This is a genomic window from Rathayibacter sp. VKM Ac-2927 (genome assembly GCF_022815525.1).
Classification (GTDB): Bacteria; Actinomycetota; Actinomycetes; order Actinomycetales; family Microbacteriaceae; genus Rathayibacter; species Rathayibacter festucae.
Window position 1 is genome coordinate 1 of sequence record NZ_JALGRT010000002.1, and the last position, 57,671, is coordinate 57,671.

Consider the following 57,671-nt stretch of genomic DNA (forward strand, 5'->3'; position numbering starts at 1 on the left):
TCCAGACAGCCCTGCCAGGCGTCAGATACGCAGACGAGTCAGAACCCCGCGACACACCAAGGCAATCACCGATACGCCCGCTTCGCGGGCTACTCGATCAGCATGGACTTCCGCTTCGCGGGCCACTCGATCAGCAGAAGCGAGTGCGCGATCAGCGCTCCATGCTGGTCGAGTAGGCGCCCGCAGGGCGGCGTATCGAGGCCCACCCGGCTGGCTACGGTGGATCTCGATACGCCCGCTTCGCGGGCTACTCGATCAGCATGGACCTCCGCCGCGTGCGCTACTCGATCAGCAGGGGCCAGCAGTCGCCGCGGGCGCTGACGGGGTGAGCTGCAAGGCGGAGGAAGGAGCGATACCGGCGGTATCGCGACTGACGACAACGCCGCAGATCGCCCCGTCAGCGCCCGCGGCGGGCCGTGCCGAAGATGCCTCGGACGACTTCGCGCAACAAGGTCTTCCCGACCGAGGACCCGAGGACCTCCTCGACGACGGTCTTGTCGCGGCGGGGGGAGCGGGAGCGGGTGGTGGGCGCGGTGCGGCGGCGGGAGCGCTCGGCCGCCTGGTCGGCGCGGCGCTCGGCGGCGGCGCGGTCCTTGGCCCGCTGGGCGGCGGCGCGGGCGTCCTCCTTGGCGCGGCGGGCGTCGTCGGCGGCCTGCTCCTTGGCGCTGCGGGCGGCCTCCGCGGCCTGCTCCTTCGCGCGGCGGGCCTCCTCCTCCGCCTGCTCCTCGGCGGCGGCGCGGGCCTCCTCGGCGTCGGCGGCCGCGTCGAGGCGGCGGGTGAGGATCTCGCGGGCGGAGTCGCGGTCGAGCGGGGTGCCGTAGCGGGCGAGCAGCGGGGAGCGCTGGACGCTCGCCTCCCGCTCGGCCTCGGGGGTCGGCGCCATCGAGCCGCGCGGTGCCCGGAGCCGGGTCCAGGCGACCGGGGTCGGCGCGCCGCGCTCGTTCATCACCGTGACGATCGCCTCGCCGATGGGGAGCGCCTGCAGCACCTCCCCGAGGTCGTAGTCGCTCTCGGGGTAGGTCGAGACCGTGGCGCGCAGGGCCTTCGCGTCGTCGGGGGTGTGCGCGCGCAGCTGGTGCTGGATCCGCGAGCCGAGCTGGGCGAGGACGTCGCTCGGCACGTCCTTCGGGGTCTGCGTCACGAAGACGATGCCGACGCCCTTCGAGCGGATCAGCCGCACGGTCTGCGTGATGGCCGCGAGGAAGTCCTTCGAGGCGTCGCGGAAGAGCAGGTGCGCCTCGTCGAAGAAGAAGACCAGCTTGGGCCGGTCGAGGTCGCCGACCTCGGGCAGGTCGTTGAAGAGGTCGGCGAGCAGCCACATCAGGAACGTCGAGAACAGCGCGGGCTTGTCCGCGACTCCGGGGACCTCGAGCAGGCTGACCACGCCGCGGCCGTCGGGCGCGAGGCGGAGGAACTCGGCGGTGTCGATCTCGGGCTCGCCGAAGAAGACGTCGGCGCCCTGGTCGGCGAAGGCGATCAGCTCGCGCAGGATGACGCCGGCGGTGGCCTTGGACAGCCCGCCGAGCTCGGCCAGCTCGGCCTTGCCCTCGTCGCCGACGAGGTAGGTGAGCACGGCGCGCAGGTCGGAGAGGTCGACGAGCGGCAGCCCGGCGCTCTCGGCGTAGTGGAAGACCAGGCCGAGGCTCGACTCCTGGGTGTGGTTGAGGCCGAGGACCTTCGCCAGCAGCAGGGCGCCGAAGCCGGTGACTGTCGCGCGGACCGGGACGCCGGTGCCGACGCCGCCGAGCGCGAAGTACTCGGCGGGGGCGGCCTCGGGGGTCCAGTCCTGGCCGATGGTGCGGGTGCGGGCGAGCAGCTTCTCGTCGGGGGTGCCGGCGGTCGCGAGGCCGGAGAGGTCGCCCTTGATGTCGGCGGCGAAGACGGGGACGCCGTGCGCGGAGAGCTGCTCGGCGAGGACCTGGAGCGTCTTCGTCTTGCCGGTGCCGGTCGCGCCGACGACGAGGCCGTGGCGGTTGAGCATCCCGAGCGGGATGCGGACGGGGACGTCGGCGCGGGCGTCGCCGTTGACGAGGGCGCCGATCTCGAGGGCGGGGCCGGTGAAGGCGTAGCCGGCTCGGACGGCGTCGACGGCGGACTCGGCGAGCGGTCCGGGCGCGGGGGCGGCGGACGGTGCGGGCGCGGGCGCCTCGACCGGTGCGGGTGCAGCGGCGGGCGCGGACCCCTCCCCCGGACCGCCATCGACCAGCCGCACGTCGTCGACGACCGCGGCCGCCTCCTCCGGACCGGCGACCGCCTCGAGGGCCGCGGCGGCAGCCTCCGCGCGGGCCAGCGCCTCGGCGGCCTCGGCCTGCAGTCGTCGGGCGGCCTCGAGGGCCGTGCGTGCGTCGTCCCTCGCCGAGGCGAGCCCGTCGTCGTTGCTCATGGGGTCAGCCTAGGGTCGCGGCGCCGGCCGAGCCCGGCTCGCCCCGGCCCGATCCGCGCGCACCCCGCATCGACCGGCGTCCCGCCCGGCCCCCGCCGACCGCGCTCCCGCTCAGTCCTCGCGGACGTGCCACGGCTGGCCGTAGCCGCCCTCGTCGAGCGGGCGGGCCATCAGCTCGAGGAACGGCTCGGCGTCGAACGCCTCCGGCCCGAGCACCCCGGAGCCCGACCAGGCGCCGGTCGCGAGCAGTTCGAGGGCGATCACCGGGTTGAGTGCGGTCTGCCAGACGACGCACTGGGTGCCGTACTCGGCCATCGTCCACTCGTTGTCGCTGACGTGGTACAGGTACACCTCGCGGTGCTCGCCGTCCTTGGCGCCGGAGACCCAGAGGCCCGCGCAGGTCTTGCCGGTCATCCGCGGGCCGATGCTCGCCGGGTCGGGCAAGCCCGCGGCGACCACGTCGCGCGGCGAGACCAGCACCGGTCCGTCGGCGGAGCGGACCCGGACCGGCTCGGTGCGGTCGAGTCCGAGCAGGTTGAGCGTGCGGAGGACGCCGATGAACTCGGCGCCGAGGCCGTACTTGAAGGTGACCCGCTTCGCGTCGAGCCAGCGCGGCATCAGCAGCACCTCCTCGTGCTCGACGTTGACGCACTCGACGGGGCCGATCCCCTCGGGGAACTCGAAGACCTCCGGCTCGGAGAACGGCGGCGTCGTGAACCAGCCGCGGTCCTTCTCGAAGATCACCGGCGGGTTCAGGCACTCCTCGATGGTCGTCCAGATCGAGAAGGAGGGCGCGAAGATCTCGGCGCCAGAGTCGTCGCGGACGACGAGGTTCGCGCCGTCGCGGACGCCCAGCTCGTCGATCTCGTCGAAGAGGTGGTCGGCGGCGTAGCGGGCGAAGACGTCGGAGAGCCCGGGCTCGACGCCCATGCCGACCAGGGCGAGGCGGCCGGCGGATTCCCACGTGGGCGCGGCGGCGAACTGCTCGTCGCCGAGCTTCAGGCCGGTCTTCGCGTGCGGCTCCTCGGGGTGCGGCCGGGAGAGGCTCATCGCCATGTCGACGTAGTCGGCGCCGGCGGCGAGGGCGCCCGCGAAGATCGTCGGCACGAAGGACGGCTCGACCGCGTTCATCACGTGGGTGGCGCCGTGCGCGCGGGCGACGGTCTCGACGTTCTCGGCGTCGGAGGCGTCGATGCGCGCGGCGACGAAGCGGTTCTCGACGCCGTCGGCGCCGTGCCGCTCGAGGATCCAGGCGACGGTGCGCTCGGCCCGGGCGAGCTCGTAGTCGCAGACGATGATCTGCTCGAAGAAGGAGCGGCGGGCGGCGATCTTCGCGAAGGCGTCGCCGACGCCGCCGGCGCCGACCAGGAGGATTCTCATGCAGCCACCGTAGCGACGGAATCGCTCGTGGTTCAAGGTCCGGACCGCGGGAATCGGGAGGTGGAGCGGATCCGCACGACGGATTCCGTCACTCCTGCGCCGTCTCCTCCGCGATCTCAAGGAGGCGGATGAAGCGCGAGAGCCGCTCGAGCGCCGCCATCGAGGTGGGCGGCGACGCGGCGAGCGCCGGCGAGTGCACGAGGTAGGCGGCCCACTTGGCCCGCGAGATCGCGACGTTCAGCCGGTTGGGCAGCAGCAGGAACTCGAGGCCGCGCGGGACGTCGGCGCCGGAGGAGGCAGCGAGCGAGACGATCGCGACGACCGCCTCCCGGCCCTGGAAGAGGTCGACCGTGCCGACCAGCGTCTCCTCGAGCCCGGCGGCGTCGAGGGCGTCGCGGAGCAGCGCGCCCTGCGCGTTGTAGGGGGCGACGACGATGACGTCCGCGGCGGTGAGCGCGCGCTCGCCGTGCTCGTCGGTCCAGGAGCGACCGACCATGGTCAGCGCGATCTCGACGACCCGGCGCGCCTCGTCCGGGGAGGACGTGGTGTCGCCGGCGTGCACGACCGGCACCGCGTGCAGTCCGGGCGCGACGCCGTCGAGCCGGCGCTGCTCCGGGGCGCGGGAGGAGAGGGCGCCCTCGTAGGAGAGCTCGGAGACGGCGGCGGCGAGCTCGGGATGCATCCGGTAGGTCTGCGCGAGGAAGTAGCCGAAGGCGGGCGGCAGGACGTCGTGGCCGTCGGCGAGCCAGCCCAGCGCCGACTCGTCGACCGGCTCGGGGTGCGAGCCCTGGCTGACCTGCGGCAGCTGCTGCGGGTCGCCGAGGAGGAGCACCCGCTCGGCGGCGATCGCGGAGGCGATGGTCGGCGCGAGCGAGAACTGGCCGGCCTCGTCGATCACCAGCAGGTCGAGGGAGCGGCGCGGGACGCTGCCCGCGTTGGCGAAGGTCCAGGCGGTGCCGCCGACGACGCAGCCGCCGCCCTCGGCGAGCGCCGCGAGGGCGGCGCCGTTCTTCACCGGCGTCCAGGCGACGGCGGCGAGGGCCTCCGCGGAGCTGCCGGCCTTGGGCACCTTCGCGACCCGGGCGCGGTCGACGCCCTTCGCGACGACCGCGGTCAGCACGTTCTCGATGACGGAGTGCGACTGCCCGACGACGCCGACCCGCCAGCCGTGCTCGGTGACGAGCCGGGCGATGACGTGCGAGCCGACGTAGGTCTTGCCGGTGCCGGGCGGGCCCTGGACGGCGAGCGTCGCGCGCTCGAGGCCGAGCAGGGTCTCGACGACCGCGGCGATGACGTCGTCGCCCTCGACCGGCGCGACGACGGCCGGGGGCACGCGCCGGAGCACGTCGAGGGCGGGGTCTGCCAGGAGCGCGGGCAGGGCGTCGAGCACCTGACCGCCCCACTCCGCGATCGCCTCGGGCTGCGGGGCGGCCCGGGGCGGCGGCGCGGGCGCCAGGGCGATCGGGACGTCGTCGTGCGGGTCCTCCCCCGCGCGCAGGCCCTCCTTGAGGAGCACGACGATCCGCTCGCCGTCGTCGGACGCGGCGAGGATCTCGGAGCGGTCGGAGGCTCCGCGCATCCCCGGGCCGGGCGAGGGCGCCCCGGGCGGCGCCGGGGAGTCGTAGACGAGGAACGGCTTCGCGCCGATGCCGAGCCGGCTGCCCGGGGCGAGGCGGCCGAGGATCCGCAGCTCGCGGGAGAGGGTGCGCGCCCGCGCCGGTGTCGTCCAGTCGCGGACGACCTCGACCCGCTCGACGACGACCACGTCGCGGGCGTCGGCCCAGTCGTCGAGCGGCTGGCGCAGCCGGTCGAAGTGCTCCTGCCAGAAGGTCTTCGCCTCGCGGCGGTGGTAGTCGATCGCCGCGCCGGCGAGGGCGAGGGCGGTCTGGTCGGGGCTGCGCTCGCGGGGTTCGATGCCCTCGACCTCGGCGAGGAGGGCGACGGCGACCGGGTCCGGCTCGCGCGGCACGGGCAGGTCGACGTCGACGAGCGGGAGCGGCTCCTCCTCGCGGGCGGGGGCGAGCGAGCGCAGCCAGTCGCGCAGGCGCAGGGTGGAGCGGCAGTCGTAGGCGTTGTACTCGCCGATCTCGGCGAGGCGGCGCTCGCCCTCGCGGCGGTCGAGCTCGGCCCTCTCGGGGTCCCTGTCGGCCGACGCAGCGTTCCGATCGGCCGACTGCAGCAGCGCCCGCGCCTCGACGTACTCGGTGATGCTGTCGGCCGCGTTCGTCACTCCCTCGGTGTCGCGCGCCTCCGCGCCCATGTAGAGCGGCTCGAGCTTCTTGATCGAGTAGCTGCGCGAGCCGACGCGCAGCGCCCGGCGGACGACCGGGTAGAGGTCGACGAGGACGCCGTCGCGCAGCAGCGCGTCGACCTCCTCCTCCCCCGTGCCGTGCCGCTGCGCGAGCGAGAGCAGGTGGCTGCGCTCGTAGGAGGCGTAGTGGTAGACGTGCATCCGCGGGAAGCGCGCCCGCCGCTCGCGCAGGAGGGCGAGGAAGTCGACGAGGGCGCGGCGCTCGGCCGCGAGGTCGTGCGCCCAGAACGCGGTGAAGGACTCGTCCTGGTCGACCATGCCGAAGAGGTAGTCGAGGCCCCACTGGCCGTCCTCCGCGTGCAGCGGATCGCCCTCGAAGTCGAAGAAGAGGTCGCCCGGGTCGGGGGCGGGCAGGGCGGTCAGCACGGAGGCGTCGACGACCTCGACGACGGGGACGTGGTCGGCCGAGGCCTCGGTGGCGAGCTGCAGGCGGGCCTGGGCGCGCAGCGTCTCGGCGGCGCCGGCGCTCATCCCGGGGACCGGCCCCTCGCTGACCGCGAGCGCGTCGAGGGTGGTGATGCCGGCGGCGGCGAGCTTCGCGCGCTGGTCGAGGCGCATGCCGGCGACCAGGATCGGGTCCCGGTGGGCCTGCACCTCGGGCGCGCAGAGCCCGCAGCGGCCGCAGGCGGTGAAGCGCGGATCGCCCCACGCCACCGGCTCGGTCGCGGCGAGATGCTCCTCCAGAACCGCGCGCAGGCGCGCCCGCTGGACCCGCTGCACGGGGGCGATCATCGCGAGGTCGTGGCTGGTGGTCGTGCCGTCGCCGAGGACCAGGTGGACCTTCTCGCCGACACGGATCCCCCGCGCCGCCATCTGCTCCGCGTACGCGGCGAGCTGCAGCAGCGCCGGGATCTTCGCGTGCCGGGCGAGCTTGGTGTCGTAGACCTCGTAGGCCCCGTCCTCGGTGCGGAGCAGGAAGTCGGAGAAGCCGATGAAGGTGCCGTCGTAGAAGGAGGCCTGGTAGAGCACGTCGACACCCGCGCGCATCGCCTCGACGGCCTCGTCGGCGGCCCTCGCGTAGTCCGCGCGCTCGGGGCGGGCGAACTCGAGGACCTCGTGCGTGCGCTTCAGCTCGGCGAGGAAGGCGACCTCGTGCTCGTCGCCGAGGACGGCGGTGCGCTGGAGCATCGCGTCCTCCTCGACGACGACGCGGGGCGCCCGACCGAGGGTCGCGTCGAGCCGGCGGAGCACCGCCCACTCGCAGGACGACCAGGAGGAGAGATCGGTCGGGCTCGTGACGAGGCGGACTCCCCCGCTGCGGTCGTCCTCGAGATACACGCGACTCCCTCCCGGGCCGCCGGGCGACGACCGCCTCCAGGGTAGGGCGACCCTCCGACACCGGCGCGTGCGAGGCTGGGCGGATGACCAGGGCGCGCTTCGAGATCATCCCGTCGGACGGCATCGGCGAGAAGGCGGAGCGGGCGTTCCCCGATCCGGCCGCGGTGACGCTGACCGTGACGAGCCTGCCGAAGCACGGGACGGAGCGGACGATCGACTCCGCGGTGGAGCTGGCCGGCCGCGGCTTCCGGGTCGTGCCGCACCTCGCGGCGCGGAACGTCGAGGGTCGCGAGGCGCTGGAGCGCGCACTCGGGCGGATGCGGGACGCGGGGATCGACGAGGCGTTCGTGATCTCGGGCGACGCGAGGAGCGCCGCCGGCGGCTACTCCACCTCGCTCGAGCTCATCCGCGACGCCCGCGAGCTGCGGCCCGAGCTGGCCGTCGACATCGCCGGCTACCCGGAGGGGCACCCGCACCTCTCGGACGAGAGCATCGCGAAGCACCTGCGCGAGCGGGCGCCGTACCTCCGCGGGATCGTCACGCAGATGTGCTTCGACGTGGACGCGGTCGACCGCTACGCCGACCGGCTGCGGGCGGACGGGATCGACGCGGAGCTGTGGGCCGGAGTGCCGGGGCCGGTCGAGCGGGCGCGGCTGCTCTCGCTCGGCGCGCGGATCGGCGTCGGGTCGTCGCTCGGCTTCCTCAAGCGGAGCTCGTCGGTGGCGGGCGGGCTGCTGCGCGGCCGCCGCTTCGACCCGTCCGCCTTCGTCGGCCGGCTGGAAGCCGCCGTGGGCGACCGCCTCGCCGGCCTGCACGTCTACACCTTCAACGAGCTGGACGGCCTGCGCGACTTCTAACCCCCTCCGCGCGATGCCACTTGTGAGCGGTTTTTGCGGCGTGTCGCGCTCATAAGTGGCATCTCGCGGTGGGGATCAGCGCGAGGTGCGGACCCAGATGGGCGGGTGGGGGAGCTCGGACTCGGTGCGGAGGCGGCCGGCCAGAGGGGCCCAGACGATCAGGGCGACGGCGAGGCCGAGCAGCAGGCCGCCGATGGTGTCGGTGAGCCAGTGCGCGCCGAGGTAGGTGCGGCTGGCCATCATCGCGACGCTGTAGAGGAAGCCGGCGATCCAGACCCAGAGCAGCGGGAAGACCAGGGCGAGCACCATCGCGGTGGTCGAGGCGTTCGCGGTGTGGCCGGAGGGGAAGGAGCCGTAGTCGCTGGTGACCAGCATGTCCTCGGGGCGGGCGCGGCCGACCAGCTCCTTCACGAGCTGGGTGGCGCCGACGCTGACGAGGGCGGCGAGCGCGTAGTAGAGGGCGGCCCAGCGCCGGCGGAAGACCAGCAGCACGATGATGATCGCGACCGGGATGATCGCCGTGCCGACGATCCCGGCGCCGACGGTGTTCATGATGAGCGCCGGGACGTCCCAGACGCTCGAGCGGTGCTCGACGATCTCGTCCATCCACTCGACGTCGAACGAGAACGCGCTGGTGGGCCGGAAGGCGATGATCACGGCGAGGACGATCGTCACGGCCAGCGCGATCGAGGCGGAGATCAGCGGCCAGCGGCGCGAGACGTGCCGGGCGGCCTCCGTGGTGAGGACCTTCGAGACGACGTCGTCCGAGGGGGCGCGCCGGTGGAGGCGCTCGCGCTGCACGGCGTCGGGCTGGGCGACGCCGGGTTCGGTCTTCAGGGGGTCGTGGCGAGGATCCATCCGGACATGATGGCGCCACCGGACGTTCACGCGCTGGGGGTTGCGGGCGGGTCGCGCGGGTCGGGCCCCTCAGGCCCGGCGGATCAGTCCTGCAGGGCCGGGACCGTGCGGGGGCGGACGACGAGCCAGAGCGCCAGGATCGAGACGGCGGCGGTGGCCATCATCACGCCGGCCATCGGCACGGCCGACTCGGCGCCGAAGAGGCCGGAGATCGGCGAGAGGATGCCGGCGGTGCCGAAGTTCACGGCGCCGAGCAGCGACGCCGCGGTGCCCGCCTCGCGGCCGTGGTTGACCAGGCCGAGCACCTGCACGCAGGGGAAGCTGAAGCCGCAGGCCGCGATGAAGAACCAGAGCGGCACGAGGGTGCCCCAGATGCCGAAGCCCAGGCCGTCGAAGAGCGCGATCAGCCCGGCGGTGACGAAGAGCGTGACCGTGGTGACGGCGAGGATCCACTGCGGGCCGACGCCGCGGCGGCTGAGGTACGAGGACGCCTGGACGCCCGAGACCACGCCGAGCGAGTTCACCGCGAAGAGAAGGCCGTACTGCTGCGCGTCCAGGCCGTAGAGCCCCTGGAAGAGGAACGACGAGCTGGAGAGGTAGGTGAACAGACCGCCGAAGGTCATGCCGCCGATGATCGCGACGCCGACGAATACCCGGTCGGAGAGGACCGCGCGGTAGCGCTGCACGAGCGAGCGGGAGTCGCGGTCGGCGCGCGCCACCCGGGGGCGCGTCTCGACGATCAGCAGCGCGACCGCCAGCATCACCAGCAGGCCGTAGGCGGCCAGGAAGACGAAGATGCCGCGCCAGTCCATCACCAGCAGCAGCTGCGAGCCGATGACCGGCGCGAGCACGGGCGCGAGGCCGGAGACGAGCGCGAGCCGCGACAGCATCTTCACCAGCGGACGCCCGCCGAACAGGTCGCGGACCATCGCCATCGCGACGACACCGCCCGCGGCGGCGCCAGCCCCCATCAGGAAGCGGAAGACGCCGAGCGAGACGATCTCGGGGGCGAACGCCGCGCCGACGCAGGCCAGCACGTGCAGCGAGGTCGCGAGCAGGATCGGCAGCCGCCGCCCGACCACGTCGCTCCACGGCCCGACGACCAGCTGCCCGAGCGCGAAGCCGAGCGTCGTGCCGGTGAGGGTCAGCTGCACCGCCGCCTCCGACACGTTCAGCTCGCCCTGCAGCGCCGGGAAGGCGGGGAGGTAGAGGTCGATCGTGAACGGGCCGAGCGCGGTGAGCGCGCCGAGCACGATCACGTAGACGAGGCGCTGACGGTTGGTCAGGGCGTCGCCGGCGTGCCTGTGCACGGGGATCGAGCCGGTGGGGGTCGGGGCGAGAGAGGTCACGGAGCCTTCCTGCGGAGCGCAGAGCGGAGAAGGGAGAGGGGAGCGCGGAAGGGCACCGCCTCTACCGCCAAGCGACGGGAGACCGGATTCATTCCCCGACTATCGAATCAATTCGACCGGGTGTCGCGCAAGGGCCTGAGCCGAGCCCGGGAGCCGGAGTGCGCCTTCGGGATGCGGGGAGCGCTGCTCAGGCCGCCGGCCGCGCGCCGCCGGCCGGGTGCAGCTCGGCGGTGAGCGGATCGGCGAGCAGGCGCTCGAAGGCCAGCTCGGCCGCGCCGAGCATCAGCAGGTCGGCGCCGAGCTCGGTGCGGGCGATGCGCACGGAGTCGAGCGCCACCCGGAACGGCCCGCCGCGGCCCAGGCGCTCCTCGAGGAAGCCCGGTGCGACGCCGACGAGCGCGCCGAGGAACCCGCCGAGCACCACCAGCTGCGGGTTGAAGATGTTGACGACGTTGCGCAGCGCCACGGCGAGGTGCCCGAGCTGCCGCTTCACCTCCGCACGCACCGCGGGATCGCTCGAGGCGGCGAGCGCCTCCTCGAGCCGCTCGCTCACGTCGGCGCTCTCGTCGAGGCCGAGCACCCGCAGCAGCTCCGCCCGGCCGACCTCGGTCTCGAGGCAGCCGACCGCGCCGCAGTGGCAGTCGACGCCGGCGCTGTTCACGAGGGTGTGGCCGATCTCGCCCGCGTAGCCGTCGATCCCGTGCAGCGGGGTGCCGCCGACGATCACGCCGGCGCCGACGCCGCTCGCGCCGCCGTTGAGGTAGACGAGGTGGGACACGTCACGCCCGGCGCCGAGGACGCTCTCGGCGAGCGCGCCGAGATTCGCGTCGTTGGCCGAGAGCACCGGGAGCCCGGTCGCCTCGGCGAGCATCCGGGAGAACGGCTCGTCGGTCCAGCCGAGGTGCGGGCCGACCCGGACCAGGCCGTCGGCGTCCCGGACGAGACCGGGGACGGCGACGCCGATTCCGACGGTGCGGGCGTCCCTCGGCAGCTCGGCGACCAGCTCGGCGATGGCGCCGGCCGCGAGCGCCGCCGCGGCCTCGGCGCTCGGCACGGTGGCGGTGCGGCGGATGCGGCGGCGCACCTCGGCGTCCAGGCCGACGATCGCGACCGTGACCGCGTCGATCTCCGGGTTCACCGCGATCGCGACGACCCGCGGATCGGTCTCGACGATCGGGCTGGGCCGTCCGACCTGGTTGAGGGTCTCGGGCTGCAGCTCGCGCACGACGCCCAGCTCGACCAGTTCGCCGACGAGGGCTGCGATGGTGGAGCGGTTGAGTCCGGTGAGGCGGGTGAGCTGCGAGCGGGACCGCGGGCCGCCGCGGTGCACGAGTCGGAGGAGCGCGGACAGATTGTGCCGGCGGACCCGGTCGAGGTTGTTGCCGCGCGTCGCGTTCTCGGCCATTCCGCGGTCTCCTCTGCTCTCCGGGGCCAGCCTATCCGCGGGTGCGGGCGCTTCCGGCCGCACAACATCAGCTGAGAAGGGAGTCCCTCGCCCCACAGAGGAGGGACCCCTCTCTCAGCTGATGTTGTGCGCGGGCCTCGCCGGTCAGGACCCCGCGCGGGTCCAGGTCCAGCTGCCGGCGGGCGCGTCGACGCTCACGTCGCCGCCCGAGCGGGTCACCGTGAACACCGTCTCCGCACCGGAGTCGTGCGCCGGCACCCGCACGACCGTCTCGCCGTCCGCGCCCGGGAACACCCGCAGCTCCAGCCCGTCGACGTAGTCGTACTCGGCGACGTCGCTGCGCGCACCGACCGGGATCACCGCGCCCTCGCGGACGTAGAGCGGCAGCGAGTCGAAGCCGTGCACCTCGCGGCGCCACTCCCCCGCCGAGTCGGTGCTCTCGCCGGTCCACCAGTTCGTCCAGCGCCCGCGCGGCAGGTAGAACTCGACCGAGCCGTCGGGAGTGAACACCGGCGCGACCAGCAGGTCGTGGCCGAGCATGTACTGCGTGTCGAGGTGCGCCGCGTTGCGGTCGTCCTCGAACTCGAGCGTCATCGGCCGCATCACCGGGGTGCCGGTGCGCGCCGCCTCCGCCCCCGCCGCGTAGAGATAGGGCATCAGCGAGAGCTTCAGCCGGGTGAACAGCCGGGTGACGTCGACCGCCTCCTCGTCGAACGCCCACGGCACCCGCACCGACGACGAGCCGTGCAGCCGCGAGTGCGAGGAGAGCAGGCCGAAGGCGAGCCAGCGCTTGAAGACGCCCGGGTCGGGCGTGCCCTCGAAGCCGCCGATGTCGTGCGCCCAGAAGCCGAAGCCGCCGAGCGCGAGCGAGAGCCCGCCGCGCAGGGTCTCGGCCATCGAGACGTAGGAGGAGGTGTTGTCGCCGCCCCAGTGCACCGGGAGCGCCTGACCGCCGACGGTGGCGCTGCGGGCGAAGAGCGCCGCGCGGCCCTCGCCGAGCTCCTCCTCCAGCACCTCGAACACCGCGCGGTTGTAGAGCTGGGTGTACCAGTTGTGCATGCCCTCGGGGTCGGAGCCGTCGTGCCACGCGACGCCCTCGGAGGGGATGCGCTCGCCGAAGTCGGTCTTGAAGGAGTCGACGCCCTGGCGGACGAGGACCCGCAGCTTGTCCTGGAACCAGCGGGTCGCCTCCGGGTTCGTGAAGTCGATCAGCGCCATGCCGGCCACCCACAGGTCCCACTGCCAGACGTCGCCCGCGGTGGTGCGCAGCAGGTAGCCCTTCTCGCGGCCCTCCTCGAACAGCGCCGAGGCCTGGCCGATGTAGGGGTTGATCCAGACGCAGGTGTGCAGGCCGCGCTCGTGCAGGCGGGCGAGGATCCCCTCCGGGTCCGGGAAGGTGCGCGGGTCCCACTCGAGGTCGGTCCACTGGAACTCGCGCATCCAGAAGCAGTCGAAGTGGAAGGCCGACAGCGGCAGCTCGCGCTCGGCGAAGCCGTCGATGAAGGAGTTCACCGTCTCCTCGTCGTAGCTGGTGGTGAAGCTCGTGGTGAGCCAGAGGCCGTAGCTCCACGCGGGGACGATCGCGGGGCGGCCGGCCAGCCCGGTGTAGCGGCGGAGCACGTCCTTCTTGGTCGGACCCTGGATCACCAGGTACTCCAGCGCCTCGCCGCCGACGGAGAACTGCACGCGCTCGACGGTCTCCGAGCCGATCTCGAAGGAGACCAGTCCCGGGTCGTTGACGAGCACGCCGTAGCCGCGGCTGGAGAGGTAGAAGGGGACGTTCTTGTAGGCCTGCTCGGAGGAGGTGCCGCCGTCGGCGTTCCAGACGTCGACGGTCTGGCCGTTCTTGACGAACGGGCCGAAGCGCTCCCCCAGCCCGTAGACGAGCTCGCCGACGCCGAGGTCGAGCTGCTCGTGCAGGTAGGCCTTCCCGTCCGGGCCGGTGAGGTAGCCCTCGGCCTTGTGCCCGGAGCCGGTGAGGCGGGTGTCCGTCGCGGTGTCCCAGAACTCGAGCGACCAGGGCGCGCCCTGCGCGACGCGCACCTCGAGGTCGCCGGTGCGCAGCACGCCGCCGGACTCCGTCAGGCTCGCCTCGCCGACCGCGTCGTCGACCAGGTCGAAGCCGCGGCGGGTCGCGGTGCCGCGCCAGTGCTCGATCCGGATCTTCGCGACGCCCTCGGCGGGCGAGGACACGGTGACGGTCAGCGTCGGCCGGTTCAGCACGTCGCCGCGGCCCTGGATCACCTTCGTCGGGGCGATCACCTCGAGCGAGGTGCCGTGGGAGCGGATGTCGTACGCCTCCTGCGCGAAGAGGGGCGTGAATCCGGCCCTCGTCTGCCAGAACCCGTCGGTGAACTTCATGGGGTGGTGCCTTTCTGATGGGGAGGCCAATGCCGGGAGCGAGGTCGAAGCGCTTCGATTCCCGGCCGGGCACGCCGAGGGGATCAGCGGCGCGGGCCCCGGTGGAAGGACCCGCCCGCGGTGAGAAGGGGCTACTTGACCGCGCCGGCGGTGATACCGCGGGTCAGGGTGCGCTGGAAGATCAGGAAGAAGATCAGCGTCGGCAGCAGGCCCAGCAGGGCGCTCGCGCTGGTCGTCGTGACGTCCATGATCTTGTCGCCCTGGAGGCTGGAGATGGCGATCGGGACGGTCTGCGTCGCGTCGCTCACCAGGAAGACCAGCGGGATGAGGAACTCGTTCCAGGTCCAGATGAAGAAGAAGATCATCAGCACCGAGAGCGTCGGCCGCGAGATCGGCACGATCACCCGGGTGAGCACCTGCCACTTGGAGGCGCCGTCGAGTGCCGCGGCCTCGAGGATCTCCTTCGGGAAGGTGCCGTAGACGCTGGAGAGCAGATAGGTGCCGAACGCCGACTGGATGACGGTGAAGATGATGATCACCGAGAGCTGGCTGTCGTAGATCCCGACGGCCTTGAACATGTAGTACAGCGGGTAGAGCAGGGCCTCCTGCGGCAGCATGTTCGCCAGCAGGAACAGGATGATGATCCAGCTGCGGCCCTTCACCCGGCCGATGCCGATGGCGTAGGCGTTGAGCACCGAGAGGGCGACCGCGAGGATCGCGACCGAGCCCGAGATCAGGATCGAGTTGCCGAGCTTCTCCGGGAAGTTCACCCGCTCCCAGAAGGTCGAGAGGCCGTCGAAGGAGAGGCCGGTCGGGAAGGCGAGCGGACCGCCCACGGAGTACTCGGCCGGGGTCTTGAACGAGTTGAGCAGGATCAGCAGCACCGGACTGATGATGACGAGTCCGATCACGACGGCCACGATCAGGATCGCCCAGTCGCCGAAGGTGCGCTTGGTCGCGCCCTTCGAGGCCTTGGGCGCCTTCTTCGGCGTGGTCAGATCGGTGTCGTCGGTTCCGGCCTGGGTGAACGGCAGGGCTTCGATGGCCGACATCAGCGGGCTCCTTCGCTGCGCTCGACGCGCTCCTGGGCGCGGATGAAGAGGACGGCCAGGATCACGATGACGATGGTCAGCGCGGTCGCGATGGTGGCGCCGTAGCCCACCTGCTGCTTCTGGAAGAACTCGGTGTAGGAGTAGTAGCTCGGCACGATGGTCGAGTCGCCCGGGCCGCCGCGGGTCAGCGCGTAGATCGGGCCGAAGACCTTCAGCGCGGCGATGGTGCAGGTGAGGGTGACGACGAAGACCTCGGGCCGGATGATCGAGATGGTGATCCAGCGGAAGCGCTGGAACCAGTTCGCGCCGTCGAGCTCCGCGGCCTCGTAGAGCTCGGGGTCCACGCGCTGCAGCGCCGCCATGAAGATGACGACCGGGTAGCCGAGCTGCACCCAGATCATCACGACCATGATCGAGAGCATCGCGGTGTCGGGCTTGCCGAGCCAGTCGTGCGCGAGCGAGCCGAGGCCGACCGCCTCGAGGATCGAGTTCAGGGCGCCGTTGTCCGGGCGGAGGATCCAGCCGATCACGATGGCGGCGATGACCGTCGGCAGGATCTGCGGGAGGTAGTAGGTCGCGCGGAGGAAGGAGGCGATCCTCCCGCCGAACTTCTTGCCGACGAGATCGAAGAGGATCGCGGCGAGGAGGAGGCCGAGGATCGTCGGCACGATCACCATCGCGATGATCATGTAGACGGAGTTGAGGAACGACGTCCAGAACTGGTCGTCGCCCATCAGCTCGATCCAGTTGTCGAGGCCGATGAAGATCGGCGGCTTGATGCCGCGCCACGACGTGAAGCTGATGTAGATGTTCCAGATCAGCGGGATCAGCACGATGAACACGAAGAGCACGAAGCCCGGGATCAGGTACAGCCAGTAGCCGCCGGAGCGCTTCTCGCGGGGCGGCTTCTCCGCCGTGGGAGGCGGCGGGGCGCTCTCCGCGCGACGCGGAACGGTCGTCGTCATGGGTACTCCTTGAACGTGTGCTGTCGTGTGGGGGCGGCGGGGCCTGGGCTGGCCGCGAGATGCCACTTGTGCACGGCTTTCACGGCGTGTCGCGCGCACAAGTGGCATCTCGCGGGAGGGGGCGACCTTGCAGTTACTTGATGTCGGCCACGCCGTCGTCGTACTTGCCCTGGAGCTCGGTGAGCATTCCGCTGGGGTCGACCGAGCCGTTGATGAGCTCCTGCGAGGCGGCGACGAGGTCGTCGTAGAAGGTGGCGGTGGGCCAGTCGGGGTAGAAGGAGAGCTGGTCCTGGTCGACGACCGTCTTCCACTGCGAGAGCAGCGCCTTGCTCTTCTCATCCGTGATGGCGGTCTCGTCGACGACCAGCGGGATGCCGCCGTTGTTGCCGATGAGGTTCTGGATCTCGGGGCGCATCGTGATGTCGATCCACTTGTAGGCGAGGTCCTTGTTCTTCGCCGTCTCGGGGATGACCCAGTGGTTGCCCGCGGAGCCCATCGTGAACTCGGCGCCCGGGAAGAGGAAGGTGTCCCACTCGAAGCCGGTGATCTCGGTCTTGAAGCGGCCGAACCACCACGAGCCCGAGAAGAAGATCGGGTACTCGCCGGAGATGAAGGCGGTGCCCGCGTCCTCGGCCTTGAGCCCGGAGGCGTCCGCGGAGAAGTAGCCCTTGTCCACGTAGGTCTGCAGCTGGTCGGCCGCGTAGCTCCAGGCCGCGTCCTCGAAGTCGACCTCGCCGGTGTAGGTCTGGTAGTCGGTGATCCACTGGCGATCGGCCTTCAGCAGCGCGAGCTGGTAGAAGAGCTGCTGCAGCGGGTACTCCGCGCCGGCTTCGGCGAGCGGAGTGATCCCCTTCGCGACGAAGGCGTCGAGCACGGCGGTGAACTCGTCGTAGGTCGTCGGGACCTCGAGGCCGTTCGCCGCGAAGACGTCCTTGTTGTAGTAGACGAAGGTGAACTCGCCGTAGTTGGGGATGCCGTACCAGGAGCCGGAGCCCATGATGCCCTTGTCGTCGTACTTGGCCGTGGTCTGCAGAGCGCCCGGGATGAGCTCGTCCCAGCCGTAGAACTCGACGGCCTCGTCGAGGTTGGTCAGCAGCCCCTGGCTGGAGAGCAGACCGCTGGTCGCGTTGCCCTTGTTGTACTCGACGACGTCGGGCGCGGAGTTGGAGTTGAAGATCTGGCTGGCACCGGTGCGCAGCTGCTCGAAGGCCTTGAACTCATAGGCGATCTCGGCGCCGGTCTCCTTGGTGAAGATGTCGCGGGCGGCGAGCCAGGCGATGCCGCGGTCGCTGTCGGGGGTCTCGAAGTCCCACATGGTGAGGGTGCGGCCGGCGCCGTCGACGTCGGTGGCGAGGGCGTCGGAGCCGGCGTCGGAGCCGCCTCCGGAGCAGGCGGCGAGCGCGAACATCGCGCCGATGCCGACACCGCCGGCGATCAGGCCGCGGCGGCTCAGCGAGCCGACGGTGGCGGCGGAAGGGCGGTGGAAGGCGGTGCGGGGACGAAGCGACATAGCGGGAGTTCTCCTTCAAACGGTGCCGCGGGGCTGTGGACGAGGGCTGTGAGTGGTGGATCGTGCGAGTCGAAGAGCGCTCTCTGAGACAGGCCGAGCTATCGAAGCGTTTCGACGATCGGCGCGGAGAGCGCGGGGGCGAAGAGGACTGGGAGGGGTCAGGAAGCGGCCGGCACCGGGGCGCCGATCGCGGCGAGCGCGACGGAGCCGCGGTCGACGTAGTGGGGCGGGAGGAGGTCGACGCCGGTGGTGCGGCCGGAGTCGATCTGCTGGAGGGTGCGGGCGACGGCCGCGCGGCACATCGCGTCGAACGGGAGAGGGATGCTGCTGACCGGCACCGGGAGCGCCGCGCCGTCGTAGCTCGCGCAGGCCGCGAGGACCGAGAGGTCGCCGGGGATCGAGAGGCCGCGCTCGACGAGGCGCTCGATCGCCGCCTCCGCCACCGGCTCGTTGCAGTGCAGCACGAGGGCGGAGACCGGGGCGGTGAGCAGCGCGTCGACCGCCGCCGACGCGCTCGCGCGGCCGATGTGCGGGCGCTCGACGCTGAGGGCGAGGCCGAGGGCCGCGCACTCCGCCTCGAAGGCGTCGTCGAAGCGGCGGACGAAGCCGGCGTTGCGGTCGGTGTACGACTGCGGGTGCTCGATCAGGCCGATCGAGCGGTGGCCCTGCTCGGCGAGCAGGCGGACGCTGCGGCGGGCGGCCTCGGCGAAGTCCAGGTCGACGCAGGCGAGCTCGTGCGCGTCGGCCGGGACGCCGATGAAGGTCGCCGGGACGCCGGCCGCGCGGATGAGGGCCGCGCGGTCGTCCTCGTCGTCGACGCCCATCAGGACGACGCCGTCGACGAGCGAGGAGGAGGAGACGCGGGCGATGCCGCTGGAGGCCTCGTCCGTGACGAGGAGGAGGACGTCGTAGTCGGACTCGCGGGCCCGCTCGAGCACCTCGGTGACGAAGCGCATGTGGGTGGGCAGGTGCAGCTCGCCGCGCATCGGCGCCGAGAGGGCGAGGATGTGGGTCCGCGCTCCGGCGAGCATGCGGGCGCCGGCGTGCGGCCGGTAGCCCAGCTGCCGGACGGCCTCGTCGACCCGCTGGCGGGTGGAGGCGGCGATCGATCGCTTGCCGGAGAGGGCGTAGGAGACGGTGCTGATCGAGACCCCGGCCACGCGGGCGACGTCGTGGATGCTCGCCATCGTTCCTCCTGCCGGACCTCGTCGTCGGTGCCCGGCCGCTCCGCCCTGCTCGGGAGAGCAGTGCTTCGAAACGCTTCGACCGGGTTGCTGCTGAGCACTGTACGCACAGTCGAAACGCTTCCGCAAGGAATTCGTCGGGCGACGCCACATATCGACGCGAGACGTCGCATCCGCCGAGGAGCACCACCACGCGACACGTCGCGACGACCGTTGCGCCGCGCGCCCCCGATCGATATGTTGGGCGCAACAACAATTCGGCGACGTCGCCGGAAAGGATTCGGATCAATGTCCCTGACCCCCACCCGCGCCGACAAGTTCTCGTTCGGCCTCTGGACCATCGGCTACAACGGGACGGACCCGTTCGGCGGCCCGACCCGCAAGCCCCTCGACACCGTGCACGCGGTCGAGAAGCTGAGCGAGCTCGGCGCCTACGGCCTCACCTTCCACGACGACGACCTCTTCGCGTTCGGCTCGACCGACGCCGAGCGCCAGACCGAGATCGACCGCCTCAAGGGCGCGCTCGAGTCCACCGGCCTGATCGTCCCGATGGTCACCACAAACCTCTTCAGCGCCCCGGTCTTCAAGGACGGCGGCTTCACCTCGAACGACCGCGACGTGCGCCGCTTCGCGCTGCGCAAGGTCCTCCGCAACATCGACCTCGCCGCCGAGCTCGGCGCGCAGACCTTCGTGATGTGGGGCGGCCGCGAGGGCGCCGAGTACGACTCCGCCAAGGACATCCGCGCGGCCCTCGAGCGCTACCGCGAGGCCGTCAACCTGCTCGGCGACTACGTCACCGACAAGGGCTACGACATCCGCTTCGCTATCGAGCCCAAGCCCAACGAGCCCCGCGGCGACATCCTGCTGCCGACCCTCGGCCACGCGATCGCCTTCATCGACTCGCTCGAGCGCCCCGAGCTCGTCGGCGTGAACCCCGAGGTCGGCCACGAGCAGATGGCGGGCCTGAACTTCACGGCCGGCATCGCCCAGGCGCTGTACCACGGCAAGCTCTTCCACATCGACCTCAACGGCCAGCGCGGCATCAAGTACGACCAGGACCTCGTCTTCGGTCACGGCGACCTGCACAACGCGTTCTCGCTCGTCGACCTGCTGGAGAACGGCGGCCCCGGCGGCGTCCCGGCCTACGACGGCCCGCGCCACTTCGACTACAAGCCCTCGCGCACCGAGGACGAGACCGGCGTTTGGGACTCGGCCGCGGCCAACATGCGCACCTACCTGCTGCTCAAGGAGCGCGCGGCGGCCTTCCGCGCCGACCCCGAGGTGCAGGAGGCGCTCGCGGCGTCGAAGGTCGGCGAGCTGTCGACCCCGACGCTGAACGAGGGCGAGTCCTACGACGACCTGCTCGCGGACACCGCGTCCTACGAGTCGTTCGACACCGACGCGTACCTCGGCGGCAAGGGCTTCGGCTTCGTCCGCCTGCAGCAGCTCGCGACCGAGCACCTGCTCGGCGCGCGCGGCTGACCCACCCTGCCGCTCCCGCGGTGCGCCGCGGGACTTCCTGAGACGGACGGGATCCTCTGCCTCGGCAGGGGGTCTCGTCCGTTCTCGCATGCCGGGGTGACGGCTCCGGCCCTCCCCCGCCTCTCCTCCGCGGAGGCATGGCCCCCGCCCTTCCACCGGACGGAGGCACCGCCTCCGCACCCCGACTTCAGCGGAGGCCGCGCCTCCGCACCCGCCACAACGAACGGAGACGGCGATGACGCTCGTCGCAGGGATCGACTCGTCCACCCAGAGCTGCAAGGTGGTCGTCCGCGACCTCGACACCGGAGCCGTGGTCCGCACCGGCCGCGCCTCGCACCCGGACGGGACCGAGGTCGACCCGGCCGCGTGGTGGGAGGCGCTGCAGATCGCCCTCGCGGACGCGGGCGGACTCGACGACGTCGCCGCGATCTCGGTCGGCGGGCAGCAGCACGGCATGGTCGTCCTCGACGCCGACGGGCAGGTCGTCCGGCCCGCGCTGCTCTGGAACGACACCCGCAGCGCCGGCGCGGCGCGCGACCTGATCGAGGAGCTCGGCGCGGAGGCGTGGGCCCAGCGCACCGGCAGCGTCCCGGTCGCCTCCTTCACCGCCACCAAGCTGCGCTGGCTGCGCGACGCCGAGCCGGAGAACGCCGCGCGCGTCGCGGCCGTGGCGCTCCCGCACGACTGGCTGACCTGGCGCCTGCTCGGCTACGGCCCCGACTCCGCGCGCGGGCCGCAGCTCGACGCGCTGACCACCGATCGCTCCGACGCCTCCGGCACGTCCTACTGGGGCGCCGACGGCTACGACCTCGACCTGCTCGAGCGCGCGCTCGGGCACCGGGCGCTCCTCCCCCGCGTGCTCGGGCCCTCGGAGCAGGCGGGTACGACCGTGAGCGGTCTCGTCGTCGGTCCCGGCGCGGGCGACAACGCCGGCGCGGCGCTCGGCCTCGGGGCCGGCCCCGGCGACGTCGTGGTGAGCATCGGGACCAGCGGCACCGTCTTCGCCGTGACCGACGACCCGGTGCGCGACGCCTCGGGCACGGTCGCGGGGTTCGCGGACGCGAGCGGGCGGTTCCTGCCGCTGGTCGCGACGCTGAACGCGGCGCGGGTGCTGGCCTCGACGGCCGGGCTGCTGGGGAGCGACTTCGACGCCTTCTCGGCGCTCGCGCTCGACGCGGAGCCGGGCTCCGGTGGCCTCGTGCTCGTGCCCTACTTCGAGGGCGAGCGGACGCCGAACCTGCCCGACGCGACGGCGAGCCTGCACGGGATGACGATCGCGTCGACCACGCAGCCGAACCTGGCGCGCGCGGCGATCGAGGGCATGCTCTGCGGCCTCGCCGACGGCCTGGACGCCGTGCGGGCGCAGGGCGTCGAGGCCCGGCGCATCCTGCTGATCGGCGGGGCGGCGCAGAACAGCGCCGTGCAGCTGGCGGCCTCGCAGGTCTTCGACGTGCCCGTGGTCGTGCCGACGCCGGGCGAGTACGTCGCCGACGGCGCCGCGGTGCAGGCCGCCTGGGCTCTGACCGGCGCGCGCCCGACCTGGGAGGTCACCTCCCTCGCCGAGCCGGCGCCGGACCACCGCCCGGTCATCCGCGAGCAGTACGCGGCGGCCCGCGCCTGACCTCTCAAACAGCGTGCAGCGGGACGTAAGCCGTGCCAGCAAGAAAAGACGTTCGAACGAGACAGTAAATTGCTGCGGTATCACACCACAGGCGTTAGAAGGTGAACGGCTAGCCGCATGCCTGGAATTGTTGTCAGCCATCAGTTCCGCCACAGCAGTCGCTCCTTCCGCTCTCGCAGGAGCTGACTTCTGCTAGCGAACCTCCAAATTATATGCACCGCAGGACGACCTCGTTAGTAAAACCGTGCGCCCCGCACCTTCGCAATCGCCATTGACGGTTCAAAACCGCTATCGTGGCGAATATGAGTCACCTGCGCCCCGACCATGTACCCCAGCGTGTCGTTGATCTACAGGAGGTTTCGCTGGAACTTGCCGAGATTCTCGAGGACTCCTCGCTCAGCATCTGGATCTTTGGGTCGCGAAGACACCGCACACTCAGCCCACGGTCAGACCTTGACATTCTCGTTCACTCGACGCGGGCGATTAGCGAAGACCAAGCTAGCCGTATATGGCACTTCGAGCCATATCTAGATGTTTTCGAGACGACCCACGGAGTAGCTCGTAGCATCGTAAATGGCTCACAAATTGCAGAAGATAACCTAAACAGCTTAGTCGAGAAGCTTGACGCAAAGTTAGTTTTCGATTGCGGGAATTGGGTTGATACAGCGAACGAATTTAGGACTCATACCGTTTTAGCAGAACGCAACCCGGCAGCGAGCATGATGGCGCTTTACGATCTAGAAGACGCGGTTCCTGCCGAACGTGCAGATATCCTCGTACTTGCCGCTCTTCCACTTGAATACCGTGCAGCAGTGAAAGCACTTGGCGGAACCCCTGATGGATCGGCGTGGACACTCTGCCATGTTCCTGACATGAAAGGATCAGATTGGCGAGTCTTGGTGCGCACACCGAATACAATGGGCTCTGTTGCAATGGCTCTCGAAACGGCCGATGGTATTCGCCGCACGAAAGCGGCACACGTCGTGCTGGTCGGTATCTGTGCGGGAATTCCAAAACGTTCGAACCTCCTAGACGTTATAATTCCCACTCAGGTCTCGTACTACGAGCCAGGAAAAATAACGTTTCAGAGAACCGAACAGAACCCTGCTCACCTCGATCTCGACCATCAAGTTGCGGCTAAAGCCGCGAATTTAGTGGAAGTTCCAGGACAACGCATCCGAGCGACGGACCAAGTGATGGGTTGCGGCGAAAAAGTCATCGCTGATAAGCGCGCACGTCGAAAGCTTGAGAAGATGAGTCGTAAATTATCCGCAATCGACATGGAATCCTATGGCTTGGCACTCGCCGCGACTCGGATGGGACGTTTCCCAACAGTAATCAAGTCGGTATGTGACTTGGGCGATAAGAATAAAAGTGATTCTCACCAGGCCTCCGCTGCCGAAATCGCGGCGAAAGTTCTCCATCGTATGATCTTCACCGGAGTGTTTGCAGCCGTCAAATAGAGCCTCACCGCCTTGACTACTGCTTACAGACGCGCCAAACGGCGAAGTGTTTTGCGATACTCTGCAATAAACGCATCGACTGGCTGCTTGTCGTTCCCATAGAAGCTTGCGGAGTCGATTCCATAAAGCTCGGACAGTCGCAACTCTTTTCGCAAACCCATTATTCGGCTTTTCGAGACCTCACGTCCGTCACCGCCGTATGGCAAGTTGTACTGCCGGGTCTCCTTTCGATCCCGCGAGCCAAAGATAGTGCGCCGCTTCACTAAAACTTCCCGGGTGATGATCGCGCGGCCGCCGCGGTTGCTAGTGATTTGTACATTGCAATTGAAGGCTTGTAGTCGGCGTCGGAGCTCAGCGAAGGTAACGACTCGTTCACCCGCCTCAACCTTCCGGCAGCGATCGTGAAGCCACTCTGCCATCATCTGTACCTCTACATCACTGAGGTCGGCATCGAAGTTTTTGGCGCCTAATCGATGAGACGCAATTCTCACCGTCCACTTGAACACGTCATCTTGCGAAGAATTGAGTACCAGCCCATTTTCATCTAAAAAAACAAGCATGCTCACTAGCGCCGTCCTTTTATTGCCATTATAAAAGGGGTGGTTGTGCACGACAGAATGCATCAGGGCCGCCGCCGCCATCTCGACAGTCGGATACTTAAGAAAACTGCCCATGCCCGTCGACGAGCGTCCGGCGGCACTATCCAGCAATGCACTGCTTCGAACACCAGCGGGCGCTATCGGATCTGAGGTGTATCGGAAATCGTCGGCAATTTGGAAGTGAATCGCCTCGATTTCATTCGCAGTGAGATGTCTCAATTTGTCTCGAGAATGGCCGAAAATCCGCATAATAAACTGTTCACGAGACGCGTCAGTTGGTACCGATCGAGACAGCAAGGGCCGCCTGATGTCTACGGATTGCTCGTTTCTAATAGCGCGGTCGAAACGCGCCAAAGCCCCTTTGGGTAATCGACGAGCATCCGGGCCTATGGCCACTCCACGATCCCGTGCCCAGTGCTGCAACGCGGCGCGGTCCATTCCTAGGCGCTCCGACCAATACGCAACAAGAAGCCTATCTTTCACGGGAGTTACTCCGCAGGCCGAACGAGCGCGGTTGACATCTTCCGTTCGAATTTGACTACTCGGACTTACGGGATAATCGATTCCTGCGTCCCAAAGCATGAGCAGGACGTCGTCAACTTCAGCGTCAACTTCCCGCGCAAGCATCGCTGGAGTGATCGATTTTTTTGCCAAGTGAATCCCCGCTCGGTTCTCCGGAGAAAAAGTGCTCCGAGAGTCATTGCGGTAATCTACATGGCAGTTTGCTTGTCGGCAAGAACGACCCGCTGGCCAAGACGAGGTTACAGAGGGCAATAATACTGAAAATTTCTCGTTTCGCTTGTGTCATTGTTGGCGCTTGTCCTTATGGTCCTGAGAAGGTGCTGTCGAGGCACGAGCGCTAAGATCACTGATGGTGAGCGTCCGACTCGGAACTCAGAGAGCGGGGTGATGGACCGTTTCGTGGTCATTGAGGAGCGAAGTGCCGCCTTAACAGCCAGACAACAAGACGGCCCATCGATTCTTGCGCCATTTCAGATCACCTACTTCGACGTACCGACGCCGCATCACCACCCTGTCATTCGCGAGCAGTAGGCGGCGGGCAGCATCTGACCCCGGTCCCGATGTGCGCGGCGCACTACTTGACCCATGAGCGAGGGCTGTCGCTTACCTGGCGTCCGTTCGGTCCCGCCAATGGCGCAGCCCGCGTAGGGACCCCTTCCTGCTGATTGAGTAGCCCGCTCCGCGGGCGTATCGAGATCCGTCCTCCTGCAGAACGTGGGTCTCGATACGCGCTCCGCGCTACTCGACCAGCATGGGGAGGCTGCCCATAGGGCGTCCGCCCCCCGTGCCGACGGCACAGCCCGCGCAGCGGCCCTTTCATGCTGATCGAGCAGCCCGCGCAGCGGTCCCCTTCATGCTGATCGAGTAGGGCGCGCAGCGCCCGTATCGAGATCCCGCCGTCAGCTCGTCAGGCCGTCGACGTACTCCCGGTTCTCCGCCAGCCACGACTCGAGGGCCGCGTCCTGGTCGTCGGCGCCCTCGTTGAACAGCGCGTTCTCGAGCGAGTACAGCGTGTCCGAGTCCATCCGGAAGTCGCGCAGCCAGCTGCTCAGCGTCGGGAACTCGCTGTCGAACGACGCGGAGCCGAAGGCGTGGATCCCCTCGGCCTCGCCGAGCAGTCCCTTCGGGTCCTCGAGGTCCTTCACCGGGAACGCGTCGTAGGCCCAGTGCGGGCGCCACAGCGTCACTGCGATGTTCTCGCCGGCCGCCGTCGCACTGGAGAGCTCCTGCAGCATCGCGGGCGTCGACGAGGTCAGGTACTCCATCCCCTCGAGGCCGTAGCCGGGGATGACCGCGTCGGTCGTGATCCCGTTGAGCCCCGAGCCGGGCTCGATGCCGACGAGGCGGTTGCCGACCACCTCGGGGTTCGCCGCGAGCTCCTCGAGGGTGTCGATCGGCGCGTCCTCGTTCACCGCGATGGTGAGCTTGGCGTCGTCGTTCCAGGCGCCGAGGTCGACGATGCGGTCGCCGTACTCGTCGAGGTAGTCGCCGTGGGTGACCGGCAGCCAGGTGTCGAGCGCGAGGTCGTAGTCGCCGCTGGCGAGTCCCGAGAAGCCGGGCGCCACGTCGATGCTCTGCAGCGTCACGTCGTAGCCCTCCTCCTCGAGCACCGCGCCCCAGAGCCGCGACGCGGCGATGCCCTCGTCCCAGCCCTGGAAGACGGCGAGGGTGACGTCGGTGCGGTCTCCGTTGTCGACGGACGCAGTGGTCGCCGGTCCGGCGACAGCCGACGCGCCGAGCGAGGCGACGACGCCGACCGAGACAGCGGCGATCGCCGTGCGGGTCGCGACGACGGCCTTGCGGCTGCTCGCCCGGGCGACGCGGGCCGGCGACGGGGCGCCGAGGGCGCTCGTCATCCGGTCGAGGATGATCGCCAGGATCACCACCGCGATGCCGGCTTCGAAGCCGAGCGCCACGTCGATCCGGCCGATGCTGGCCACGACGTCCCCGCCGAGACCGCCCGCGCCGACCATGCCCGCGATGACGACCATGGAGAGCGACAGCATGATGACCTGGTTGAGGCCGGCCAGGATCGACGGCAGCGCGAGCGGCAGCTGGATCTGGCGGAGGATGCGCCACTTCGACGAGCCGAACGACTCGCCCGCCTCGACCAGCTCGGAGTCGACACCGCGGACGCCCAGCTCGGTGAGCCGGACGCCGGGCGCCATCGCGAAGACGATCGTCGCGACGATGCCGGGCACGACGCCGACGCGGAAGAGGATCAGCGCCGGAATCAGGTACACGAACGCCGGCATCGTCTGCATGAAGTCGAGGACCGGGCGCAGGATCGTCGAGGCGGTCCGGTTGCGGGCCGCGAGGATCCCGAGCGGCACGCTCAGCGCGATCGCCACGGCGGAGGCGACGAGCACCAGGGCGAGCGAGTCCATCGCGTTGTCCCACTGGTCCACGCTCGCGATCAGCAGGAGCCCGACCGCGGAGCCGAGCCCGAAGACCCAGCCGCGCGCCGCGTAGGCGAGCACCGCGATCAGGGCGATGACGACCCAGAACGGCGGGGTCGCCAGCACGAAGTCGACGCCGGTGTAGGCGGCGCCGAAGACCGTGCGGAGCAGGTCGAAGACGGGTTGGAAGGTCTGCGTCAGCACGTCGACGACGCCCTCGGCGGCAGCGCCGAGCGGGAGGCGGAGGTCCGGGTTCATCGCACGCCCCCCTCGCTCGCGAGCACGGCGTCGTCGACGGGGCCGCCGGTGGCGTGCAGGGTCGCGGTGACCATCTCGGTGGGGAGGGTCGCGGGCGGTTCGACGAGCGGCAGGCCGCCGGTCTGCGGGCGGAGATTGCCGAGGGCCGCGAGCAGCGTCACGCGCGGGATCGCGCCGAGGAGCCGCCCCGCCTCGTCGACGACGGCGACCGGCAGCGCGGACTCGACCGCCGGCTCGATGATCTCGCTGAGCGCGGTGTCCGGGCCGACGCTGACGACGGCCTCGGTGACGACGAGCGAGAGGTCGGTGGTGCCCGCGCGGACCTGCTCGATCACGTCGCGGTCGCGGACGGTGCCGAGGAGGCGCCGCCCGGCACCCACGACGAAGGCCGCCGCGGTCTGCTGGTCGCGCATGGTGCGCAGGGCGGCGCGGGGGCCGGCGGCGAGCGTCACGACGGAGCGCGCGGGCTCCATCACGGCGGACGCGGTGAGCACGCGGGCGCGGTCGACGTCCTGCACGAACTGCGCGACGTAGTCGTTCGCCGGGTCGGTGAGGATCTCCTCCGGGGTGCCGATCTGGACGATCCGGCCGTCGCGCATGACCGCGATCCGGTCGCCGAGGAGCATCGCCTCGTTGAGATCGTGGGTGATGAAGACGATGGTCTTGCCGAGCTCGTGCTGCAGCTCGATCAGCTGCTCCTGCATCTCGCGGCGGATGAGCGGGTCGAGCGCCGAGAACGCCTCGTCCATCAGCACGATGTCGGTGTCGGCGGCGAGCGCGCGGGCCAGTCCGACCCGCTGGCGCATGCCGCCGGAGAGCTCGTCGGGCATCTTCTCGTGCCAGCCGGCGAGGCCGGCCCGCTCGACCGCGAGCAGCGCGCGCTCGCGGCGCTCCGCTGCCGGCACGCCCTGGATCTCGAGCGGGTAGGCCACGTTGTCGAGCACGGTGCGGTGCGGCAGCAGCGCGAAGTGCTGGAAGACCATCGAGATCGAGGAGCGGCGCACGCGGCGGAGCTCCTTGTCGGAGACGCCGGTGATCGTGGTGCCCTCGATCAGCACCTCGCCCGCGGTCGGCTCCTGCAGGCCGTTGAGCATGCGGATGAGCGTCGACTTGCCGGAGCCGGACAGCCCCATCACGACGAAGATCTCGCCGCGGCGCACCTCGAAGGAGGAGTCGATCACCGCCGCGGTGCCCTGGCCCGCGAGGTCGGCGCGGTCGGCACCCTCGCGCAGCCGCCGCACGACCTCGTCGGGCCGGCGGCCGAAGACCTTGAAGAGGTTCCTCGCCTCGAGGGCCGGACCCTCCCGCTCGAGGATCGCTGTGGCGGCTCCGGCTCCGTTCCCGGGCTCGCTGATGTCCTGCTGATTCTGCTGCACGTGCACTCCGTCGGCGCGCAGGGACGCATCCCTGCACTCTCATCTCGTGGTGCCGGGTCGGGTGCGGGGGACGCCGTCTCTCCAGCCTCCGCGAGCGTCCCGCCGCGGTGAGCGGAGGGGGCGCGGAGGCGATGCCGGTTCGTCCGGGAGGCGGCCACGGGGCCGCCTCGCGCACCCGTTGACCGTACGCTCGCGGCACGTCGGGGAGGACGCCGCACGAGCGCGGACCGATTCATCGGGGTCTCGAGGACCGCCGTCCACGGTAGCCGCGGGTGCCCGTCCGGACAAACGAAGAGCCCCGCATCAGGGGCTCTGCAACGATGCAGAGCCGGGCTATGCGGCGGCGTCGGTGCTGGTCAGGGCGGGTTTCCGCACCGTTGCCCGATCGTTACCCGCGGATGCCCGCTTGCGCCCGGACGGTCGAGCAGCCCGCGCAGCGGACCGCTCATGCTGATCGAGCAGCCCGCGCAGCGGGTGTATCGAGATCCCCCGCCGTCAGTCCGTCGTCTCGCCCGCCGGCCCGGACGGGGCCGCGACGCCGACGCCGCTGACCGGCTCGCCCTCCCAGGAGACGAGCGACCACTCCGAGCCCGAGCCTTCGAGGACAACGATGCCGGTGTTGTCGAGGAGGTGGTCGGCGATGAAGTCCGCGTCGAGGTCGAGCGAGCGGAGCCCGGCCCAGCAGCGGATGGCGGCGCCGTGGCTGACCAGCGCGACGACGTCGTGGCCGGTCGCCTCCGCCTCCGCCACCACCGCGTCGTAGCGGGCGGCGAACTCGTCGCCCGTCTCACCACCGGCCAGCCGCAGCGAGGTCTCGCCACCCGCCCAGCGGAAGACCGTGCCCATGTACTCCTCGACCGCGGCCTCGTCGCCGCGCATCTCCAGGCCCGCGGCCGCGATCTCGCGGATGCCCGCGCGCTCGACCGGTTCGAGCCCGAGCGCGGCGGCCAGGGGCGCGGCCGTCTCGTGGGTGCGCTTCATCGTCGAGACGAAGAGCGCGCCGATCGGCTCGTCGGCGAGCGTCGTCGGCAGGGCCGCCGCCTGGCTGCGGCCGAGCTCGGTGAGCCCGGGTCCGGGGATGCGGGTGTCGAGGATGCCGTCGACGTTGGAGGGGGTCTGGCCGTGGCGGATCAGGAGGAGGCGCATCCGTCCACGCTACCGGCGGCCGCCGACACGGCTGCCGAGCGGACGGCCGTCTCCGCCGTTGCCGCGACCGCCCCCGACTGCCACGATGAGCCCCGACGGACCGCCCGGGCCCGCGCGAAGGAGACTCCCATGGCTGACGGCTTCACGAAAGAGGAGCGCGCCGCGATGAAGCAGCGCGCCGCCGAGCTGCGCGAGGAGGCGAAGCGGCAGAAGAGCGCCGACAAGACCGCCGCGGAGAAGGCCGACGCGGAGGCGGCGATCGCCGCGATGACGGACGTCGAGCGTCCGATCGCGCAGATGCTGCACGAGGTCGTGGCCGCCGAGGCGCCCGAGCTGCTGCCGAAGACCTGGTACGGCTTCCCCGCCTACGCGCGCGCCGACGGCAAGGCGATCGTCTTCTTCCAGCCGGGCGCGAAGTTCGGCACCCGCTACTCGACCCTCGGCTTCCAGGACGGCGCGCAGCTCGACGACGGCACGATCTGGCCGACGGCCTACGCGCTCACCGCGGCCGACGACGCGACCCGCGCGACCGTCGCCGAGCTCGTGCGCCGCGCGGCCGGCGTCGCCTGACGGCTCATGCTGATCGAGTAGCCCGCGCAGCGGGCGTATCGAGATCCACCCTTCGGGGGACGCAGGGTCTCGATACGCCCCTTCGGGGCAACTCGACCAGCATGTCTGCGGGCGCCTCCGTTGAGTGGATCCGCCGTTCTGCAGACGCGGGGTCTCGATACGCCGTCCCGCGGACGGCTACTCGACCAGCATGTTTCGGCGCGCGACCGGCATGGTTCGGCCCGCGACCGGCATGGTTCAGCGCGAGACCGGCATGGTTCAGCGCACGACCGGCATGGTTCAGCGCACGACCGGCATGGTTCGGCGCACGACCGGCGTGGTCCTGTCCGCGACCGGCACGCGACGCCGCTCAGCGCAGCAGCACCGGCCCCGCGTCCACCGCGAGGCGGAACAGCGAGTACGGGTAGGTCCGCAGGTCCGTCCCGCCCTGGTAGTCGGCCTGCCGGTGCAGCTGGTTGGCGGTGACGTAGAGGTGCCCGTCGGTCGCGAGCGACATCGTGTCGGGCCAGAGCAGGCGCTCGTCGTGCACGATGGTCTCGATGGTGCCGTCGGTGCGGCGGCGCACGATCGCGTTGTTCTCGTAGCTCGTCGCGTAGAAGCGGCCCCGGTCGTCCGTCTCGAGTCCGTCCGCGCCGCCGCCCTTGTCGCCCTCGTCGACGACCGTCGCGGCGACGTCCTCGTCGGAGACGCCGCGGTCGACCAGAGCGTCGGTCGCCACGCTGTACCAGCGCCGCGAGGCGAGCGGGCAGTACCAGAGCCGCTCGCCGTCGGCCGAGATCGCGATGCCGTCCGCGCCCATCGTCACGGGCTCGGGGTCGCCGTCGGCCGGCCGCTTCATCAGCACCCGCCCCTCGGCCATCGGCACCAGCTCGGGCGGCGTCAGCGCCTTGGTGCTGGGGTGCTCGTGCAGGCGGCGCCAGGCGGTGCCGGACTCGAGGTCCACGACGATGATCCCGTTCGGCCCGGAGTCGGCCGAGTCGGTGATGTAGGCGATCCCGCGCCGCAGATCGAAGCGGATGTCGTTCAGGTAGGTCGTCGGCAGCGCGACGTCCGGCTCGAGGACGATCACCTTCTCGACCGTGTCCGTCGCCAGGTCGACGCAGACGAGCTTCGGCCCGCCGCGCTTCGTCGGCTGGAACAGCGGGCTGCCCGTGTCCAGGATCCACAGCCGGTCGGCCGGATCGACCACGATGCTCTGCACCGAGACCAGCGCCCCCGCGTCGTCGTCCCCGTCGGGCGAGTTCCACGCCTCGTCCGGGAACGGCACCGCGACGCCGTCCCGCAGCTCCACGACCGTCGCCGGCACCTCGTCGCCCCACTTCGGGAAGTTCACGAAGATCCGGCCCGTGTGCGACACGCTCACACCCGTCGGCATCGGCCCGTCGGTGAACTCGTGCACGAGCTCCAGCTCGCCCAGCGGCTCGTCGACCGGGCGCGGCCTGCCGTGCGAGTCGTCGTCGTCCTGTCCCCAGAAGCCCATCGGTCGTCCTCTCGTCGGTGCCCGCGGTGATGCGGAGCGGTGCGGATCGGCGGGCCGCGACCCCGGTCGTGCTGGAGGATCCGCGTCCCGCCCGCCTCCTCATCGTCGGTCCACCTCTGCTCCGCGGGCGAGGTGCTGGCCAACCCGCATCCGAGGGCCTACCATTCCGCGCTCCCCCGCGACCGCACCGCCGCCTTAGACTCGGCTGGCGGTCCCGTCCGCTGGTCCTGCTTCACCGATGGAGGTGCACGGTCGTCACCGCGTCCGGCTCGCTGCCCGCCTGGGCCGGGTCGCTGGCGGTGCGCCGCTGGCGCAGCCACTCCCGGCTCTTCGCGCTCGTCGTCGCCGTCGCGGTCCTCGCCGGCTCCGTGCTCTGCGGGGCGCTCCTGCTCGTCCGCTCGTCCGAGCAGGCCGGCGTCAGCGGAGCGCTGACCTCCCTCGGGTCGGAGCGCGTCGACGTCACCGTGCGCGTCCTCGGCCCCGGCAGCCCGGTCACTGCGGCGCGCGAGGCGGCCGACACCGCGACCCGCGAGGCCTACGGCGGCGACGTCCTGTGGACGAGCAGCGGCTGGGCGAGCTCCGAGTGGGCGACGACCGCGGAGGGCGTCTACTCCTACCTCGTCGAGCTCGACGACCCGGCCACCGACGCCGTCCTCACCGCGGGCGCCTGGCCGACGGCCGCGCCCGGCGTCGCCCTCCCCGAGATCGCCGCCCGCTCCCTGGGTCTCGCCATCGGCGACTCGATCACCCTCGGCGACGAAGCCCCCCTCCGGATCGACGGCCTCTACTCCGCCTCCCGCGACTCCACCGCCTACTGGGAGAACGACCCGCTCCTCGCGCAGGGCGACGTGCAGGACTTCGCCGAGCCGAACCGCTCCTTCTACAACCCCGTCCACGCCGTCGGTCCACTGATCACCGCGCCGGGCGGACTGGACGCCTCCGGCCTCGTCCCTGCGCAACTCGAGGCCGTCGAGAGCCCGGAGTTCCCGAGCACCGGAGTCGAGGGCCTCGCCGAGCTGCGCGCCGCGGCCGGGGACGCGGACCTCGAGATCGCCCGCGCCGTCCCGCATCCGAACGGCTCGCTGTTCGTCGACACCGAGCTGCCCGCCGCCCTCGACGACGTGGCGGACGGCCTCGCCGGCTCCCGCGCCGCCGCCCTCGTCGTCGCGCTGCTGCTGGCGGTCGTCCTCGTGGTCTGCGCCCGCGCCGTCACCGGTCTGCTCGCCGAGGCGCGCCGGGAGGAGATCGAGCGGCTGCGCGAGCGCGGCGCGACTCCCCTGCAGCGGGTGGGCGCGGTGGCCGTCGACGGCCTCGCGGTCGCCGCAGTGATCGCCGCGCTCAGCCCGTGGGGCGGGGTCCTGCTGCACGCGCTGGTCGTCTCCGCCCCGCCGCTCGACGCCGCGGACCTCCCCCGCTGGGTGCTGCCGGACGCCGCCGCGCTGCACTGCGCCGCCGCGGTGGCGCTCGTCGTCGGCGTCCTCGTCGCCCTGCCGCCCGCGCCGGCCGCCGGCAGGGGCCCGCTCGCCGCGGCCGGCCAGACGGTCCTCGTCGTCGTCGCGGCCGTGCTGGTCTGGCGCGCCGCGACCGGCGGCACCGAGCGCGGCGACCTCCTGCTCACCCTCACCCCCGCGCTGCTGCTCGGCGCGATCGCCGTGGTCGGCGCGCGTCTGGCGGAGCTGGCCGCGCTGCCGGTCGCGGCCGTCGCCGTCCGCTCCCGCGGCGCCGTCGCTCCGCTGGCCGGCTGGTTCGCCGCACGCGGAAGCGGCCGCTCGACCGGCATCGTGCTCGTCGCGCTCACCGTCGGCGCCTCGGTCGTGGCACTCGGTGCGAGCGCGACCTGGCAGCAGGGCGTCCGCGACGAGGCCGCGGTCGCCCTCGGCGCTCCCGCCCGGTCGTCGGTCTCGGCCGACGGCGCGCCCGTGCTCCGCCGGCAGAGCCTGGTGGCGAAGGAGGCCCCGCCCGGTCTCGCGAGCGAGGGACCCGGCGCGGCGGCGCAGATCCTCGCCCTCGACGCCCGCGCCCGGCAGCTGCTCGGCACGGGAGCGGGTCCGGTCCCGCGCGCGGGCGGCGCCGACATCGCCCGGGAGCTGCGCGCCGAGGACCGCGTCGACACCGGCCCCGCGCTCCCCGGCGGGACCACGGGCCTGCAGCTGCTCGCCGCCCTCGACGCGCCGGAGGGCCTCGCGGTCGAGGTCTCGGCCGCCGTGGAGGACGAGCGCGGGCGGATCGACATCCTGCCGCTCGGCGCGCTGACCTCGCCGACCGAGCCGGTGACGCTGGCCACCGCGGAGGGAGCGATCGATCCGGCCGCGTCGCTCCGCCTCGTCGCCCTCACCGCGACCCTGCGCGACGTCGAGACGGACACCTTCGTCAGCGTCGACGTCTCGCTCGAGTCGCTCGCCACGCTGTCCGCGGGCTCCGACACGCCGGTTCCGCTCGCGCTGACCGACGCCGCCGAGTGGGCCGGCTCGCGCCAGGACACCGGCCGCCGACCGCCCGAGGTCGCGGTCACCGCGACCGGGGTGCGGCTCTCGATCCTGACCCAGCTCTCCTCCGCGCCGACCACCTACGGCGCCGTCGGCTGGGACCCGGAGGAGCCGGTCGGCGCGGTCCTGCCCGAGGCGCTCGCCGACGACCTCGACGTCCTGGCGGGGGCCGCGGTCACCGCCTTCGTCGCGGGCACCCCCGTTTCGCTGCGCATGGTCGGCGACACTCCGGAGGTGCCCGGGGCCGCGACCTCCGACGACCTGGCGTCGCTCGCCGCCGGGCTGCCGTCCAGCCCGCGGTCCGACTCCACGATCGTGGTCGACGGCCGCGCGCTCGCGCACCGGCTGGTGCAGGCCGACGCCTTCGGCAGCCTGGTGGACGAGTACTGGTCGGCGGAGGCTCCCGGCACGGCGGGCGCGACCACCGCGGACGAGCCCGAGACCGTCACCGCAGCATCCCTCGCCCGCCGGATGCAGGAGGCGCCGCTGCGCGCCGAGATCCCCGCCGCCTCCGCGGTCGTCGTCTGGGCGAGCCTGCTGCTCGCGCTCGCCGGCTTCTCGGCCCGGGCCGCCGCCGTCGCCCGAGCGCGGCGACTCGAGGCGGCGCAGCTGCGGGCGATCGGTCTCTCCCGGCGCGGGATGCTCGCCGTCCTCTCGGCCGACACCGCCGCGACCGCGCTGGCCGGCGTGCTCGTCGGCCTCGCGGGCGGCTGGGCCGTGCTGGCGCTCACCGGCAGCCGCCTCGCCGCGGGCGCGAGCGGCCGCCCGGTCGACCTGGTGGTGCCGTGGCAGGCCGTCTCGCTCCTCCCGCTGGCCCTGCTGCTCGCGCTCGCCGCCGTCTCCGCGGCCCTCGCCCTCGCCCAGCGGCGGCTGCCGCTGTCCGAGCTGCTCCGGCAGGGGGCCGACGGATGACCGCGTCCGGGCGCCCGAGCGCCGCCGCCCGTCCGGCGCAGGCCATCGCCGCCTCCGCACCCGCGCGCCGCGGCGACGGCCTGCGCGCCGTCGGCACCGCCGCCTTCCTGATCGCCCGCCGCGCGCGCCGCGACCTCGTCGCCCTGCTCGGGATCCTCGTCCTCACCGCCCTGACCGCCGCCCTCGCCGCCGCCGTCCCGCACCAGCTGCGCAGCACCCTCGACTCCGCCGCGGTCGAAGCGGTCGGCGCCGCCGGGAGCGACGCCGACCTCCGCCTCCTCAGCACCGTCGCCGACGTCTCCGGCTACGACACCACCACCTCCGAGCGCCTGCTCACCCTCGCCGACGAGCTCCCCGAGCGCCTGCCCGCGCCGCTGCTCGACGTCGTCCGGAGCATCGACACCGCCATCCTCGGTCCGGAGGAGCCCGCGCGGATCTCCGCCGGCGACGCCGTCGTCCGCGTCGGCGTCCTCGATCCGGCCGCGGCCGACGGCGTCCGGCTGGTCGCCGGCGAGCTGCCCGCCGAGGAGGACCCGGGCGACCCCGCCCCGGTCGTCGTCTCCTCGGCGAGCGCCGCCGCCGCCGGGCTCTCGGTGGGCGACGCGATCGACGGCGCCTCCCGCGACGGCGGCCCCTCGCTCCGCATCACCGGTGTCATCGAGCCCGTCGACCCGTCCGCCGCCGCCTGGACCGACCTGCCCGGCCTCTGGCAGCCCGGCATTTCCGGCAGCAGCGGCGGCGAGCCGCAGCCCGTCGTCGTCGCCCTCACGAGTCCCGTCGTCTTCGACCGGATCGGCCTGCTGCTGCAAGAACCGGCCGTGGGCACGATCCGCGTCAGCGTCGAGCCCGCGCGCTTCGACCTGGCGCGGACCGAGACGGTGCGCCGCGAGATCGACGCGCTCGAGACGTCGACCTCGACGATCACCGAGGGCGCTCCGCTGAGCGTCGCCGCGGAGTCCGGCTACGAGGAGGCCCTCGCCGCACTCCCGCCTGCCGCCGCGGCCGCCACCGCGCAGCTGTCCACCCTGGCCGCCGGGCTGCTCGGCGTCGCGGTGCTGGTCACCGGTCTCGCCGGTACCGCGCTCGCCCGGCGGCGGCGCCCCGAGATCGCGCTGCTGCGCTCGCACGGCGCCTCCCTCGGCCTGCTCGGGAGCCACGCGGGCCTCGAGGCGCTGATCGTCACCGCCCTCGGCATCGCGCTCGGGCTCGCGACCGCCGCCGCCCTCGGTGCCCCGCCGGAGTCGCCCGGCCTGCTGATCGCCGTCGCCGGCGTGCTCGTGGTCGCGCCCGTCGTCGCGGTGCTGCGCCCGCTGCTCCGCCCGCCGCGCCGGATCCGCGTCCTCCGCCTCGCCGGGGCGGGCCTCCTCCTGGCACTGGCCGTCACCGCGGTCGCCGCCCTGCGCGGCGGGGCGCGCTCGAGCGGCGGCGTCGTCGACCCGCTCGCCCTGGTCGCGCCGGTGCTCTGCGCGGCGGTGATCGCGCTGGCGCTGGCGCCCCTGCCCGCCGCGCTGCTCGCCCCGCTGCGCCGGGCGTCCGCCGGCACGCGCGGCCCCGGCCCGCTGCTGGCCGGCGCCGGCGCCCAGGAGAGCCGCTCGCTGCTCACCCTCGCGACCCTGGTGCTCGCGGCGAGCACCGCCCTCACCTCGCTGGTGCTGCTGCAGACCGTCGCGGCGGGTCAGGAGTCGCTGTCCTGGCGCACCGTCGGCGCGGACGTCCGGGTCGACGGCGCCGCCGACGGTCCCGCGCTCGCCGCGAGCCTCGCCGACGGCGGCACGGTCACCGCCGCGATCGGCGCCCTCGACGCCGCGGAGGTCCGCAGCCCCACCGCCTCCCTCACCGCGACCGTGCTCAGCGTCGACGACGACTACGCCGACCTGCTCGCCGCGCTGCCCGACGACCAGCCGCAGCACGCCTCCGCCGAGGCCGTCCGCGCCCTCGTCGCGACCGGCCCCGCCGAACCGGTGCCCGTCCTGGTCGACGCGCGACTCGCCGCCTCCCTCGGCACCGCGCCGTTCGGGCTCGAGGTGGACGGCGCACTGCTGCAGGCGGTGGTCACCGGGGAGCCGGTGGCGGGCCCGGACCGGATCGACACCTCCGTCGTCGTGGTCGACCGCGAGGCGCTGACCGCCGCCGTCACCGCCGCGGGCGGCGACTCCCCGGCACCGCCCGGCACGGTCCTCGCCGTCGGCGCAGTCGACCGCGCGGCCCTCCCGGACGGCACGATCCTCCGCTCCGACGTGCTGGAACGGCAGCGCGATTCCGCCCTCGTCGCCGGCGTCGCGGACGCGACCGGACTCTCGCTCCTGGCCACCGCGGCGCTCGCCGTCCTCGCCCTCCTGGTCACCACGGTCCTCGGCGCACGCCGGCGCGGCGGGACCCTCGCCCTGCTCAGCGCGCTCGGCGTCCCCGGTCGCGCGCGGCTCGTCCTGGCGGCCGGCGAGCTGGTCCCGGCGGTGCTGAGCGGAGTGGTCGGCGGAGCGGTCGCCGCGGCCGTCGTCCTCGCCGCGGCCTGGCCGGCGTTCGGCGTGGAGACCCTCGTCGGCGGCGACGCGGCCCTCTCGATCCCGTGGCCGCTGCCCGTCGGCCTGCTCGGCGCGGCCGTCGCCGCCCTCGCGCTCGCCCTCGCGGTCGACGCCCCGCTCTCGCGCCGCGTGCGCACAGCCGACATCCTGAGATCCGGAGAGGAATCATGAGCCCCAGCAGCGCAGCGAGGACGCCGAGAGCGGACCTCCCCGGTGGCGCACCCGGATCAGCAGCTGCCGGCGCGCCCGGCCCCACCAGCACTCTGCTGCAGACGCGCACCGGCGAGTTCGGCGCCGAGGCGCTGATCGTCTGCGACGCCCTCGTCCGGGTCTTCCGCGCCGGCGGCGTCGAGGTGCAGGCGCTGCAGGGCCTCGACCTGCTCGTCGGCGCGGGCGAGGTCCTGGCGATCGTGGGCGCGTCCGGCTCCGGCAAGTCGACCCTGCTCGGCATCCTCTCCGGACTCGACGCCCCCACCGCCGGCCGCGCCCGCCTCGACGGCCACGACCTCTCCGCCCTCCGCGGCGCCGAGCTGGTCCGCTACCGCCGCTCGAGCGTCGGCTTCGTCCGTCAGCAGTCCGCGAGGAACCTGCTGCCCGCGCTCACCGCCGCCGAGAACGTCGCCCTGCCGCTCGCCCTGGCCGGTCGCGGTCGGCGCGAGCGGGCGGCGAGGGCGCGCGAGCTGCTCGGGATGCTCGGCCTGGCCGAGAAGGCCGACCGCCGGCCCGCCGCGCTCTCGGGCGGCGAGCAGCAGCGCGTCTCCATCGCCGTCGCCCTGGCCGGCTCGCCGCGCGTCCTGCTCGCCGACGAGCCCACCGGCCAGCTCGACGCCCGCACCGGCGACGAGGTCTTCGCCGCCCTCCGCGCGGTGAACGAGTCGCTCGGCTGCACGATCCTGATCGTCACCCACGACCCGACGGTCGCCGGCCAGGTGCAGCACGCGGTCGCGATCCGCGACGGCCGGATCTCCTCCGAGACCCTCCGCCGCGACGAGCTCGACGCGAGCGGCGGCACCACCACCTCCGAGGAGGAGTTCGCCGTCCTCGACCGGGTCGGCCGGCTGCAACTGCCCGCCGAGTACCGCGACGCGCTGAAGCTCGAGGACCGGGTGCGGCTGACGCTCGAGGGCGACCACGTCGGCGTCTGGCCCGAGCGCCGCGAGATCCACCCGGCCGCCGACTCCGCCCCCGAGGAGCCCCCGCGATGACCGACGTGCTCGTGGTCGAGTCCCTCACCCGCACCTTCCGCACCCCGGCCGGCGACGTGACCGCCCTGCGCGACGTCTCGTTCCGCATCCCGCGCGGCCAGATCGTCGCCCTCTCCGGCCGCTCCGGCTCCGGCAAGACGACGCTGCTGAACTGCATCAGCGGCCTCGACGTGCCCACCTCCGGCACCGTCCTGCTCGACGGCGAGCCGGTCACCGGCCTCGACGAAGCGGCCCGCACCCGCCTGCGCCGCGACTCCCTGGCCTTCGTCTTCCAGACCTTCGGGCTCCTGCCGCACCTGACGATCGCCGAGAACGTCGGCCTCCCGCTGCGCCTGCGCCGCGAGGAGCCGGCCCGCCGGGACGAGCGCGTCGCCCACCTCCTCGACCTGGTCGGGCTCGCCGGCCGCGGCCGCTCCCGCCCGGGTGAGCTCTCCGGCGGCCAGCAGCAGCGCGTCGCGATCGCCCGCGCCCTCGCCGCCTCGCCGCGGCTCCTGATCGCGGACGAGCCGACCGGCCAGCTCGACGCGGCGACGGGCGCGGCGATCATGGACCTCATCCGCGCGGTCGTGCACGCCGAGTCGGCGACCGCCCTGATCGCCACCCACGACGCCTCCGTCCAGGCCTCGGCCGACCGCGTCCTCCGCATCAGCGAGGGCGCGCTCGCCACCCGCGGCCGCCACGCCGCCCCCGGCACGGGCCCCGACGACGCGCCGACCCCGCCCGCCTGAGCCTCCGTCCGCGCCACCTCCGGCACGCGGAACCACCCCCGGCACGCGGGTACCCCGCGATCCGACGAGCCCGACTCCGTTCCGCGAGCCGAACCTCCGCCCGCCCCACCTCCGGCACGCGAAACCGCCTTCGGCACGCGGAAGCCGCGCACGTACGCGAGCCCGGCCCCGTCCCGCGAGCCGGACCTCCGCGCACCCCCGCGTCCCCCCGAGAGGGGTTCCGCCCCGCGGGAGACGTAAGGTGTGCTCACACGCGCCCGCGGACGGGCGGGCCCCGCATCGCAGCGGCACCCGCGTCCCTGCGACGAAGCGCCGCCCGATCACAGGAAGCCACGGTGCCCGATGCCGGAAGACAAGCCCGCGCCGCGGGCCCCGAGCATCTACGACGTCGCCCGGGCCGCCGGAGTGTCGCACCAGACCGTCTCCCGCGTGCTCAACGACCACCCGAGCCTGCGCGCCGAGACCAAGAAGCGCGTGCTCGGCGTGATGGCCGAGCTCGACTACCGGCCCAATCTCGCCGCCCGCGCCCTGGTCACCAGCCGCACCCGCACCATCGGGGTGCTCTCCTCGCAGAGCCTGCAGTTCGGCCCCGCGTCGAGCATCCAGGCCATCGAGGTCGCCGCCCGCGACGCCGGCTACCTCGTCGTCACGGCCAACGTCGATGGCACCGACGGCGACTCCATCCAGGCCGGGATCCGGCACCTGCTCAACCAGGCGGTCGAGGGTCTCGTGGTCATCGCCCCGCAGATCCGCGTCTTCGACATCCTCTCCGGCGTCGCTCTGCGGATCCCGAACGTCACCCTGCAGACCACCGACGCCGAGCGCGGCGACGCGCTCTACGTCGACCAGATGGCCGGCGCGCGGATGGCGACCGCGCACCTGATCGAGCTCGGCCACACCGAGATCGTGCACCTCTCCGGTCCGCAGGACTGGATCGAGGCCGAGGCCAGGATGCGCGGCTACCTCGTCGAGCTCGGCGACCGCAACCTGCCGCTGCGCCCGCCGATCCTCGGCGACTGGAGCGCCGAGCGCGGCCACCACGTCGGCCTCGAGCTCAGCCGCCTCCTCGACGTCACCGCGGTCTTCGCCGCCAACGACCAGATGGCGCTCGGCGTGATGAGCGCGTTCCACGAGCGCGGGATCCGCGTCCCCGAGGACGTCAGCGTCATCGGCTTCGACGACATCCCCGAGGCCGCCTACTACTGGCCGCCGCTGACGAGCGTGCGGCAGGACTTCGCCGAGCTCGGCCGACGCTGCGTGGCCACGCTGTTGAGCCTGATCGAGGGCGAGCGCCCCGAGGCGTCTCCGCCGATCGACCCGCAGCTGATGGTCCGCGGCTCCACCGCCGTTCCCCGGTCGCTCGCGGCCGTCGTGCGCGCGGCGCACCGATGATCCGCGCCGTTATCGAGTCGAGACATCCGTGGTGGCACGATTGCCGCCAGCGGGTCTAGCATCACTCCATGTGATCGCTCACATGAGCGTCCCGCCGCCGCTGGCACCCCGCGGCAGCCCAGCACCCGCTGCATTCAATGACGAAGGAATCACAGTGACCACAATGAAGCGCGCTCTCATCGCCGGCCTCGCCGGCGGCGCGATGATCCTCTCCCTCGCGGCCTGCTCGAGCGGCTCCGGCGACTCGGGCTCCGGCTCGGGCGACGGCGGCCTCGTCGGCGTCGCGATGCCGACCAAGTCCTCCGAGCGCTGGATCGCCGACGGCAACAACGTCAAGTCGCAGCTCGAGGACGCCGGCTACCAGGTCGACCTGCAGTACGCCGAGGACGACATCCCCACCCAGGTCTCGCAGCTCGAGAACATGATCACCAAGGGCGCCAAGGCCCTGATCGTCGCCTCGATCGACGGCACCACCCTCACCAGCGTGCTGGAGGAGGCCAAGGCCAACGACATCCCCGTCATCGCCTACGACCGCCTCATCCGCGACTCGCCGAACGTCGACTACTACGCCACGTTCGACAACTACAAGGTCGGCGTCCAGCAGGCCACCTCGCTCCTCGCGGGCCTCGGCCTGACCGACCTCGAGGGCACCGCCGCGGCGAGCGCCCCGGCCGGCCCCTTCAACATCGAGCTCTTCGCCGGCAGCCCCGACGACAACAACGCCACGTTCTTCTTCAACGGCGCGATGGACACCCTCAAGCCGTTCATCGACGCGGGCACCCTCGTCGTGAAGTCGGGCGAGACCGAGTTCAACACCGTCGCCACGCTGCGCTGGGACCCCGAGGTCGCCCAGAGCCGCATGGAGGACATCATCACCAAGACGTACTCCGACGGCTCGAAGATCCAGGGCGTCCTCTCGCCCTACGACGGCCTCAGCCGCGGCATCATCTCCGCGCTGACGGACGCCGGCTACACCGTGGGCACCGACTTCCCGATCATCACCGGTCAGGACGCCGAGCTCGACTCGGTCAAGGCGATCATCTCGGGTGAGCAGTACGCGACCATCTACAAGGACACCCGCGAGCTCGCCAAGGAGGCCGTCTCCATGGCCCAGGCCGTCCTCGAGGGCACCGAGCCCGAGGTCAACGACACCGAGACCTACGACAACGGCGAGAAGGTCATCCCCTCCTTCCTGCTCGAGCCGGTCATCGTCACCAAGGACCAGATCCAGTCGGTCCTCGTCGACGGCGGCTACTACACCGACGCGGAAGTCAACGGCTAAGCCTCACTTCCACTGACGACAGCACGACCCCGGGAGGGCGCCCATCGGGCGCCCTCCCCCACTACGAAGGAAGGGAGGCACGCGTGACCACGAACATCCTCGAGATGCGCGGCATCACCAAGACGTTCCCGGGCGTGAAGGCGCTCCAGGACGTCACGCTGAACGCCGAGCGCGGCGAAGTCCACGCGATCTGCGGAGAGAACGGCGCCGGCAAGTCGACGCTGATGAAGGTGCTGTCGGGCGTGTACCCGCACGGCACGTACGAGGGCGACATCGTCTTCGAGGACGAGGTGATGCAGTTCGCCAGCATCCGCGACTCGGAGGCGAAGGGCATCGTCATCATCCACCAGGAGCTGGCTCTCAGCCCCTACCTCTCCATCGCGGAGAACATCTTCCTCGGCAACGAGGTCCGCGGCTTCGCCGGTCTGATCGACTGGAACAAGACCAACCAGGAGGCGGCCTCGCTGCTCGCCCGGGTCGGCCTGAAGGAGAACCCCACCACCAAGATCCAGGACATCGGAGTCGGCAAGCAGCAGCTCGTCGAGATCGCCAAGGCGCTCTCCAAGCGGGTCAAGCTGCTCATCCTCGACGAGCCCACCGCGGCGCTCAACGACGAGGACTCCGACCACCTGCTCGACCTGATCCTGCACCTCAAGGAGCAGGGCATCACCTCGCTGATCATCAGCCACAAGCTCAACGAGATCAAGAAGATCGCCGACACCGTCACGGTCATCCGCGACGGCAAGACGATCGAGACGATCGCGCACGACGACGTGACCGAGGACCGGATCATCAAGGACATGGTCGGCCGCGACCTCGACCACCGCTACCCGGACCACACGCCGCACATCGGCGAGGAGATCCTCCGCGTCGTCGACTGGACCGCGCACCACCCGCAGGACCCGACCCGCGTCATGGTCGACAAGGTGAACCTCACCGTGCACCGCGGCGAGATCGTCGGCATCGCGGGCCTGATGGGCGCCGGCCGCACCGAGTTCGCGATGAGCCTCTTCGGCCGCTCCTACGGCAGCCGCATCTCCGGCCAGGTCTTCAAGGCCGGCAAGGAGATCAGGATGCGCAACGTGTCGGAGGCGATCGCCCACGGCCTCGCCTACGCCACCGAGGACCGCAAGCACTACGGCCTCAACCTGATCGACGACATCAAGCGGAACATCTCGCTCGCGTCGCTGCCCAAGGTGTCCAGCGCCGGACTCGTCGACGACAACCGCGAGTTCGAGGTCGCCAACGAGTACCGCGGCAGCATGAACATCAAGTCGCCGACCGTGCTCGCCAAGACCGGGAAGCTCTCCGGCGGCAACCAGCAGAAGGTCGTCCTCTCGAAGTGGATCTACTCCGACCCGGACGTCCTGATCCTCGACGAGCCCACCCGCGGCATCGACGTGGGTGCGAAGTACGAGATCTACACCATCATCAACAAGCTCGCGGCGGAGGGTAAGGGGATCATCGTCATCTCCTCCGAGCTGCCCGAGCTGCTCGGCATCTGCGACCGCGTCTACGCGCTGTCGGAGGGCCGCATCACGGGCGAGCTGCCCATCGCCGAGGCCACGCCCGAGGCCGTCCTCACCCTCATGACCCAGGAGAAGCAACGATGACCGATCTGCAGAACACCCCGCCGACGGCGGCGGGAGCGCAGGTGAACCCCACCGAGAACGCGTTCACCAAGCGCCTCAGCCACGTGCTGGGCGACCTGGGCAAGAACGGCATCTTCATCGCCCTGATCGTGGTGGTGCTGCTGTTCCAGATCATGACCAACGGGATCCTCCTGCGTCCGCAGAACATCTCGAACCTGATCGTCCAGAACGGCTACATCCTCATCCTCGCCATCGGCATGGTGATGGTCATCGTGGCCGGGCACATCGACCTCTCGGTCGGCTCGATCGCCGCGTTCGTCGGCGCCATGTCCGGTGTCTTCGCCGTCAACATGGGCCTGCCGTGGTTCGTCTCGATCGTGCTCTCGCTGCTCATCGGAGCTCTGGTGGGCGCCTGGCAGGGCTTCTGGATCGCGTTCGTGGGGATACCCGCGTTCATCGTGACCCTGGCGGGCATGCTGATCTTCCGCGGCCTGGCGCTCGTCGTCCTCGGCAACGCGAACATCGGCTCCTTCCCGATCGAGTACCGCGCCCTGGGCAACGGCTTCCTCACCGACCTGTTCGGCGAGACCACCGGTCTCGACCCGCTGTCGCTCGGCGTCGGCGCGCTCGCGATCGTCGCGTTCACCGTCCAGTCGGTGCGCACCCGCCGCGGCCGCCAGAAGTACAACCAGGGCGTCGAGCCCGGCGCCTGGTTCGTCACCAAGCTCGTCCTCATCGCCGTCGTCGTCGCCGCGTTCGCCTTCGCGCTCTCGTCGTTCAAGGGCATCCCGGTGACCCTGATCGTCCTGGCCGTCCTCGTCCTCGTCTACGGCGTCGTGATGAACCGCTCGGTCTTCGGCCGCCACGTCTACGCCATCGGCGGCAACCTGCACGCCGCGGAGCTCTCGGGCATCAAGACGCGCAACGTCACCTTCTGGCTGTTCGTCAACATGGGCGTCCTCGCTGCGCTGGCCGGCCTCGTCTTCACCGCCCGCCTCAACCTGGCGGGCCCGAAGGCCGGCGACGGCTTCGAGCTCGAGGCCATCTCGGCCGCGTTCATCGGCGGCGCTGCCGTCCAGGGCGGCGTCGGCACCATCGGCGGCGCGATCCTCGGTGGTCTGATCATCGGCGTCCTGAACAACGGCATGTCGATCATGGGCATCGGCATCGAGTGGCAGCAGGCGGTCAAGGGCCTCGTGCTCCTGCTCGCGGTCGCCTTCGACGTCTACAACAAGCGCCGCTCCGGCGGACGCTAGCCGCTCCGGTCGTGGCCGACTGGTCGCGGTTCCTGCCGCTCAGCTCCGGAGCCTCGGTCGACGAGTCGGGGGTCAGCAACGACTGGCGCCCGCTCGTCGCGGATCGGCTCGACCGGCTCGCCGTCCTGGCCGCCTCCCCCTCCTTCGCGGAGGGCGGGGCGGCCAGTGCCGTCTCCACCCCTCTTCTCGGCGCCCTCGTCGTGCGGCTCTCCAGCAGTACGACGCAGCGGCTCGCCTCCCGCCTCGGCGCTCGCGAGGCCGCCGATCCTCCCGCCCCGGCAGCGCTGCCGGCGGCGCTCACCGCCCTCGCCACCGCCCGCCGCGCCGGTCGCGGCCCCACCGGCGTCGCCGAGCTGGTCGAAGCGGTCCGCGTCGAGCTCGCCCTCGCCCCCGAGACCGTGCTCCCCGAGAAGGTGAGCGGCGCCGTGGCGCTGGACCGCTCGCTCCGCGCCCCGCTCGCCATCCGCGCGGCGGCCCGCGGCAGCTCCCTCGTGCCGACCGACGCCTCCTGGTCGCTCGGCTCCGGCCCCGCCGTCCGCGCCCCGGCCGGCGAGATCCTGCGCTTCCTGCTCGACCTCGGGCCGTTCCCCACCTCGGCCGGCTGAGAGGCGCGTCTCGCGCCACAGGGAACGACGGGCGCGATCCGGGTCGACAGCGGATGTGACAATGTTTCACATCCTCTGTTCACCCTCACGTCAAGGAGCGCCATGACCCCGCGACACAGTTCCCGCAGACCCACCTCCGGCCGCCGTCACACCGCACGGGCCCTCGACATGACGGTCTCGGCAGCGCTGTCCCTCGTCCTCCTCGGCGGCGCCGCGACCGCCGCGCACGCCGATGAGCCGTCGCCGGGGACGGCGACCGTCACCGCGCACACTGCGACCCCGTCGCCCGCGACCGTCCCGGTCCAGCACCCCGGCGTCAGCGCACGCCTCGTCGGCACCCTCGACAAGAAGGACGGCGAACCCGCCAGCACAAGCACCACGGCCACCTGGCGCATCGAGGCCACCAACACCGGCGACGTCACCCTCAAGGACTTGAACGGCAGCCACACCGACCTCGCTCCCGGCGAGACCACCACCCACCTGTTCTGGCAGACCAAGCTCACCCAGGAAGAGATCGACGCCGGTACCGCCACCTTCACCGCTGGCCTCTCCGCCACCACCCCCGACGGCGCCCCCTACACCTCACCCACCCTCCACGGCACCCTCACCCTCCCCGTCGAGCACCCCGGCGTCAGCGCACACCTCGTCGGCACCCTCGACAAGAAGGACGGCGAACCCGCCAGCACAAGCACCACGGTCACCTGGCGCATCGAGGCCACCAACACCGGCGACGTCACCCTCAAGGACTTGAACGGCAGCCACACCGACCTCGCTCCCGGCGAGACCACCACCCACCTGTTCTGGCAGACCAAGCTCACCCAGGAAGAGATCGACGCCGGTACCGCCACCTTCACCGCTGGCCTCTCCGCCACCACCCCCGACGGCGCCCCCTACACCTCACCCACCCTCCACGGCACCCTCACCCTCCCCGTCGAGCACCCCGGCGTCAGCGCACACCTTGTCGGCACCCTCGACAAGAAGGACGGCGAACCCGCCACCACCAGCACCACGGTCACCTGGCGCATCGAGGCCACCAACACCGGCGACGTCACCCTCAAGGACTTGAACGGCAGCCACACCGACCTCGCTCCCGGCGAGACCACCACCCACCTGTTCTGGCAGACCAAGCTCACCCAGGAAGAGATCGACGCCGGTACCGCCACCTTCACCGCTGGCCTCTCCGCCACCACCCCCGACGGCGCCCCCTACACCTCACCCACCCTCCACGGCACCCTCACCCTCCCGGTCCAGCACCCCGGCATCGACGGGCACTTCACCGGCGTCCTCGACACCAAGGACGGCGAACCCGTCACCGCCGGCACCTGGATCACCTGGACCGCCGAGCTCGCCAACACCGGTGACGTCGAGCTGAGCACCATCGACGGCATCGACGTCGACCTCGCCCCCGGCGAGACCACCGACCACTTCTCCTGGAGGAGCCGGGTCACCCAGGCCGACCTCGACGCCGGCACCGTCAGCTTCAGTAAGACCTACGACGCCACCACCGTCGCCGGCACCCGCTACACCTCCGGTGCCGTCACCGGCACGCTGGCCCTGCCCGCTCCCGCCGAGCGCCCCAGGCTCTCCGGCGAGTTCGAGGGGCACCTCGAACTCAAGAACGGCGAAGCCGTCAAGGTGGGCACCCGGATCACCTGGATCGCCTACCCCGTGAACACCGGCGACGTCGAACTCAAGTACATCAACGACACCACCATGGCCCTCACCCCCGGCCAGCCCGCTCCCTACTACCAGGTCCGAGCCCAGGTCACCCAGGCCGACCTCGACGCCGGGAGCATCACCTTCAGCCGCACCTTCTCCGGCACCACGCCCCTCGGCACCCGCTACTCCACCCCCTTCTCCGGCACCCTCACCCTGCCGACGGGACCGGCAGCGGGCTGACACGAGCCCTGGAGCCGAGGGCCGCTGACGACGAGACCGTTCGGCGGCAGCGGCCCCGCCTCGGCCGGGAGCACGCCTGCGTAGCATCGGAGGATGACGCGCTCACTGCCGAGAAGCTCCCCCTCCGCCCACGCCCTCGACGCCGGTGGCGTCCTCGATCTGCTCGACGCGATCGAGGCCGCCCCCGGCGTCGAGCTGCACGGCCTGATGGTCGTGCACGCCGGCGCCGTGGTCGCCGAGGGCTGGTGGGCGCCGTACTCGGCCGAGCGGCTGCACCTGCTCTACTCGCTCAGCAAGAGCTTCACCGCCGCGGCGGTCGGCCTCGCGGTGGGCGAGGGGCTGGTCGATCTCGACGCGACCGTCCTCTCCTTCTTCCCGGAGCTGGAGTCCGAGATTACGGATCCGCGGTCGCGGGCGATCCGCGTCCGCGACGTCCTCGCGATGGCGAGCGGTCACTCCGCCGAGACCATCGATCGGGCGCGCGAGCTCGATCCCGTCGACATGGTGCGCGGCTTCCTGCTGCTGCCGCCGGAGCAGGAGCCGGGCAGCGTCTTCGCCTACAACCAGCCCTGCACCTTCGCCGCCGCGGCGATCGTGCAGCGCGTGAGCGGCCTGCCACTGACCGAGTACCTCCGTCCGCGGCTGCTCGACCCGCTCGGGATCGGCGATGTCGCCTGGATCCGCGACGCCTCCGACCGCGAGATCGGCTTCAGCGGGCTGCACACCACGACGGAGGCGGCCGCCGCGCTCGGGCAGCTCTACCTGCAGGAGGGGCACTGGGACGAGACCGCGGTCCTCTCACCGGAGTGGGTCGCCGAGGCGTCGACCGCCCACGTCACCACTCCCCCGGCTGACAGCCCGGACTGGGAGCAGGGCTACGGCTTCCAATTCTGGCGCTCGCTGCACGGCTACCGGGCCGACGGCGCCTACGGCCAGTTCAGCCTGATCCTGCCCGAGCACGACCTCGTCGTCGCGATCACCGGGCAGAGCACCGACACCGGCGCACTCCTCGCCGCGGTCTGGGAGCATCTGCTGCCCGCGGTCGGCCGAGGCTCGACGGCCGACGCCGACGCCCGGCTGCTCGAGCGCCTCGGCTCGCTCGGGCTCGCGCCGCTCCCCGCGCTGCCCGCGGCTCCCGAGCCCGGGCGCTTCTCCGCCGCGCCCGGGTCGGCGATCCGCTCGCTGACCGCGCTGGAGATCGCGGGCGACGCCGCCGGCTGGACGCTCGCGCTGATCGAGGGCGAGGAGCGGCTGCTACTGGCCCCCGGCTCCGGCGAGTGGACCGTCACCGACGCGTTCGCGGCGAGCGCCGGCCCCGGCGACAGCGGGGCCATCCTGGTCGACGTGCTCTTCCTCGAGACACCGCACCGCCTGCACCTCGCGCTCGACCCCACCGCCGGCACCTTCACGTCGCGCTGGAAGACGGAGCCGCTGCACGAAGGCCCGCTCGCGCAGCTGCGCGCCCCTAGCTCCCTGCTGGTCGAGTAGCCCCGCAGGGGCGTATCGAGACCCACCATCCTCAGTAGGCCGGGCCTGCAGACCTGACTCCGAACGGTGGTGGATCTCGACACGCCCGCTCCGCGGCCTACTCGATCAGCATGGACTGCCCACCGCGCGACCGGCGGACCCCGAGACGCGCCCGCGTGCCGGTCGAGCAGCCCCGCAGGGGCGTCCCGAGACCCACGTCCACCGGCGGAGCAGCGCGGACCCCTCGCTTAATGTTGACGTCGCCATGTACGGTCGAGAAGCGGTGTTTGCGTGAACATCGGTCCGGCGTGCAAAGGAGCACAGCATGAGTCCTCGACAGCGATCCGTGGCGGCGGGAGTGGCGGCCCTCCTCGCGGCCGTCCTCCTCGGAGCGGGAGCGTCCCCCGCGGCGGCCGCCCCCTCCGGCGTCATCACCGACCCGGACGACGGCGTCCCGCGGACGAGTCCGCCGCCCGTCTACACCGACTACCCCGCGATCCAGGACCCGGGCCGGGCCGCCGCCGACTACTTCCAGCCCTCTTGGTACGACACCGACGGGCGGCACATCCAGGCGCACGGCGGCCAGATCGTCACCACGCAGGAGAACGGCCAGGAGGTGCAGTACTGGTACGGCGAGGACCGCACCAAGGGCTACTGGAGCAGCCCCGGCGTCGCCGTCTACCGCTCGACCGACGGCCACAACTGGGAGAACAAGGGCGTCGCGCTGCGCAGCGTCGCCGCTCCCGACGATCTGAAGTCCCCCTACTTCGACGCCCTCTACGACACCGTCGACGACGCCGGCCAGCCCCGCGCCGACCGCATCGCCGAGCTCGACTACCACCTCGACACCACCCAGGCCTCGCCGAACACCGCGATCTTCGAGCGACCGAAGGTGCTCTTCAACGAGAAGACCGGCAAGTGGGTCATGTGGTGGCACTCCGACGGCCGGATCACCCCCGGCGGCAGCACCTACGCCCGGTCGATGGCGGGAGTCGCGACCTCCGACAGCCCGACCGGCCCCTTCACGATGCAGGGCGTCTACCGCCTCTACAACCGCTCGGACTACCAGGCCTGCACCACCTCGGCGGTCCCCGGCCAGGCGCGCGACATGACCGTCTTCCAGGACGAGGACGGCACCGCGTACATCTCCTACTCCTCCGAGGAGAACTACTCCCTCTACATCGCGAAGCTCGACGCGGACTACACGAACGTCGAGCGCACGACCACGACGGACACCCTCGACGCCGGCCAGTACTCGGCCGACGGCACCTACCCCTACGTCTTCGCCGACGGGAAGGCCGGAGCGCCCGTCCGCGGCACCGACTTCCAGATCGTGAAGGAGTGCGGCCACCTCGAGGCGCCCGCCATCTTCGCGAACGGCGGGAAGTACTACACGATCGCCTCCGGAGCGACCGGCTGGGCGCCCAACCCGCAGACCTACTACACGGCCGACTCGATCCTCGGCTCGTGGATCCGCGGAGTGGAGAAGGGCGACGTCAACGAGAACGTCGCCTACAACGCGATCCCCGAGGGCGGCGACGGGCTCCTCTCCGTCGGCGATACCCGGAAGACCACCTTCGGCTCGCAGTCGACCAACGTGCTCACCCTCGCGCCCGGGAAGTACGTCTACATGGGCGACCGCTGGGCCGACGGCGAGTCGAACTCGAACTACGTCTGGCTGCCGATGACCATCGGCGAGAACGGCCGGCTCGAGATGCGGAACCCGGCCGTCGAGGACCCGGCGCGCTGGGCCGCGGGCTGGAACGAGTCCTACTGGGACGACAAGGGCGTCGGAGCCGGCACCTGGTCGGTCGTCGACGACCGCCTCCCCGACGCGGTGCGCCGGAACGCCGACGTCGCCGCTGTCCTGCCCGCCACGGTCTCGGTGGCGACCGACACCGCCACCCGCGACGTCGCCGTCACCTGGGCGCCGACCGGCCCCGCGCTCCTCGGCACGCTGACGGTGACGGGCACGCTCGCCGCCGACTCCGAGTTCGCGCGCGGCCGCACCTTCACCCGCACCATCGAGGTCGCGGAGCCCGGGATCGCCAACCTCGCGCCCGGCGCCTCACTGACGGTCTCGAGCCGCACCGACCTCGCGCCGACGCTGATCGACGGGAACGTGAAGGCGAAGGGCTGGGACGACTGGACCGGCACCGGCTACCCCCGCGACAGCCGGCTCGCCTTCTCCTGGAGCAGCCCGCAGAACCTCGACTCGGTGACGGTGCACGCCTTCAAGGACGGCGCGACGGCCACCTGGCCCTCGCGCATCGAGGTCGAGTACCAGGTGAACGGCGCCTGGACCACGAGCACCGTCGCCGCGACCCTCTCGCAGGCCGCGACCGACGCCGCACCGACGGTCGCGCTCGACCTGTCCTCGCTGCCGGACACCACCGGCCTCCGCCTGCACCTGACGAGCGCCGCGAACACCTGGCAGTCGATCGCCGAGGTGCAGATCTGGGGCACCGCGCCGCCGGTGAACGTCTGCCGGGTGAAGGGCGCCGCCGTCTCGGCGTCCTTCAGCCAGACGAAGTGGGCGACCCTGCCCGCCGGCAACGCCTGCGACGGGAACGTCGCGACGGCGTGGTCGACCTGGACCGACCAGGCGTTCGCCGGCAGTGCGGACTTCACGCTGACCAACACCGAGGCGCACCGCGTCGCCGGGCTGTCGTTCACGAACACCGAGGGCACGCTCGCCTCGGTGAGCATCGCCTACCGCGGCACCGACGGCGTCTGGCGCCCGACGTCCGCGCAGAACGTCGCTCCGGCGGCGAACGGCGCGCTGACGACGATCCCCTTCACCGCGGTCGACGCCACGGGGCTGAAGCTCAGCTTCTCGACGCCGAACTCGTACCTGAAGATCACCGAGATCGTGGTGCCCGAGGCGGCCGCTCCCGCTCTGAAGGTCCCGGCCGTCGTGTCCTCGCGCTGCATCGCCGGCAAGGCCGTGCTGTCGGTGACGGCCACCAACGGCGAGACCGCGCCGATCGGCGTCACCGTCTCGTCCGCATACGGGCAGAAGGCCTTCGCGAGCGTCGCGGCCGGCGCGAACGCCGCGCACAGCTGGACCACCCGCCAGGCGTCGATGCCGGCCGGCGAGGTCACCGTCACCGCGACGTCCGGCCCGTCCACCCTCGAGCAGAAGGTGAGCTACCCGGCCCGCACCTGCTGACCCGGCCCCTCCATCCTGGTCGAGTAGCCGCGCAGCGGCCCCGTCCATGCTGGTCGAGTAGCCGCGCAGCGGCGTCTCTGCATGCTGGTCGAGTAGCCCCGCAGGGGCGTATCGAGACCCACCGCCGTCAGCAGGCCAGGTCTGCAGACTCGGCCTGCTGGCCCGCGTGGATCTCGATACGCCCGCTGCGCGGGCTACTCGATCAGCATGGAGCGCAGCCCTCGCCTGCCGAACCGCAGCCCCTCCTCTGCATGCTGGTCGAGTAGCCGCGGCACGCGGCGTATCGAGACCCACCCACCCACTGCACCCGGAAGCGGGGTCTCCCCCGCCCGCCCGCCACTGATAGGAATCTCAGGCCGGTGCATCGCCGCGTCCGGCAGAACGGGAACCTCAGTGATCCGCACCACCCGCGCCGTCCTCGCGACCGCGGTCCCCACCGCCGCCCTCGCGCTCAGCCTGGTCTTCGCCTCGGCGGCTGTCGCTCCGGAGGCGGTCACCGCGCCGGAGACCACGGACACCGCCGTCCCCGTCCCCGTCGCCTCCGCGTCCGCCTCGCCGACGACGCTGCCCTGGCCGTCCTCCGCCACGCGCAGCGGTCGCGGCTCCGTCACGGACGCGACGACCGCCTGCTGCGCGGTCCCCCCGCGGACCAGCACCCCCGCCGCCGTCGAGTCGCCGACTGACGACTCCACGGACGGCACGCCCTCCGAGAGCGACTCCCCCGACGGAGCCTCGCCCACCGCGACTCCCGCGCCCGAGTCTCCGGATCGCGTCCCCGAGCAACAGGACGCCGGCGGCGTCGACGTGGGCGTCAGCATCGACCCGCCGAACACCCCCGGCGCCCTGTCGATGACCGTCGCCGGATCGGCGTCCACTCTGGTCGAGTCCGGCTCCACCGCGGTGCGCCGGCAGTTCCTCGGCGCCCTGCCCACCGTCACGGTCGCGGACACCCGCGGCTCCGCGGCGGGCCCGGCCGTCTCCGGCTGGTACGTGCTCGGCTCCGCGAGCGACTTCACCAGGGCGAGCGGCGGCTCGATCGGCGCCGCGCACCTCGGCTGGACCCCGGAGCTCACCGGCCCCGGCGGTGCGGTCTTCGCGGGCCCCCGCGTCGCAGGTGTCCTCGACGGCGGCTCGGGCGTGCACGACGCGGTGCTCCTCAGTGCCGCCGACGACTCCCCCGCGGGATCGGGATCCTGGTCCGCCACCGCGGACCTGCTCCTCGCCACCGAGCCGACCGTCGCCGCCGGCTCCTACCGCTCGACGCTCACCCTCTCGCTCTTCGAGTGAGCCGGGGCTTGCGCTCCGCGTCCAGCACCGCGCAGGACGGCGCGCCCTCAGTCCTGCGCGACCGCGACCGTGACGACGAGCGCCGAGTGCACCACCGGCTCCGAGACGGCGAGGTAGCCCTCGGAGCCCTCGATCCACGCCTCCGTCGCCCCCTCGCGAGTGCGGAAGAGGACCGGATCGCCGCCGCTCGACGCCCCGCGGCCGTCGGCCTTCCTCACGGCGCGGGTCCGCAGCTCCTGCAGCACCTGCTCCGCGCTCGCGCTCCCCGAGGCGATCCGCTCGCGCACCGCGCGGCTCCGGGCGGCGGCGATGCCGATCTCGCGACCGGTGGCGAGCGCGGCCACGACCGCGCCGTCGCAGTGGGCGATGCTGATCCGCATCCGCTCGAGCGCCGGGTGGTCGCCGCCCAGCACCGGGCGGCCGTGCGGTCCGCTGCACTGCCCGCAGCGCGCGTCGACGCGGACGTCGAGCGGATCGATCCCGAGCGTCTCGGCGGCGAGCTCGCGGACCAGCACCCGGCCGAGGAGGAAGCCGTCGCGCACCTCGCGGCGGCCGGTCGCCTCGTAGCGCAGGCGCTCGGCGAGGGTGAGCAGCCGGAGCATTCGGTGCCGGGCGGAGTCGAGCACCTCGGGGCGCGCCCAGCGCAGCTGGACGTCGTCGGTGGCGAGGAGGGGGAGACCGGTCATGCGCCGCACGGTACGCCGCGCAGGCGACATCGGCGTGACGGTCCGGTGACCGGGCGGCGTCCGGGCGGACACAGCCCGGGACCATCCGCGTCGTCTTGGATGGGGCGGGTGCAGACCTTCCTCCCCGTCCCTGACCTCCGCGCGAGCGCCCGGGCCCTCGACAGCAAGCGGCTCGGGAAGCAGCGGATCGAGACGCTGCAGATCATGCGCGCGCTCACCGTGCCCGGCTACGGCTGGCAGCACCACCCCGCGGTGCGGATGTGGCGCGGCTACCGGCCGGCGGTGATGGCCTACCAGCGCGAGACCTGCGACGCCTGGACCGACCGCGGCTACGCCGACACCTGCCTCGAGAAGACCGAGGCGGCCCTGGCGCTCGACCTCGAGGACGCCGCGCGCTACCGGGCCGGCGAGATCGAGCTGCCGCCCTGGTTCGGCCGCGACGACGTGCACCTCTCGCACCGCTCGAAGCTGGTGGAGAAGGACCCGGAGCACTACGCGCCGCTCTTCCCGGACACCCTGCCCGGGCTCGACTACGTCTGGCCGGTCACCGGCTGACGTCCGCGGTCGGAGCACCGATCCGGGCGTTCGCACGGGCTCCGGTGACGCTCCGCACCGTCGTCCCCCGCGCACAGGCCCTTTTCAGGCCCCGGACCGGCCCTTCGTCATTCCGGGGTCTCGGGTTAGTCTGTCGGGGTTGACCCGGCGCAGATGGGCGTCCGGGGCGTCGGCGGCGGCCGTCGCGATGATCGGGGGTGACCCGAAGGAGAAGGTTTGGCGTCCGACAGCAGGACAACCGGTGGCGTGATCAAGGCGGTCGTGGGCTTCCTCGGCATGAGTGTCGTGGCAGGAGTCCTCGTGACCGCCACCGTCACTCCTGCCGTGGCGATCGCCGGCGTCGCCGCGAACCAGTCCATCGGAGTGTTCGACGGTCTCCCCGAGTACCTCGAGGTCGACAAGCTCTCCGAGAAGAGCAACATCTACGCGACCCGCGCCGACGGGTCCCCGCAGCTGCTCGCCTCCTTCTACGTCGAGAACCGCATCGAGGTCCCGCTGGACCAGATCTCGCAGTTCGCCAAGGACGCCGCCGTCTCCGGCGAGGACCCCCGCTTCTACGAGCACGGCGGAGTCGACCTCCCCGGCACCCTGCGCGCCGTCGCGCAGACCTACGTCCTCGGCAACGACACCCAGGGCGGCTCCTCCATCACGCAGCAGTACGTGAAGAACGTGCTGGTCGAGAAGGCCGTCCGCAACATCACCGACGAGGCCGAGCGCGCCGCCGCCATCGACGCCGCGACGCGCACCTCCCCCGAGCGCAAGCTCCGTGAGATGAAGCTCGCGATCGGCCTCGAGAAGGAGTACTCGAAGGACCAGATCCTCCAGGGCTACCTGAACATCGCGTTCTTCGGCGGCACCACCTACGGCATCGAGACCGCCGCCAACTACTACTACAACACCACCGCCGCGAACCTCACCGTCGCCCAGGCCGCCAGCCTCATCGCGATCGTGAACAACCCGGCCGTGCTCCGCCTCGACCAGCCGGACAACCCCGACAACGGCGCCGCGAACGGCTACCTGCGCAACAAGGACCGCCGCGACTACATTATCGGCAAGATGCTGGAGGAGGGGAAGATCTCGCAGGAGGATCACGACGCCGCCATCGCGTCGCCGATCGAGCCGCAGATCACCGAGCCGAGCACCGGTTGCTCCACCGCCGGCGACGCGGGCTACTTCTGCGACTACGTCACCAACATCCTCAAGAACGACCCGGTGTTCGGCGACGACGAGGACACCCGCTGGACGAACTTCCGCCGCGGTGGCCTCGACGTCTACACGACGCTCGACGTCGACCTGCAGAACGCGGCCGTCGCCGCCGTCAACGCGCAGGTCCCGCAGACCTGGAACTTCGACGTCGGAGCGGTCTCCGTCAGCGTCGAGGTCGGCTCCGGCCGCGTCCTCGCGATGACGCAGAACAAGAAGTACTCGCAGGACCCGGACGTGCTCGCGGCCGACCCCTCCTACAGCGCCATCAACCTCAGCACCGATCAGGCCTACGGCGGTTCCTCGGGCATCCAGCCCGGCTCCACCTACAAGCTCTTCACCCTGGTGGAGTGGCTGAAAGAGGGGCACAGCATCAACGAGTCCGTGGACGGGACGCGGAAGGCGATCTGGGGCAGCTTCGAGGACTCGTGCGCACCCGGCGGCACCAACTACGCAGGCTCGACCAGCGCCAAGAACGACGAGGGCGGTAACGGCCAGGTCGGCACCGCCGTCGACTTCACCAAGACCTCGCTCAACACGGGCTTCGTCGGCATGGCCCGCGAGCTCGACCTGTGCGCCATCCGCAACACGGCGGCGGACATGGGCGTGAAGCGGGGCAACGGCGAGGAGCTCGAGCACAACCCGTCGTCCGTGCTCGGGACCAACTACGTGTCCCCGCTCTCGATGGCCGGCGCCTTCGCCACCATCGCGTCCGGCGGATCGACCTGCGACTCGATCGCGATCGACAAGATCGTCGACGCGACCGGAGCCGAGCAGCCCGTCCCTGCAGCGAACTGCCGCCAGTCGATCGACCGCAACGTCGCCGCGACGGCGGCGATCGCCCTGCAGTCGACGTTCTCCGGCGGCGGTACGGCCGTCCAGTCGCGGACCGGCGACGGAATTCCGCTGATCGGCAAGACCGGCACCACCGATGACGCGATGGCCACCTGGATGACCGGTGCCAGCACCCGCGTCGCGACCGCGGTCGGCGTCTTCAACATCAAGGGCGACGCGAACCTCCGCCTCGGCCGCTTCTCGTTCGACTCCGGCTCCGCGGCGACGGCTCGCCACCGCATCTGGCCGGTCGTGATGCGCGCCGCCGATGCTCGCTACGGCGGCACGGCCTTCCCCGAGGCAGACGGCTCCCTGCAGGTCGTGCCGCGCGTCAACGTCCCCGACGTGACCGGCCTGTCGGTCGGCGATGCCCGGGCGAAGCTCGAGTCGGCCGGTTTCAGCGTGAGCGAGGGCGCCGCCGAGGCGAACTCCGCCGCGTCGGGCACCGTCGTCCGCCAGAGCCCCTCCGGCACCGCGACCCGCGGCACCACGGTGACGATCATCCCGAGCTCGGGCCCGGCGCCCGCCCCCGCCCCGACCGCGGAACCCGCCCCTCCGGCGGCCCCTGCGGCCGGTCAGCAGACGGTGCCGAACGTCGTCGGCCAGGACCTCGAGACCGCCAAGGCCGCGTTCGCCTCGGCCGGCTTCTCGAAGATCACCCTGTCCTGCACCGAGAACGGCAACGCCCCCGACGCCGGCCAGGTCACCGGCCAGGACCCCGCGGGCGGCACCGGCGTCTCCCCCGACGCCACCCTCCGCGTCGCCATCACCGCGAAGAA

Annotated in this window: 37 protein-coding genes (1 of these 37 running past the window's edge); 20 read left to right on the plus strand and 17 right to left on the minus strand. The window is 71.7% G+C overall.

Features of this window, described 5'->3' with window-relative positions; translation table 11 throughout:
• Positions 1 to 397: 397 nt before the first annotated feature.
• From MT353_RS05325 to MT353_RS05335, 3 genes are all read right to left on the minus strand, one after another.
• A complete protein-coding gene (locus tag MT353_RS05325) occupies positions 398 to 2,383 on the minus strand; it encodes a helicase HerA-like domain-containing protein (protein WP_243623785.1) in 1,986 nt (661 codons plus the stop codon).
• A gap of 111 nt (positions 2,384 to 2,494) precedes the next feature.
• Positions 2,495 to 3,763 carry a saccharopine dehydrogenase family protein gene (locus MT353_RS05330; RefSeq protein ID WP_123705224.1) on the minus strand — a complete coding sequence of 423 codons (1,269 nt, stop codon included), beginning with the start codon at positions 3,761 to 3,763 and terminating at the stop codon, positions 2,495 to 2,497.
• An 88-nt stretch (positions 3,764 to 3,851) separates the two neighbouring features.
• A complete protein-coding gene (locus MT353_RS05335) occupies positions 3,852 to 7,352 on the minus strand; it encodes a bifunctional RecB family nuclease/DEAD/DEAH box helicase (protein WP_243623786.1) in 3,501 nt (1,166 codons plus the stop codon).
• Positions 7,353 to 7,435: 83 nt separating this feature from the next.
• Between MT353_RS05335 and MT353_RS05340 the strand changes: the two genes are divergently transcribed.
• A complete protein-coding gene (locus MT353_RS05340) occupies positions 7,436 to 8,209 on the plus strand; it encodes a methylenetetrahydrofolate reductase (RefSeq protein WP_243598423.1) in 774 nt (257 codons plus the stop codon).
• A gap of 75 nt (positions 8,210 to 8,284) precedes the next feature.
• On the opposite strand, the gene MT353_RS05345 is transcribed toward MT353_RS05340, so the two are convergent.
• The 8 genes from MT353_RS05345 to MT353_RS05380 form a co-directional block, all read right to left on the minus strand.
• Positions 8,285 to 9,067, minus strand: coding sequence for a phosphatase PAP2 family protein (locus MT353_RS05345; protein WP_123447716.1), 783 nt, complete (start codon positions 9,065 to 9,067; stop codon positions 8,285 to 8,287).
• Positions 9,068 to 9,150: 83 nt separating this feature from the next.
• On the minus strand, positions 9,151 to 10,416 hold the full coding sequence (locus tag MT353_RS05350; protein WP_243623787.1) for a multidrug effflux MFS transporter: 1,266 nt from the start codon (positions 10,414 to 10,416) through the stop codon (positions 9,151 to 9,153).
• 187 nt (positions 10,417 to 10,603) lie between these two features.
• Positions 10,604 to 11,821: an ROK family protein gene (locus MT353_RS05355; protein ID WP_243623788.1), complete on the minus strand. Its 1,218-nt coding sequence runs from the start codon at positions 11,819 to 11,821 to the stop codon at positions 10,604 to 10,606.
• A gap of 144 nt (positions 11,822 to 11,965) precedes the next feature.
• The gene (yicI, locus tag MT353_RS05360) at positions 11,966 to 14,182 is read right to left on the minus strand and encodes an alpha-xylosidase (RefSeq protein WP_243623789.1); all 2,217 of its coding nucleotides are present in this window, start codon (positions 14,180 to 14,182) and stop codon (positions 11,966 to 11,968) included.
• A gap of 131 nt (positions 14,183 to 14,313) precedes the next feature.
• Positions 14,314 to 15,234: a carbohydrate ABC transporter permease gene (locus MT353_RS05365; protein ID WP_127887319.1), complete on the minus strand. Its 921-nt coding sequence runs from the start codon at positions 15,232 to 15,234 to the stop codon at positions 14,314 to 14,316.
• Positions 15,234 to 16,199: a carbohydrate ABC transporter permease gene (locus MT353_RS05370; protein WP_123447720.1), complete on the minus strand. Its 966-nt coding sequence runs from the start codon at positions 16,197 to 16,199 to the stop codon at positions 15,234 to 15,236. Before MT353_RS05370 ends, MT353_RS05365 begins: the two co-directional genes overlap by 1 nt.
• A gap of 133 nt (positions 16,200 to 16,332) precedes the next feature.
• Positions 16,333 to 17,709, minus strand: a complete 1,377-nt coding sequence (locus tag MT353_RS05375; RefSeq protein WP_243623790.1) for an ABC transporter substrate-binding protein — start codon at positions 17,707 to 17,709, stop codon at positions 16,333 to 16,335.
• A 158-nt stretch (positions 17,710 to 17,867) separates the two neighbouring features.
• Positions 17,868 to 18,896: a LacI family DNA-binding transcriptional regulator gene (locus tag MT353_RS05380; protein WP_243623791.1), complete on the minus strand. Its 1,029-nt coding sequence runs from the start codon at positions 18,894 to 18,896 to the stop codon at positions 17,868 to 17,870.
• 285 nt (positions 18,897 to 19,181) lie between these two features.
• Here MT353_RS05380 and xylA point away from each other — a divergent pair, with 285 nt between their 5' ends.
• From xylA to MT353_RS05395, 3 genes are all read left to right on the plus strand, one after another.
• Entirely contained in the window at positions 19,182 to 20,375 is a 1,194-nt protein-coding gene (xylA, locus tag MT353_RS05385) for a xylose isomerase (RefSeq protein WP_123447721.1), read from the plus strand.
• A 235-nt stretch (positions 20,376 to 20,610) separates the two neighbouring features.
• The gene (xylB, locus tag MT353_RS05390; protein WP_243623792.1) at positions 20,611 to 21,996 is read left to right on the plus strand and encodes a xylulokinase; all 1,386 of its coding nucleotides are present in this window, start codon (positions 20,611 to 20,613) and stop codon (positions 21,994 to 21,996) included.
• A 302-nt stretch (positions 21,997 to 22,298) separates the two neighbouring features.
• Positions 22,299 to 23,459, plus strand: a complete 1,161-nt coding sequence (locus MT353_RS05395; RefSeq protein WP_243623793.1) for a nucleotidyltransferase domain-containing protein — start codon at positions 22,299 to 22,301, stop codon at positions 23,457 to 23,459.
• 23 nt (positions 23,460 to 23,482) lie between these two features.
• Here the strand turns inward: MT353_RS05395 and MT353_RS05400 are convergent, their stop codons facing one another.
• From MT353_RS05400 to MT353_RS05415, 4 genes are all read right to left on the minus strand, one after another.
• On the minus strand, positions 23,483 to 24,496 hold the full coding sequence (locus MT353_RS05400; RefSeq protein WP_243623794.1) for a type II toxin-antitoxin system death-on-curing family toxin: 1,014 nt from the start codon (positions 24,494 to 24,496) through the stop codon (positions 23,483 to 23,485).
• A gap of 983 nt (positions 24,497 to 25,479) precedes the next feature.
• Positions 25,480 to 27,237: an ABC transporter permease/substrate binding protein gene (locus MT353_RS05405; RefSeq protein ID WP_132437647.1), complete on the minus strand. Its 1,758-nt coding sequence runs from the start codon at positions 27,235 to 27,237 to the stop codon at positions 25,480 to 25,482.
• Positions 27,234 to 28,553 carry a glycine betaine/L-proline ABC transporter ATP-binding protein gene (locus MT353_RS05410; protein ID WP_243624213.1) on the minus strand — a complete coding sequence of 440 codons (1,320 nt, stop codon included), beginning with the start codon at positions 28,551 to 28,553 and terminating at the stop codon, positions 27,234 to 27,236. Before MT353_RS05410 ends, MT353_RS05405 begins: the two co-directional genes overlap by 4 nt.
• A 555-nt stretch (positions 28,554 to 29,108) precedes the next feature.
• Entirely contained in the window at positions 29,109 to 29,759 is a 651-nt protein-coding gene (locus MT353_RS05415; RefSeq protein WP_243598413.1) for a histidine phosphatase family protein, read from the minus strand.
• Between the two features lie 129 nt (positions 29,760 to 29,888).
• Between MT353_RS05415 and MT353_RS05420 the strand changes: the two genes are divergently transcribed.
• The gene (locus tag MT353_RS05420; protein WP_123447751.1) at positions 29,889 to 30,329 is read left to right on the plus strand and encodes a hypothetical protein; all 441 of its coding nucleotides are present in this window, start codon (positions 29,889 to 29,891) and stop codon (positions 30,327 to 30,329) included.
• 349 nt (positions 30,330 to 30,678) lie between these two features.
• Here the strand turns inward: MT353_RS05420 and MT353_RS05425 are convergent, their stop codons facing one another.
• Positions 30,679 to 31,809, minus strand: coding sequence for a major royal jelly family protein (locus tag MT353_RS05425; protein WP_243623795.1), 1,131 nt, complete (start codon positions 31,807 to 31,809; stop codon positions 30,679 to 30,681).
• A 299-nt stretch (positions 31,810 to 32,108) separates the two neighbouring features.
• Between MT353_RS05425 and MT353_RS21885 the strand changes: the two genes are divergently transcribed.
• From MT353_RS21885 to MT353_RS05495, 13 genes are all read left to right on the plus strand, one after another.
• A complete protein-coding gene (locus MT353_RS21885; protein WP_308197510.1) occupies positions 32,109 to 35,207 on the plus strand; it encodes an ABC transporter permease in 3,099 nt (1,032 codons plus the stop codon).
• Complete coding sequence (locus tag MT353_RS05440; RefSeq protein ID WP_243623796.1) at positions 35,204 to 37,900, plus strand: hypothetical protein; 2,697 nt, start codon at positions 35,204 to 35,206, stop codon at positions 37,898 to 37,900. Before MT353_RS21885 ends, MT353_RS05440 begins: the two co-directional genes overlap by 4 nt.
• Positions 37,897 to 38,934, plus strand: coding sequence for an ABC transporter ATP-binding protein (locus MT353_RS05445; protein WP_243623797.1), 1,038 nt, complete (start codon positions 37,897 to 37,899; stop codon positions 38,932 to 38,934). The genes MT353_RS05440 and MT353_RS05445 overlap by 4 nt, the downstream gene beginning before the upstream one ends.
• The gene (locus tag MT353_RS05450; protein WP_243623798.1) at positions 38,931 to 39,662 is read left to right on the plus strand and encodes an ABC transporter ATP-binding protein; all 732 of its coding nucleotides are present in this window, start codon (positions 38,931 to 38,933) and stop codon (positions 39,660 to 39,662) included. Before MT353_RS05445 ends, MT353_RS05450 begins: the two co-directional genes overlap by 4 nt.
• A 342-nt stretch (positions 39,663 to 40,004) precedes the next feature.
• A complete protein-coding gene (locus tag MT353_RS05455) occupies positions 40,005 to 41,054 on the plus strand; it encodes a LacI family DNA-binding transcriptional regulator (protein WP_123705241.1) in 1,050 nt (349 codons plus the stop codon).
• Between the two features lie 163 nt (positions 41,055 to 41,217).
• Entirely contained in the window at positions 41,218 to 42,336 is a 1,119-nt protein-coding gene (chvE, locus tag MT353_RS05460; protein ID WP_243624215.1) for a multiple monosaccharide ABC transporter substrate-binding protein, read from the plus strand.
• An 83-nt stretch (positions 42,337 to 42,419) separates the two neighbouring features.
• Positions 42,420 to 43,949, plus strand: coding sequence for a multiple monosaccharide ABC transporter ATP-binding protein (mmsA, locus tag MT353_RS05465; protein WP_123447755.1), 1,530 nt, complete (start codon positions 42,420 to 42,422; stop codon positions 43,947 to 43,949).
• Complete coding sequence (gene mmsB, locus MT353_RS05470) at positions 43,946 to 45,184, plus strand: multiple monosaccharide ABC transporter permease (protein ID WP_123447756.1); 1,239 nt, start codon at positions 43,946 to 43,948, stop codon at positions 45,182 to 45,184. Before mmsA ends, mmsB begins: the two co-directional genes overlap by 4 nt.
• An 11-nt stretch (positions 45,185 to 45,195) precedes the next feature.
• Positions 45,196 to 45,789 (plus strand): hypothetical protein, encoded by a 594-nt coding sequence (locus MT353_RS05475; RefSeq protein WP_243598406.1) that lies wholly within the window; start codon positions 45,196 to 45,198, stop codon positions 45,787 to 45,789.
• 102 nt (positions 45,790 to 45,891) lie between these two features.
• Positions 45,892 to 47,688, plus strand: a complete 1,797-nt coding sequence (locus MT353_RS05480) for a hypothetical protein (RefSeq protein ID WP_243623799.1) — start codon at positions 45,892 to 45,894, stop codon at positions 47,686 to 47,688.
• 93 nt (positions 47,689 to 47,781) lie between these two features.
• Positions 47,782 to 49,176, plus strand: a complete 1,395-nt coding sequence (locus MT353_RS05485; RefSeq protein ID WP_243623800.1) for a serine hydrolase — start codon at positions 47,782 to 47,784, stop codon at positions 49,174 to 49,176.
• A gap of 304 nt (positions 49,177 to 49,480) precedes the next feature.
• Positions 49,481 to 52,327, plus strand: coding sequence for a glycoside hydrolase family 43 protein (locus MT353_RS05490; RefSeq protein WP_243623801.1), 2,847 nt, complete (start codon positions 49,481 to 49,483; stop codon positions 52,325 to 52,327).
• Positions 52,328 to 52,720: 393 nt separating this feature from the next.
• The gene (locus MT353_RS05495; protein ID WP_243623802.1) at positions 52,721 to 53,614 is read left to right on the plus strand and encodes a hypothetical protein; all 894 of its coding nucleotides are present in this window, start codon (positions 52,721 to 52,723) and stop codon (positions 53,612 to 53,614) included.
• 47 nt (positions 53,615 to 53,661) lie between these two features.
• On the opposite strand, the gene MT353_RS05500 is transcribed toward MT353_RS05495, so the two are convergent.
• Entirely contained in the window at positions 53,662 to 54,300 is a 639-nt protein-coding gene (locus MT353_RS05500) for a 4'-phosphopantetheinyl transferase superfamily protein (protein WP_243623803.1), read from the minus strand.
• 99 nt (positions 54,301 to 54,399) lie between these two features.
• Here MT353_RS05500 and MT353_RS05505 point away from each other — a divergent pair, with 99 nt between their 5' ends.
• Positions 54,400 to 54,855 (plus strand): MSMEG_6728 family protein, encoded by a 456-nt coding sequence (locus tag MT353_RS05505; protein ID WP_243623804.1) that lies wholly within the window; start codon positions 54,400 to 54,402, stop codon positions 54,853 to 54,855.
• Between the two features lie 216 nt (positions 54,856 to 55,071).
• Positions 55,072 to 57,671: the 5' portion of a transglycosylase domain-containing protein gene (locus MT353_RS05510; RefSeq protein ID WP_243623805.1), read on the plus strand. The gene runs 10 nt beyond the window's last position; 2,600 of the gene's 2,610 nt are visible here — the first part of the coding sequence; it begins with the start codon at positions 55,072 to 55,074; its stop codon lies beyond the right edge, outside the window.

Coding starts and splice junctions, on each gene's coding strand:
- MT353_RS05325 (WP_243623785.1), bottom strand. CDS start 2,383: ATGAGCAACGACGACGGGCTCGCCTCGGCGAGGGACGACGCACGCACG.
- MT353_RS05330 (WP_123705224.1), bottom strand. CDS start 3,763: ATGAGAATCCTCCTGGTCGGCGCCGGCGGCGTCGGCGACGCCTTCGCG.
- MT353_RS05340 (WP_243598423.1), top strand. CDS start 7,436: ATGACCAGGGCGCGCTTCGAGATCATCCCGTCGGACGGCATCGGCGAG.
- MT353_RS05345 (WP_123447716.1), bottom strand. CDS start 9,067: ATGGATCCTCGCCACGACCCCCTGAAGACCGAACCCGGCGTCGCCCAG.
- MT353_RS05355 (WP_243623788.1), bottom strand. CDS start 11,821: ATGGCCGAGAACGCGACGCGCGGCAACAACCTCGACCGGGTCCGCCGG.
- yicI (WP_243623789.1), bottom strand. CDS start 14,182: ATGAAGTTCACCGACGGGTTCTGGCAGACGAGGGCCGGATTCACGCCC.
- MT353_RS05365 (WP_127887319.1), bottom strand. CDS start 15,234: ATGTCGGCCATCGAAGCCCTGCCGTTCACCCAGGCCGGAACCGACGAC.
- MT353_RS05370 (WP_123447720.1), bottom strand. CDS start 16,199: ATGACGACGACCGTTCCGCGTCGCGCGGAGAGCGCCCCGCCGCCTCCC.
- MT353_RS05375 (WP_243623790.1), bottom strand. CDS start 17,709: ATGTCGCTTCGTCCCCGCACCGCCTTCCACCGCCCTTCCGCCGCCACC.
- MT353_RS05380 (WP_243623791.1), bottom strand. CDS start 18,896: ATGGCGAGCATCCACGACGTCGCCCGCGTGGCCGGGGTCTCGATCAGC.
- xylA (WP_123447721.1), top strand. CDS start 19,182: ATGTCCCTGACCCCCACCCGCGCCGACAAGTTCTCGTTCGGCCTCTGG.
- xylB (WP_243623792.1), top strand. CDS start 20,611: ATGACGCTCGTCGCAGGGATCGACTCGTCCACCCAGAGCTGCAAGGTG.
- MT353_RS05395 (WP_243623793.1), top strand. CDS start 22,299: ATGAGTCACCTGCGCCCCGACCATGTACCCCAGCGTGTCGTTGATCTA.
- MT353_RS05400 (WP_243623794.1), bottom strand. CDS start 24,496: ATGGACCGCGCCGCGTTGCAGCACTGGGCACGGGATCGTGGAGTGGCC.
- MT353_RS05405 (WP_132437647.1), bottom strand. CDS start 27,237: ATGAACCCGGACCTCCGCCTCCCGCTCGGCGCTGCCGCCGAGGGCGTC.
- MT353_RS05415 (WP_243598413.1), bottom strand. CDS start 29,759: ATGCGCCTCCTCCTGATCCGCCACGGCCAGACCCCCTCCAACGTCGAC.
- MT353_RS05420 (WP_123447751.1), top strand. CDS start 29,889: ATGGCTGACGGCTTCACGAAAGAGGAGCGCGCCGCGATGAAGCAGCGC.
- MT353_RS05425 (WP_243623795.1), bottom strand. CDS start 31,809: ATGGGCTTCTGGGGACAGGACGACGACGACTCGCACGGCAGGCCGCGC.
- MT353_RS05440 (WP_243623796.1), top strand. CDS start 35,204: ATGACCGCGTCCGGGCGCCCGAGCGCCGCCGCCCGTCCGGCGCAGGCC.
- MT353_RS05445 (WP_243623797.1), top strand. CDS start 37,897: ATGAGCCCCAGCAGCGCAGCGAGGACGCCGAGAGCGGACCTCCCCGGT.
- MT353_RS05450 (WP_243623798.1), top strand. CDS start 38,931: ATGACCGACGTGCTCGTGGTCGAGTCCCTCACCCGCACCTTCCGCACC.
- MT353_RS05455 (WP_123705241.1), top strand. CDS start 40,005: ATGCCGGAAGACAAGCCCGCGCCGCGGGCCCCGAGCATCTACGACGTC.
- chvE (WP_243624215.1), top strand. CDS start 41,218: ATGAAGCGCGCTCTCATCGCCGGCCTCGCCGGCGGCGCGATGATCCTC.
- mmsB (WP_123447756.1), top strand. CDS start 43,946: ATGACCGATCTGCAGAACACCCCGCCGACGGCGGCGGGAGCGCAGGTG.
- MT353_RS05480 (WP_243623799.1), top strand. CDS start 45,892: ATGACCCCGCGACACAGTTCCCGCAGACCCACCTCCGGCCGCCGTCAC.
- MT353_RS05485 (WP_243623800.1), top strand. CDS start 47,782: ATGACGCGCTCACTGCCGAGAAGCTCCCCCTCCGCCCACGCCCTCGAC.
- MT353_RS05490 (WP_243623801.1), top strand. CDS start 49,481: ATGAGTCCTCGACAGCGATCCGTGGCGGCGGGAGTGGCGGCCCTCCTC.
- MT353_RS05500 (WP_243623803.1), bottom strand. CDS start 54,300: ATGACCGGTCTCCCCCTCCTCGCCACCGACGACGTCCAGCTGCGCTGG.
- MT353_RS05505 (WP_243623804.1), top strand. CDS start 54,400: ATGGGGCGGGTGCAGACCTTCCTCCCCGTCCCTGACCTCCGCGCGAGC.